The organism is Variovorax robiniae, from assembly GCF_037889955.1.
In the GTDB taxonomy this organism is placed as follows: domain Bacteria; phylum Pseudomonadota; class Gammaproteobacteria; order Burkholderiales; family Burkholderiaceae_C; genus Variovorax; species Variovorax robiniae.
Map to the genome: position 1 here is coordinate 112,636 of NZ_JBBKZS010000005.1, position 55,204 is coordinate 167,839.

The window sequence follows — 55,204 nt, forward strand, 5'->3', positions numbered from 1 at the left end:
TCTGGCGTCGCGCCGTTCACCATCGCAGCTTTGCCATCGGCGCCGTGCTAAGCCTGATGCTGCTGCTGGCCGCGGGCATCTCCTTCGTGTGGACGCCGTGGTCGCCCTACGAGATGGACATCGCCAACAAGCTGCAGGGGCCGTCCGCTTCGCATTGGCTGGGCACCGATGCCTACGGGCGCGACGTTGCCTCGCTGCTGCTGGTGGGCGCGCGGGCGTCCATCCTGGTGGGGGTGATCGCGGTCGGTATCGGCCTGGTGGTGGGTACCGCGCTGGGCCTGCTCGCGGCGGCGAAGCGCGGCTGGCTGGAAGAAGCGATCATGCGGCTGACCGACTTCTCGCTGGCCTTCCCCGCGATCCTGTCGGCCATCATGCTGACGGCGGTGTTCGGCGCGGGCATCGTGAACGCGATCATCGCGATCGGCATCTACAACATCCCGACCTTCGCGCGCATCACGCGGGCCTCGGCCAATGCGATCTGGTCGCGCGAGTACGTGGCGGCGGCGCGCGCCTGCGGCAAGGGCAGCTTCGCGATCACGATGCAGCATGTGTTGCCCAACATCTCGGCGGTGCTGATCGTGCAGATCACCATCCGCTTCGCCATTGCGATCCTGGCCGAAGCCGCCCTCTCCTACCTGGGCCTGGGGACGCAGCCGCCGCAACCCTCGTGGGGCCGCATGCTGACGGAGGCGCAGACTCTCATGTACCAGGCTCCGCTGCTCGCCGTCTGGCCCGGCATGGCGATCGTGCTGGCAGTGCTGGGCCTGAACCTGCTGGGCGACGGCCTGCGCGACCTGCTCGACCCTCGTTTGGCGAGGGCACGCTGACATGCCCTTGCTCGAAGTCGACAACCTCCGCATCGGCCTGCAAACCCAGGGCGGTCCGGCCGAGGCCGTGCGCGGCATCGGCTTCACGCTGGAACGTGGCGAGACGATGGGAATCGTCGGCGAGTCGGGCTGCGGCAAGTCGATCACGGTGCAGTCGCTGATGGGGCTGTTGCCGTCGAACGCCAAGGTCACGGGCAGCATTCGCTTCGAAGGTAAGGAACTTGTGGGACTGGACGAGCGCGAGATGTGCGACATCCGGGGCGATCGCATCGGCATGATCTTCCAGGAGCCGATGACGGCGCTGAATCCTGTGCACACGATCGTGCGCCAGGTCGGGGAGCCGCTGCGCCTGCACCGCGGGCTGTCGTCCGCCGACGCGCGCAAGGAGGTGCTCGCGTTGCTGGAGCGCGTGGGCATTCCGGATGCGGCGTCGCGGCTGGATGCCTATCCGCACCAGTTCTCGGGCGGGCAGCGGCAGCGCATCGGCATCGCGATGGCGCTGGCCTGCGGGCCGGACCTGCTGATCGCCGACGAGCCGACGACCGCCCTCGACGTGACCATCCAGAAGCAGATCCTCGACCTCATCAAGGGTCTGGTGGCGGAGCGCGGGATGGCCTTGATCCTGATTTCGCACGACCTCGGAGTGATTGCGCAGAGCGTGTCGAAGGTGCTGGTGATGTACGGCGGCAGCATCGTGGAAAGCGGCCCGACCGCGACCGTGTTCGCCGAGCGCGCGCATCCGTACACGCAAGGCCTGTTCGCGGCGCGGCCGGCGCTGGGCGCGCCGCGTGGCGCACGGCTGGCGACGATCCGGGGCAGCGTGCCCGAACTGGTAGACCTGCCGGCCGGGTGCCCCTTCGCCGGTCGTTGCAGCTTCACGGTCGATGCCTGCCACACGACCCGTCCGCCGGCGATGCAGATGCGGCATGCGCACGAGGTGCGCTGCATCCGCCTCGACGAGGTCATCGCAGCCACGGCGGTTCAGGCATGACGGTAGAAGCGCCACTGCTGGAAGTCACCGACCTGGTGCGCCACTACGAGCTCCCGCGCGAGAAACTGTTCGGCCCGCCGCCGACCGTGAAGGCACTCAACGGCGTGAGCTTCAGCGTGCAGCCGGGGCGCAGCATGGGCATCGTCGGCGAATCGGGCTCGGGCAAGTCGACCATCGCGCGCCTGGTGATGGCGCTGGACCGACCCACCTCCGGCAAGGTCAAGCTGGAGGGACGCGACCTGCACGCCTTGCCGCGCGATGAACTGCGCGCCGCGCGGCGCGATGTGCAGATGGTGTTCCAGGACCCTTACGGTTCGCTCGACCCGCGCCAGACCGTCGCGCGCATCGTGGCCGAGCCGCTCGAAGCCCTGGCCGAGACCAGCCGCGCGGAGCAACGCCAGCGCGCCAGCGAGTCGCTCGCCGCTGTCGGCCTGCGCACCAGCGACCTCGACAAGTACCCACACGAGTTTTCTGGCGGCCAACGCCAGCGCATCGCGATCGCCCGCGCGCTGATCACACGGCCCAAGCTCATCGTGGCCGACGAACCTGTGAGCGCGCTCGATGTCTCGGTCCAGGCCCAGGTTCTCAACCTCATGCAGGACCTGCAGCAGCAGTTCGGCATCAGCTACCTGCTCATCAGCCATGACCTGGCGGTGGTCAACCACCTGTGCGACGAGGTCTGCGTGCTGCACCGCGGCCTGGTGGTGGAACGCGGTGCGCCGCAGCACCTGTTCGCCCATGCCGAACACCCCTATACGCAGGCCCTGCTCGCCGCGGTGCCGCGCGCCGAGCCGCCGATCGTGAGTTGATGTAACGTATTCTTCCTTGCAATCTTTCTTCTTCTCCTGGAGTTGCCGACCATGCTGAATCGCCGCACCGTTCTCACGTCCACCGCCATGGCCGCGCTGGCCACCGCAGCGCCGCAGTTTGCGCTGGCGCAGGGCCGCAAGGATTCGATGGTCGTCGGCATGACGCTGGAGCCGCCGGGCCTGGACCCGACGGCCAACGCGGCGTCCGCAATTGCCGAGGTCACGCTCTACAACATCTACGAGACGCTGACCAAGATCAACGCCGACGGCAAGGTCACGCCGCTGCTGGCCGAGAGCTGGGAAGTCTCGCCCGACCTGAAGACCTACACCTTCAAGCTCCGCCGCGGCGTCAAGTTCCAGAACGGCGAGCCCTTCAATGCGCAAGCCGTCAAGTTCTCCTTCGACCGCGCCGGCGGCGAAAAGAGCACCAACAAGGACAAGCGCACCTTCGCGAACCTCAGCACGCAGGTGACCGACGAGAACACCGTGGTGCTGATCAACAAGGAGATCGACCCCGATCTGCCCTTCCTGCTGGGCCAGGCGACGGCCATCATCGTCGAGCCCAAGAGCGCCGACACCAACGCCACCAAGCCGGTCGGCACCGGCCCCTACAAGCTCGACAGCTGGGCCAAGGGCTCCTCGCTCGTCGTGAGCAAGTGGGACGGCTACCGCAACCCGAACGAGGCCAAGCTGAAGAAGGTGACCTTCCGCTTCATCTCGGACACTGCGGCACAGGCCGCCTCGCTGATGGCCGGCGACGTCGACGTGTTCAAGCCCATGGGCACGCGTGCCATCGCGCAGTTCAAGAACAACCCGCAGTTCCAGGTCATCAACGGCGGTTCGCGCGCCAAGACCATCCTGGCGATCAACAGCAAGAAGAAGCCGCTGGACGACGTGCGCGTGCGCCGCGCGATCCTGGCGGCGATCGATCGCAAGGCCGTGGTCGAGGGCGCCGCCGACGGCTTTGGCGTGCCCATCGGCAGCCACTACGTGCCAGGCGCGGAAGGGTACGTCGACACCACCGGCATCAATCCCTTCGACATCGAGAAAGCGAAGAAGCTGCTGGCCGAGGCCGGCGTCAAGACGCCGCTGGAACTCACCATGACGCTGCCCCCGCCGCCCTATGCGCGCCAGGGCGGCGAGGTGATCGCGGCGCAGCTGGCCAAGATCGGCATCAACGTGAAGATCCAGAACGTGGAATGGGCGCAGTGGCTCAGCAACACCTACGGCGGCCCGCACGACTACGACCTCACGATCGTGTCGCACGTGGAGCCCTTCGACCTCGGCAACTATGCCAAGCCCGACTACTACTGGGGCTACGACTCCAAGGCCTTCAGCACGCTCTACGACAAGATCAAGCAGACCGGCAATGCCACCGAGCGCGCCAAGCTGCTGGGTGATGCGCAGAAATTGCTGGCCACGGATGCGGCCAACGGCTTCCTGTACCAGCCGCAGTTTCCGAGCGTGGCAAAGAAGGGCGTGAAGGGCTTGTGGAAGGAAAGCCCGATCTTCGTCAATGACCTGTCGGCGATGAGTTGGTAAACCTGCCTCGCTCCCGGGTGCCGCAGCCAAGGCGCTGCGCTCCGCGGGGCAGCACATGCGGCCCGGCAAGCCCGGCGCCGCGTTGATCTGACACAAGGGCACTGCCAGGGCTTGAATGAACAACGGATTGCATGCCGCTTCGGCGGTTGAATTGGTGGCGGCATACCGGGACGGCAAGCTGTCGCCCGTCGAAGTCACGCAGGACGTGCTGGCGCATGTCGCACGCTGGGAGCCGCACCTCCAGGCCACCTACCTGCTTCGCCCGGAAGCCGCGCTGGAGCAGGCCCGGGCCTCCGAGGCACGCTGGCGCAGCGGCGCGCCGCTCGGCCCGCTGGATGGCGTGCCGGTCACCATCAAGGAAAACATCGCGACGCGCGGCGATCCGCTGCCCGCGGGCACCGCCGCGGTGGACCTGAAGCCGGCCGCGCTCGATGCACCGCCGGCCGCGCGCCTGCGCGAGGCCGGCGCCGTGTTCTTCAGCAAGACCACCATGCCCGACTACGGCATGCTGTCCTCGGGCCTGTCGAGCTTCCACACGCTGGCGCGCAATCCCTGGGACCTGGCGCTCACACCAGGCGGCTCCAGCGCAGGCGCGGGCGCTGCGGCTGCCGCCGGGTACGGGCCGCTGCATGTGGGCACCGACATCGGCGGCTCGCTGCGGCTGCCTGCCGGCTGGTGCGGCATCTTCACGCTCAAGCCGAGCCTGGGCCGCATCCCGATCGACCCGCCCTACATGGGCCGCGCGGCCGGACCGATGACGCGCACCGTCGGCGACAGCGCGCTGATGATGCAGGTGCTCTCCCGCCCCGACGCACGCGACAGCATGAACCTGCCGCCGAACGACATCGACTGGGCCAGCCACGAGGTCGGCGCCGACCACCTGAAGGGCCTGCGCATCGGCCTGCTGCTCGACGCGGGCTGCGGCCTGCCAGTCGACCCGGAGATCCAGGCGGCGGTCGAGCACGCCGCGCGCCTCTTCGAAGCGGCCGGCGCCATCGTGGAGCCGATGCGGCCCTTCATGACGCAGTCGATGCTGGACGGCATGGACCACCTGTGGCGCATGCGCTCGCACGTTGACATGCAGGCACTGCGGGCGGATCAGCGCGCGAAGGTGCTGCCCTACATCCGCGAATGGGCCGAGAGCTCGGCCGGCTTCAGCGGCGAGCATGTGTTCCGCGCCTTCAGCCAGTTCCATGCGACGCGCGTGGCCGCTGTCTCGGCCTGTTCAAAGTTCGACTACGTGATCTCGCCCGTCTCGCCCAACATGCCCGCACCGGCCGAGGACGCATCGCCGACCAACGACCCGTTGCGTCCGCTGGAACACATCGGCTTCACCGTGCCCTTCAACATGTCGGAGCAACCCGCCGCGTCGATCAACTGCGGCTACAGCGCGGGCGGCCTGCCGATCGGCCTTCAGATCGCGGGGCAGCGCTTCGACGACCTGGGCGTGCTCCGCGTGGCGCGGGCCTTCGAGCAGATCCGCGAAGTGCAGCGCCCCTGGCCGGAGCCGCCCGGTGCCTGAGCAGGCCTCAGAACTGACCATCCTGGAAGCCACGGAGGAAGAGGTCCGCTCCGGCTTCGTCGGACGCCAGTTGCGCGCGTTCAACTACGGCTTCGTCGGCGAGTATCCGGAACAGCAGTCGATTCGCCTGAACGCAAAGGACGCAGACGGCCACGTGGTGGGTGGCGTGCGCGCCTATGTGTTTCTCTACTGGCTGCAGATCGACGTGCTGTGGGTCGCGGAAGACGCACGCGGCCGAGGCCTGGGCTCGCGGCTCCTCGCGCAGGTCGAGGCGCGGGCGATGGAACTGGGCGCGCGCAACGTCAAGCTGGAAACTTTCGAATGGCAGGCGCGCGGGTTCTACCTGAAGCAGGGCTATGAGGAGTTCGCGCGGATCGATCAGTACGCGAGCGAGTACTACCTGGCCTTCATGAAGAAGACCTTGCGCTGACGCCTTTGGCCGGCCCCCGGCCTACCCCGTCGCCAGCCCGCCCTCGCGCGCCTCGCTGCCATGCGCCAGCAAGCGCCAGAGCTGTTCACCCCCTTTTGCGGCCCCAGACCATGCCGCCGCGCGAGTCGTGCAGTCGACTTGTGCGCAATCCGCAAGCTAGCCTTGCCGTCCCCCGCGCGGCGGCGCAAGATCGACCGGCTAAGATTCGCCCCTCGCCCATGCCTGCCGCCCAATTCCTCCGCTCGCGCCCGCCGCGCCACCTCGCGTGGCTGCTGTGGCTCGTGCTGTTGCTGCCGGTCGCGCAGGTGGCTGCCACCTCGCACTTGCTGTCGCACGCGAGCGACGCGGTCGCGCTGGCGGACGACCACAAGGCCGCGAACCACGCGCTGCATTGCGATCTGTGCGTCACGGCCGGCGCCATTGCCGGCGGTGCCCTGGCCGCCAGCCTGCCCTCCCTGGCGCTGCCCCCGGCAGCCCCCTCCGAAGCGCCGCAGCCGGCCTTCGACAACCTGCGCGAGAACATCCTCGCGCTGGCCTACCAAGGCCGCGCTCCCCCTGCCTCCCTGCGTTGACTTTTTCTCAAAGTAGCGCCCGAGCCGCCTGAATGGCAGCCGGGTGCTTTCGACGTATTTGCCGGGAGCCTTTTTTTCATGCCCAAGTTCTTGCCGGCGAGCCTCGCGCTCGCCTTGTCCCTTCCGATCGGCGCGATGGCCGACACCACCTCCGATGTGCGCGCACTGCAAAAAGAAATGAAGGCGATGCGCGCCGACTACGAAGCCCGATTGAAAGCGCTGGAGCAGCGCGTCAAGTCGGCCGAAGCCGCCGCGTCGGTGCCGAGCACGGCGACCGCGAAGGCGACCGCGCCAGCCACTGCCACGCCGGCCGCCACAACCACCACTGCGGACATCACCGCGACCGGCACGGGCACCTGGTCACCACCGACCACGGTGGCCCAGCCCGCGCCACAGGCCACGCCTGCCAACTCCGCCGCACCTGCGGCGGTTGCATCGAGTGGAGGCGGCGCCAGTTCCTTCAACCCCGCCCTCTCGCTGATCCTCTCCGGCGGCTACACCCGCACCACGCGCGACCCCGCGGACTACCGCATCACCGGCTTCCCCTTGCCGCCCGGCGCGGAGATCGGCCCCGGCACGCGCAACTTCAGCCTCGGCGAAACCGAGCTGGGCTTCTCCGCCAGCGTCGATCCGTGGTTCCGCGGTGCCGCCAACATCTCGGTCGCCGCGGACAACTCGGTGTCGATCGAGGAAGCCTTCGTCGAGACCACTGCGCTGGGCAAGGGCTTCACGCTCAAGGGCGGCCGCTTCTTCTCGGGCATCGGCTACCTCAACCCGCAGCATGCCCACACCTGGGATTTCGTCGATGCGCCGCTGGCCTACCAGGCCATGCTCGGCACGCAGTACGGCGACGACGGCGTGCAACTAAAGTGGATCGCACCCATCGACCAGTACCTCGAACTGGGCGCGGAACTGGGCCGGGGCCGCACCTTCCCCGGCAGCGACAGGGACGCCAACGGCGCCGGCATGTACGCCCTGTACGCCCACACCGGCGGCGACATCGGCGTGAGCAACTCCTGGCGTGCGGGCATCTCGATGCTCAATGCGAAGGCGAGCGACCAGGCCTTGACGAGCTTCGACGGCGCGGGCATGCCCTTCGCCAGCCAGTTCACCGGCAACTCGCGCGTGTATGTGCTGGACGGCGTCTGGAAGTGGGCGCCGAACGGCAACGCGACGCGCACCAACTTCAAGCTGCAAGGCGAATACCTGCGCAGCCAGCGCGATGGCAGCATGGTCCTGGGCGCAGACGGCGCCCTGCCCAGCCCCTACAACGTGACGCAGTCCGGCTGGTACCTGCAAGGGGTCTACCAGTTCATGCCGAACTGGCGCATCGGCCTGCGCACGGAACGCCTGGACCCCGGGACGCCATCCTTCGGCCTCGATACCGGGCTGGTGGGAACCGCCTACCGGGCGAAGAAGAACTCGATCATGCTGGACTGGAACCCGAGCGAGTTCTCGCGCATCCGCCTGCAGTTCGCGCAGGACCGCGCGCGTGAGGGCAAGCCTGACAACCAGATCTCGCTGCAATACCAGATGAGCCTCGGCGCGCATGGCGCCCACAGCTACTGACCTGACCCGGAGAACGACATGAAACTGAATCGCTCAATCCTCCTGGCGACGCTTGCGGCGCCGCTGCTCCTGCTCGCTTCGCCGGCCGGCGCAGCCCTGCGCGTGTTTGCCTGCGAACCCGAATGGGGCGCGCTGGCGCAGGAACTCGGCGGCAGCAACGTCGACGTGACGGTCGCCACCAACGCCTTGCAGGACCCGCACCAGATCCAGGCCAAGCCCAGCCTGATTTCGCGCGCGCGCAACGCCGACCTGGTCGTGTGCACCGGCGCCGAACTCGAAATCGGCTGGCTGCCCATCCTGCTGCAACAGGCCGGCAATCCGAAGATCCAGCCGGGGCAGCCCGGCAACTTCGCGGCGGCCGACTTCGTGCGCAAGCTCGAGGTGCCGTCCACCGTCGACCGCTCGCAGGGCGACGTGCATGCGGCCGGCAACCCGCACATCCAGACCGACCCGCGCAACATCGCAGCTGTCGCAACGGCATTGGGTGCGCGGCTTCAGCAGGTGGACGCGGCGCATGCGGCCGACTATGCCAAGGCCACCGCCGACTTCTCGCAGCGCTGGCAGACGGCGATGGCGGGCTGGTCGACCAAGGCGGCGCCGCTCAAGGGCGCGCCGGTGGTGTCACAGCACAACGCCTTCGTCTATCTCTACGACTGGCTCGGCCTGAAGCAGGTCGCGGTGCTGGAGCCAAAGCCGGGCGTGGAGCCGACCGCCTCTCACTTGCAGGAAGTGCAGGCCGCGCTCAAGGGCACACCGGCGCGCATGGTCATCTACGGCGCCTACCAGGACTCGCGCCCATCCGACTGGCTCAGCAAGAACGCCGGCATACCTGCCGTCAAGCTGCCCTTCACCGTGGGCGGCACCGATGGCGCCAAGGACCTGTTCGGACTCTTCGACGACACAGTGGCGCGCCTGCTCGCCGCTGGAGCCAAGCCTTGAACTGGAACGCGCTCGACTGGAGCATCCTCGGGCCCGCGCTGGTCGCGGGGCTGCTGGTGCTGGCGACGCATGTTCCGCTGGGCATGCAGGTGCTGGACCGGGGCATCGTCTTCATCGACCTGGCCATCGCGCAGATCGCGGGGCTGGGCGTGATCGCGGGGGATGCGCTCGGGCTGCCCGAGGGCGGTGTGGCGGTGCAGGCCGCCGCGGTGACCGCCGCCCTGCTCGGCGCGTGGCTGCTGACCTGGACGGAGCGGCGCGCGCCGAAGCAGCAGGAGGCGCTGATCGGCGTCATGTTCATCCTCGCCGCCTGCGCCGGCATCGTGCTGCTGGCGAGCAATCCGCATGGCGGGGAGCATCTGAAGGACCTGCTGGTGGGGCAGATCCTGTGGGTCAACACGACGCAACTGATGTGGTTGGGGGGGGTGTCGGCGGTGTTGCTGCTCGCGTTGCGCCTGGGCTGGGTTGCGCGCTTGGGGCGCTTCGGCTTCTACGGCGTATTCGCGCTGGCGGTGACGGCCTCGGTGCAACTGGTGGGTGTGTACCTGGTGTTCTCCAGCCTGATCATTCCGGCGCTGGGCACACTGGGCCATTCGGGGCCGAAACGCCTCTGGCTGGCCTATGGGATCGGCGCCGTCGGGTACGGCCTGGGCCTGGCGTTGTCCGCCGTGCTCGACCTGCCCTCCGGCGCCGTCATCGTCTGGACCCTGGCCGCTTGCGGACTGGTGGGCTCGCTGGCGATCAGGCCGGCTGCAACGCCGGCTTGATGATCGCCGGGCGGCTGCGCTTCGCAGTCGACGCAGGCCACTCGATCGGCAGGCCGACATAGTTCTCCGCCAGCGCCGCGGCCGCGGCGCGCGAGCGGGTCACATAGTCGAGCTCGGACACCTGCAGCTTGTGCTGGAAGCTGTCGGCGCCGGGGAAGCTGTGCATCATCGAGGTCATCCACCAGGAGAAGCGCGTCGCCTTCCAGATGCGCTTGAGCGCGATGTCCGAGTACTGGTCGAGCAGGTCGCTGCTGCGCCGCTGGTAGAACTCGGTGAGCGCACGGGCCAGGATCTGCGCATCCGATGCGGCCAGGTTCAGGCCCTTGGCGCCGGTCGGCGGCACCACGTGCGCGGAGTCGCCGGCCAGGAACAGCTTGCCGTGGCGCATCGGCTCGACCACCATGCTGCGCATGCCGATCACCGTCTTGCTGAAGATCTTGCCTTCCTTCGGTTCCCAGCCGTCGCGCGTCCTGAGGCGGGCGCGGAATTCGGCCCAGATGCGGTCGTCGGACCAGTCGGCCACCTTCTCGGTCGGCGAGCACTGGAAGTACATGCGCTGCACATCGGGCGAACGCGTGCTGACCAGCACGAAGCCGCGCTCGTGCATCGAATAGATCAGCTCGTCCGACGAGGGCGGCGCCTCGCAGAGGATGCCGAACCAGCCGAAGGGATAGAGCCGTTGCGACACCTCCAGCCTGTCGGCGGGAATGGACGGCCGGCTGATGCCCTGCGTGCCGTCGCAGCCGGCGATGAAGTCGCAGCTGATCTCGTGTTCGGTGCCATCGGCGTCGCGGTAGCGCATCTTCGGTTGCGCGCCTTCCAGATCGTGCACGCTCACGTCCTTCGCATGGAAGCGGATGTCGCCGCCGGTGGCCAGGCGCACCTGGATCAGGTCCTTGATGACGTCGTGCTGCGCATAGATCTTCACGGCCTTGCCACCGGTGAGTTCCGCGAGGTCGATGCGCTCGTCGCGGCCATCGAAGCGCAGCACGATACCTTCGTGGCGCAGGCCCTCCTTCATCATGCGTTCGCCAGCGCCGATCTCGTTCATCAGGTCCACCGTGCCCTGTTCGAGCACGCCGGCCTTGATGATGGCCTCGACGTCATCGCGGCCCTGGCGTTCGAGCACGATGGACTCGATGCCGTGCAGGTGCAGGATGTGCGAGAGCAGCAGGCCTGCGGGACCGGCACCGACGATGCCGACTTGGGTTCTGGTCTTGATCATGGGAATGTCTCCTTGGTTTGACGGATAGGGTTCAGTGGGCGCCGACGACATCGCCGGCCGCGCGTTCATGCACTTCGCGATAGCGCAGGCACTTGAAGCCGAGGGCCAGACCGGCCAGCAAAGTGGGCACGGCAAGCGCCATGAAGATGCGGCTGATGTCCCAGCCCGCGCCGAGCAGCCAGCCGCCACCCATCGCGCCCAGGATGCCGCCGAAGCGGCCGATGCCCAGCATCCAGCTCACGCCGCTGGCACGGCTCTGCGTGGGATAGAAGACGGCCGCCAGCGTGTTCATCGAGGACAGCGCACCGCTGACAAAGAAGCCCGCGAAGAACACGCACACCTCGAGTTCGAGGAATGAATCGAGGCCTCGGCCGACATGCACCAGCAGCAGCGAACCGAAGACGAATCCCGCCGCAACGATGAGCGTCGGCCGCACCTTGTCCATGAGCCAGCCCATGAGCAGCGTGCCGGTGGAGGCGCCGACCAGCAGCATCGCCGAGACCACCGCCGCCATCGCGATCGGCTGGCCGGTCTGCACGATCAGCGAAGGCAGCCAACTCGTGAGCAGGTAGTAGACGAGCAGGCCCATGAAATAGGCGAGCCACAGCAGCGCGGAGCCCAGCCCGAGGCCGCCCTTGAACAAGCCGGCAATGGACGAATGCTGCACGCCCTGGAGTTCTGGCAGCGTGAAGCGGATGTCATGGCCGGTCTGCAACTGGCCGATGCGCGAAAGGATGCGGGCGACGCGTTCCGCAGGCGCGCCCTTCACGACCAGAAAGCGCGCCGACTCCGGCAGCACCGCCCACACCAGCAGGGCGCACAGCGTCGGCAGCACACCGCCGAGCACCAGCATGCCGTGCCAGCCGATCAGCAGCAGCAGCCAGCCGGCCGCGAAGCCCGCGCTCGCAGCGCCCAGCGAGAAGCCGACGAACATCACCGCAATCAGCCGGGCCCGATGGCGCTCCGGGCTGTACTCGGCCAGGATCGTCGTGGCATTGGGCAGCGCCGCGCCGAGGCCCAGCCCGGTGATGAAGCGCCATGCCGTCATCTCCAGGATCGAGTGCGACCACGCGCAGCCGAAGGTGCCGATGGCGCACAGCGCGAGCGCCAGCAGGATCACGGTCTTGCGGCCCTTGCGGTCGGACAACGGCCCCACCGTCAGCGCGCCGATCGCCACGCCGAAGAGGCCGGCACCGATCACCTGGCCGAAGGCGGCCTTGGGCAGGCCCCAGTCATGCGAGAGGCTGGGGATCAGGTACGAAATGATCGCCACGTCCAACCCGTCCACCGCCGCGATGAGCGTGGTGATGACGAGGATCATCCATTGGTAGGGCGAGATGCGGCGGCTGTTGATGAAGTCCGCGACGTCGATGTTGAGTTTCATGCTTGTCTCCGTTGTGTGTATGCATTGATTCAGGTCTTGATGCGATGAACGCTCGGCAGCGCCACGCTGCGGATCAGCCGCGTTTCCTGCGCGACGATCAGGTGTTCCGATGCGGCCAGGTAGGCCGCGAAGCCGGGGTGCGCATCGCGGGCCTTGCAGCGCGCTTCGTAGTCCGCGAGGCTGTCGTAGCCCCACAAGTGCACGAACTGGTTCTGCGGCCCGACCATGCTGGTGTGGAAGCCGATCGGATGGCCGAGCGTCTCCAGCAGGATCGGCATCGCGAGCCGGTCGAACACCTCGATGAATTCGCCCATCTTGCGCAGCGCGATCGTGTAGACGCGGTGGTCGACCAGGGGTTTGGCGAGGGCGTTCATCACAGGGCCTCGCTGAGTTCTTCGACGCGGCTTGCGGCGCGCTTTGGTGCCATGCGAGCGGGCTCCGCACGCGCCTCCGCCTTGTCCGCGAGGTGCTTGCCCGTCACGAAGCCGAAGGTCATGTTCGGCCCATGCGTGATGCCCGCGCCGGGGTAGTTGCCGCCCATGATGCTCTGGCGGTCGTTGCCGACGGCATAGAGGCCTTCGATGGCCGAGCCGTCGCGCTTGAGCACTTCGCCGACCACGCTGGTGCGGATGCCGTCGAAGGTGCCGAGGTCGCCCATCACGACCTTGACCGCGTAGAACGGTCCGGTCGCGACCGGTGCGACGCAAGGGTTGGGCTTGTGCTCCGCGTCGGCGAGGTAGCGGTTGAACGAGGTCGTGCCGCGGCCGAACTGCGTGTCCCTGCCTTCGACCGCGCCAGCGTTGTACTCGCGCACCGTGCGCTCCAGGCCGGCCGCGTCGATGCCTGCGTTGGCCGCGAGTTCGGCCAGCGTGCGGCCCTTGAGGAGATAGCCGTTGCGCACCAGCGGGCCGGTGGGCATCGGTGCGGGCTTCGCATAGCCCAGGCCGTACTTCGCGAGCGCTGTCTTGTCGCAGACCAGCCACATCGCCGTGTCCTTGCGACCCTTGCAGGCGCGGATCATCGCGGCACCGACGTCGTGGTACGAGTTGGACTCGTTGGTGAAGCGCTGTCCGTCCTGCAGCACGCCGATCACGCCGGGCTTGTAGCGATCCAGCAGGTGCGGGAACACGCCGACCTCGCCATTCGCGTAAGGCACGCGCGAGATCGGCATCCAGGCCGAGCTGTCCTCGAATCGGATGTCGACGACGGCCCCCAGCGCTTCGGCCATGTTCACACCGTCGCCCGTGTTGCCGACCGGCGTAGGCGACACATGCTCGCCGCCACGCGCCACATGTGGATAGGCCTTGGCGATGCGCTGGATGTCGTGCGGAAAACCACCGCAGGCCAGCACCACGCCCTTGCGCGCCGTGATGCGCCGCTCGCCGCCTTCGCTGCTGACGCGCGCACCGACCACCTTGCCGCGCTCCATCAGGATCTCCTTGGCGGGCGTGCTCGTGAGGATCGGAATGCCCAGGTCCAGCGCCGACGTCGCCAGCCGCGCGGCAAGCGCATTGCCGCTCGTCACATTGATGCCGCGCTTGTAGAGCGCCAGCTCCTTGATATGCGTGGCCAGCCGCTTCGCCACATACACGAAGGAGGTCAGCGATTTCGTCGCACGGAAGAAGTGCTTCAGGTCCGCGTTCGACGAGTTGAACATCATCCCGATGAAGGTGATGGTCTTCAGCGGCGGCTTCAGTCGCGCCATGTCCTTGCCGAGGCCGCGGATGTCATAGGGCGCAGCGAGGATCGAACGACCCACGTCGGCGCCGCCATGCGCATCCGGGTGATAGTCCGGGTACATCGTCGGCACGAACTTCACCTCGGTCTCGCGCTCGAAGAACTCGACCATGCGCGGGCCGTTGTCGAGGAAGCACTCGACGGCCTCGGCCTCGAAGTGCCGGCCGGTCTGCTGGACCATGTAGTCGCGCACCGCCTCGCGCGTGTCGGCTGGGTTTTGCTTCCGGCCGTGGTGGTTCATCGGAATCCACAGCACGCCGCCCGACAGCGCCGTCGTGCCGCCGAACACCGCTTCCTTCTCGATCACCACCACGTCGAGCCCGCGCTTGCGTGCCGTGATCGCGGTGGCCAGGCCGGCCGCGCCGGAGCCGATCACCAACACGTCGCATTCGAAATCATTGGACATCGCGTGCTCCTTCAGGCCGTGGCCGTGTGGTTGAAACCGGGGCGCGGCACCATGTCCATCAACATGCAGCCGAGGCCACCGTCGACGACCAGTTCGGCGCCGTTGAGATAGGCCGAGCGCGGGCTCGCCAGGAAGATCGCCGGGTTGGCGATGTCCACCGGTTCGCCGACGCGCCGGCTCGCGGTGACGGCGGCGCGCTTCGCTTCGAAGCCGGGTTCCTCGTAGAACTTCGCGGACAGCGCGGTGCGGATCATTCCGGGGCAGACCGCATTGCTGCGCACGCCCTGCGGACCCCACTCGGCCGCCATCTGTTTCGACAGCAGCAGCACCGCCGCCTTGCTCGGGCTGTAGGCGCCGCTGCGCGTCTGCGGGTGCAGCGCCGACACGGAAGCCACGTTGACGATGCTGCCCTCGCCCGATTCGACCATCGCGCGGCCGAACTCACGGGCGCACAGCAGGTAGCCGGTGAGGTTGATCGCGAGCACCGCGTTCCAGTCGGCGACCGACACGGTGTCGAGGCTGCCGGCGCGCAGCAGGCCGGCGTTGTTGACCAGCGCTGCGCACGGGCCGAGTTCGCGCCGCACCGTCGCTGCCGCGGCAACCACCGCGCTTTCATCGCCAACGTCGCAGCCCACGGCCAGCGCTGTGGCACCGTCGTCGCGCAGCGAAGCCGCCACGCGCTCGGCCGCTTCGACATCGCGGTCGAGCAGCGCGACCTTCGCGCCGACTTCCGCCAGGCCGCGCGCAATGGCCGCGCCGATGCCGCTGCCCGCGCCGGTGACGACGCAGACCTTCCCTTCGAGGGCCAGCCAGTGGCCGGACGATTCGAATCGGATGGGTGGAATGGGGTGGCGATCCGGGTGGATGCCGTTCGTTGAAATCATGTCTTGTCTCCTGTGATCGGGTGAGCGAATGGTCCTCTCGCGGCGGCTTTCCCTCAATCGACAAAGGCGGCCAAGAACAGGACAATTCGTGCATGACTTCCGGCATGACCAGCGTCCCCAACTTCGCGCTGTACGGCACGCAGGCGCAGCCGACCTGGCGCGATCTCGTCCATTTCGAGCGCATTCCCGAGCGCTCCGGCCTGCACAACTGGGAGATCGAGCCGCACTTCCACGACGCGCTGATCCAGGTGCTGTACCCGATCAGCGGCGGTGGCGAGACCTTCATCGACGGGCGCAAGTGGACGCTGCAGACGCCCTGCCTCATCGTTGCGCCGGCACACTCGGTGCACGGCTTTCACTGGACCATCGGCGACGTCGACGGGCCGGTGGTCACGGCGGCGCAGCGCCCGCTCGAATCGCTCGCCGCCACCGCATCGCCAGAGCTGTTGCAGCACATCCGCAAGCCGACCGTGCTGCACGTCGACCCGACCAGTCGCCATGCCGAATCGCTGATGCCGCTCTTCGATGCCATCGAGCGCGAAGCCGCCACGCACACGCAAGGCCAGGTCGCGGCGGGCATGGCGTTGATGGTGGCGCTCTTCGTGCAGATCGCGCGCATCAGCGAGACTTCAGCGCGCGCGGAAGAGGACGATGTGCCGCGAACGCGCAAGGCCTTGCAGGTGGAACGCTTCCGTGCGCTGCTCGACGAGCATTGCCGCGAGCGCGTGCCGGTGGAGCGCTACGCCAGTGAACTCGGCGTGACCGCCGGCCAGCTCACGCGCCTGTGCCGCGAGGTGATGGGCATGTCGACGCTGGACGCGATCAACGCGCGCGTGGTGCACGAGGCGCAGCGCGAGCTCGTCTATTCATCGCTCAGCATCAAGCAGGTCGCGGCCGAACTGGGCTTCGAGGACGAGGCTTACTTCGGCCGGTTCTTCAAGAAGCAGACCGGGTTGCGGCCGACGGAATTCAGGGCCAACGCGCGGCGCGAGCTGGCGGGCGCGTGAGGGTCAGGCCCTCAGCGGCACAATGCATCGATGCACACCGACAGCCTCGGCAACCCCCTCAGCCTGAGCGACGCCGCCAGCGTGCGCGCGGTCGACGATTTCGTCATGGGCTTCATCTCCTGCGAGGCGCGCGCGGTGAACGTGCTGTCGGTGGCGCAGGACACGAGCCCGATCGTGCAGGCGTACTGCGCGGCGCTGCACATGTTCGCGGAGTCACGCGACGCGGTGGCCAACGCGCGGCCCTTCGTCGCGCGTGCACAGTCCGGCGTCGCACGGGCCACGCCGCGTGAAAAGCGCTTCATCGCGGCGGTGGCAGCATGGGTGGCCGGCGACATCGCGCAGGCGATCCGGCTGCACGAGGAACAGGCACACGAGTTTCCGCGCGACCTCGCCTCGCTCAAGCTGGGCCAATACCACTGCTTCAACGTCGGCGACTGCCCGGGCATGCTGCGCATCGCGTTGGCCACGTTGCAGGCATCCGCCGACGTGTCCTACGTGCACGGCATGGCCGCCTTCGGCTACGAGCAATGTCACCTGATGCGAGAGGCCGAGGCCAGCGCACGCCGCGCCATCGCCATGCGTCGCAAGGAACCCTGGGCCCATCACGCGCTGGGCCATGTGATGCTCACCGAAGGCCGCCTCTCGGAAGGCCTTGGCTTCATGCGCGAGGTCAGCGACACCTGGACCGGCCTGAACTCATTCATGGTCACGCACAACTGGTGGCACGTCGCACTCTTTCTCATCGACCTGGGCCACGATACCGAGGCGCTCGCCGTCTACGACACGCAGGTCTGGGGCGTGGTCAAGGCCTATTCTCAGGATCAGATCGGCGCGGCATCGCTGCTGGCGCGCTTCGAACTTGCCGGCATCGACGTCGGCGATCGCTGGCAGGATCTGGCCGACCATCTGGCGCAGCGCACAGACGATCACGTCCTGCCTTTCCTCGACCTGCAATACCTCTATGGCCTCGCCCGCGCCGGTCGGCCCGAGGCAGACACGCTGCTGCACAACATCGACGCCCATGCCCCACATGCGCCGGGCTCGACCCGCGCCGCATGGGAGCGCGTGTGCGTGCCGGCCGCGCACGGGCTGCGCGCCCATGCACGCGGCGACCACGCGGGCGCCATCGAAGGGCTGGGCCTGGCCCTGCCAAGGTTGATCGAGATCGGGGGCAGCCACGCACAGCGCGACGTGTTCGAGCAGGTCTACCTCGATGCGCTGGTGCGCAGCGGCATCGAAGCCGCACTCACCGGCGCGCAAGGGGTGCTGCAACGGCAGCTGAATGGGCAGCCGGAATCGCTGCGTCTGCGACGACAGACGGAAGCGGTCTACCGAGCCCTGGGCCTGTCGGGCGTCGGCGTACACTGACGGCGCTTGAAGCGTTCCGCCGAGGCCCCAGCCTCGGCAACGATTGCAGGCTGGCTGTCCACTATCAGGAGACCGCCATGACCCCCAGCGAAACTTCGCGCACCAAGCCGGGCAACAACGAAGAACCGGAGCTTACGCAGGAAGAATCGATCCCCTCCGACGGCAAGGACGTCGAAGGGGAAGCGATGATGAAGCAGGTGCGCAACAAGAAGCTCCATCAGCCGGAAGACCCGGCGGCCGACGAAGCGGGCTGACCCTCGGCCAGCACCCGCCTCCCGCAACCTCAATGGGCCTCGGCAGCAATCTTCTTCTTCGAGCCCACCGCCGCAACCAACAGCGAGCCGCAGATGAAGTAGACGACCATCACGACATACATGCTGGCGTTGGGACTGCCCGTCGCCTTGACGATGGCCGCATTGATCGAAGGGAAGACAGCCGGTCCCAAGGCGCCCAGGCTGCTGATGAACGCGATGCCGCCGGCCGCTGCGGACTTCGGCAGGTACTCGGTCACCGCCGTCCAGAAGAGCGGCGTCGCGCTGGTCATGCCGGCCGTCGCGATCGAGAGCGCCGCGAGCGAAGCCCAGATGCTGCCCGTGGTGAGGGTCGTGATGCCCAGGCCCATGGCGATCACGATGCAGCACGTCATGTAGTGCATGCGGCGTTCACCGGTCCGGTCCGAGTGGCGACCGACCAGCACCATGGCGATCACGCCGAAGAAGTTCGGGATGGCCGCCAGCAGGCCGACCAGGAACAGATCCTTGACACCCCAGCTCTGGATCAGCGTGGGCAGCCAGAAGACGATCGTGTAGGCACTTCCCAGCAGCATGAAGTACGAGGCTGCAAAGACATAGACGCGCGGGTCACGCAGCACCGCGCCCAGCGAATGACCGGCATTGGCGCTCTTGTCCGTATCGGACTCCAGGTTGTAGCGCAGCAGGTTCTTCTCGGCGTCGGTCAGCCACTTGGCTTGCTCCGGCTTGTCGTCGAGCCACAGGTACAGGGTGATGCCCAGCAAGGCGGCAGGCAAGCCCTGGGTCAGGAACATCCATTGCCAGCCGTGCCAGCCATTGATGCCGTCCATGTACTTGAGCGTCGCGCCGGAGATCGGCCCCGCCACCACGCTGATGAGCGCCGTCGCGGACATGAAGATCGCGATCACCTGCCCACGCCGCACCGATGGGTACCAGAAAGTGAAGTACAGGATCACGCCCGGGAAGAAACCCGCTTCGCAGGCACCGAGGATGAAGCGGATGATGTAGAACTCGATCGGCGTGGTGACGTACATCATGCCCGCCGCCGCCAGGCCCCAGAGCACCATGATGCGAAGCATCGTCTTGCGCGCCCCGATCTTCACCAGGATCAGGTTGCTGGGCACCTCGAAGATCAGGTAGCCGACAAAGAACATGCCCGCGCCCAGCGCGTAGACCTCGTTGCTCCAGGGCAGCGTCTGCTTCATGCCCAATTGCGCGTAACCGACGTTGACCCGGTCGAGGTACGCGATCATGTAGGACACCAGCAGGACCGGCAGCAATCGCCATCCGACCTTCTTGTACACGGCCTCCACTCGTCCAAGCTCGGCCGCCGTGGGCGGGCTCGCCGGTGCCACTGTCGCACTTGAGTTCACTCGATCTCTCCTTGAGTTTGTGCCGCCCCTCGGCGGTCGTTTCATGAGGACGCCGAAGGGCGCCCGGGATTGGTGTGCGGGCGGGCCGCGGGATGGCGGCCGCCGCCCGTGCGCAGGCGCAGGGCAAGCCGGGTCGCTCGTTGCCGAGCGACCGAGGCGACTCCATCAACGGAGTCCGGAAGGCGTGGGGAAGGGAATCGCGCCTATGCCAGCGGGGCACGTCGCCGTTGCGGCGACCAAGCGGATTCCAATGATGGACAACAGGGGAACAGGCTGTGGGCCTGGGGTTTGTTCATGGCCCCGGCGGAGGCCGAACGCTGATCGCGATGCTCGGAATGGATGCGAACTGCGCGGCCTTGTCGCAAGACCCGCGGTCCCCGTGACGCATCGCTCACGAATTGCACGTACATGTCTGTCTCCCAGTCTTGTTGTTGTTTTGACCGAGCCGTCGCGCAATGCGCGCGACGGTTAGCAGGGATCGCAAGGCCCCGGGCTTTCCCCAGGGCCGATGCATCAGCTGAAGATCACCTGGCCGTCGGTGTATTCCTTCATGCCGTCTTCCGTGAACTCGGCGCCGAGACCCGACAGCTTGACGCCGCCGAACGGGGCATTCGGCTGGATCGCGCCATGCTTGTTGATCCACACCGAGCCGGTTTCCATGCGCAGTGCGATGCGCTTGGCATGCTCGACGTCGCTCGACCACACTGAGCCGCCCAGGCCGTTCTGGCTGTCATTGGCGGCACGCACGGCTTCGTTGACGTCGGAGTAGCGGATGACCGGCAGCGCGGGGCCGAACTGCTCGGTGTCGACCAGCGAATCACCGTTCTTGAGGCCCGCGATGATCGTTGCAGGGAAGAACAGCCCGTCGCCCGGCTCGCCGCCAATCAGCACTTCGCCCTTCTTCTTCGCATCGGCCACCAGGCGCGAGACGATGTCGAACTGCGGACGGTTCTGCACCGGGCCCAGCATGCTGGTCTCGTCCATGCCGTCGCCCATCTTCACGTTCTTGGCATAGGCCACCAGGTGCTCGCAGACGTCGTCATGGATGCTGTCGTGCACGTAGAGGCGCTTCATCGCGGCGCAGGTCTGGCCGTTGTTGATGAAGCCGCCCCAGAACAGGCCTTCGGCGATCGCCTTCGGGTCGGCGTCGGGCAGCACGATGCCGGCATCGTTGCCGCCCAGTTCCAGCGTGAGGCGCTTGAGCGTTTCGGCGGCCGAGGCCATGACGCGCTTGCCGGTGTTGGTGGAACCGGTGAAGACGATCTTGCGGATCAGCGGATGGGCCGACATCTGCGCACCGAGGTTGGACGTCTTGTCGTCGCAGCTCACGCAGTTGAGCACGCCGGCCGGCAGCACTTCATTGAGCAACTCGGCCATGCGCAGCGTGGCCAGCGGCGTGAAGGGCGACGGCTTCATGACCACCGTGTTGCCGGTGCGCAGCGCGGGCAGCACGTGCCACACGGCGATCAGCACCGGGTAGTTCCAGGGCGTGATGGAACCGACCACGCCCAGGGGCTTGCGATGCAGTTCGACGCGCCCCTGCTCGTTGTCCTGAAGCACCTTCACCGGCAACGACAGGCCGGCGGTGTAGCCGGCCCACATGCCGGCACCGCCGATTTCGAAGCGCGAACCCATGCCATTGAGCGGCTTGCCTTGCTCCTGCGTGAGCAGCGTGGCGAGTTCTTCGGCATGCGCGTTGAGCTTGTTGGTGACGGCGACACAGGCTTCGGCCAACTCGGCGTCGGACTTCGCCGACCAGGCGGGGAAAGCGGCGTGCGCAGCAGCGACGGCGGCTTCCAGGTCGGCGGCGGAGCCGTTGGGCGCCGTACCGATCACCTGGCCAGTCGAAGGATTGCGGACATCGAAAGTGCCGGAGCCGGTGACAGCGCGGCCGTTGATGGTCATGTGGGCTTGATGCATGAATGTCTCTCTCTTTTCAATATTTGTGAATGAATTGCCTGACACTGGGAGAACCTCCCGTTCAACCCAGCAGCGGACTACGACGCGAGGTGTAGCCGCTCGCTTGATCATACGCATGCCCCACTTGCAGTACGGCAAGGTCGGCCTGCGCACGGCCCATGATTTGCAGGCCCATGGGCAATCCGTTGGGTCCGAAGCCCGCAGGCACGTTGAGCACCGGAAGACCGGCGAGCGTGCCGCCCACCACCACTTCCATCCAGCGGTGATAGGTGTCCATGGGCTTGCCGTTGATGCTCTTGGGCCAGTCGAGCTTGGCGTCGAAAGGGAACACCTGCGCCGACGGCAGCACGAGGTAGTCGTAGGTCTTGAACAGGTTGTTCAGCGCCTGGTACCAGGCGGACCGATCCACGCCCGCCTTGAACACGTCGGCGCCCGAAAGCTTCAGGCCGTTCTCGACTTCCCAGATGGCCTCGGGCTTCATCATGGCGCGCAGCTTGGGGTCGGCATAGAGGCCGCCGGCCACGCCCGCGATGACGAAGCCGCGCATCGCGAGCCAGGTGTTCCAGAGCTTCTCCATCGGGAACTCGGGCTGCACGGCCTCGACCTTGCAGCCGATGCTCTCGAAGTTCTTCAGTGCCTTCGTACAGGTGTCCATCACGCCGGCTTCCATCGGCAGGTAGCCGTTGAAGTCGCCGAACCAGCCGATGCGCGCGCCCTTGAAGTCCTTCTGCAAGGGCCTGGTGAACATCGCCGGATCCTGGTCGATGGACAGCGGCGTGCGCGAATCGAAGCCCGCCTGCACCGACAGGAACATGGCCAGGTCGGCCACGTTGCGCGCCATCGGACCTTCGTAGCCCAGCTGCTGCAGGAAGACCTCGTTGGTCGGCCCGAATGGCACGCGGCCAAACGAAGGCCGGAAGCCGTAGACGTTGTTCCACGCGGCCGGGTTGCGCAACGAGCCCATCATGTCGCTGCCATCGGCCACGGGCAGCATGTTCAGCGCCAGCGCGACCGCCGCACCACCGCTGCTGCCACCGGCGCTCTTGGTCGGGTCGTAGGCGTTCAGCGTGGTGCCGAACACCGTGTTGTAGGTGTGCGAGCCGAGGCCGAACTCCGGCGTGTTGGTCTTGCCGATCAGCACCGCTCCGGCCTTGCGGGCGCGTTCCACGATGATGGAGTCGGCCTTGGGCACGTTGTTCTTCAGGATCGGCGAACCCTGCGTCGTGAGGATGCCGGCCGTGTTGGTCAGGTCCTTCGGCGCCTGCGGGAAGCCGTGCATCCAGCCGACCTTCTGGCCGCCCTTGGTGGCGCTGGCCAGTTGCGCATCACGCTCGGTGGCCTGCGCCAGCAAGCCGTCGCGGGCCTGGAGCGAGACGATCGCGTTGACCTTGGGATTGAGGCGATCGATCTGCGACAGGTAGGCCGTCATGACCTCCACGCAAGACACGCTGCGCGACTGGATGGCCTGCGAAAGCTGGATCGCCGTCCATCCGGTGATCTCGCCGGCGCCCTTGGCCGCGGCATGCGCGGACTGCGCCATCATGGTCAAGGGTGCGGCAAGTGCCGCCGCGCCCAGCTTGAGAAAGTCGCGGCGCTGGGTGCCGCCGGTGGTTGAGCTGCCGTGGCACTTTGCGTGCTCTGTATCGTCTCGCATCCTGGGTCCTCGTAGGTTTACTTGGCCTTGGCCGCAGGCGCGTTAAGCCCCAGCGTCGGCGTCTCATCGAAGAAGTTCCACGGCTTGAGCAGCACGTTGACCCACTCCGTCGGCATGATCGGCCACTCCTCGGCACGCGCCACATGGGTGGTGCCGGTGGTGAGCCAGACCACGTTGTCTGTGTTCTCGATGGGCTGGTCGTCGGCGATGAACTGACCGAGGCCGGTGTCCTTGTTGGAACGGTTGGGGTACTTGCCTTCAGGGAACAACTCATCGGGGTTGTAGCGGGTCACCCAGAGCTGGCGGTCCATGAAGCTCAGGCGGTGGTTGATCCACTCGTCCTTGGCAAAGTTGGCGCCCTTGGCGATCGGGTGCGTACCGCCGGCATAGGGGATCAACTGGTAGGACACGGGGTTGCCGACCTTGTTGTTGCGCGCGGGGTTGCTCAGCAGGCGGATGGTCGCCGGGTCGAACTTCTGCGCGGCCTTCTGCTCGGTCGCGACGTTGCGCGTGACCGTTTCCATCGCGCTGGTGCGGGGTCCGCCGCGCACGTTCGGCACGACCACCGGGTCGACTTCGGTGAACGAGTTCTTCTCGCCATCCACGTCCAGGTCGAGCCGGAAGTTGTAGATGTGCTGGTGCGTGGTGCCCACGATGTTGTGGTCGATCAGGGTGCCGTAGCGCGTGTCTTCCTTTGCGGTTGGGTCTTGCATGGTGCGTGCATTCACGCCCTTCACCGCCTCGATGCCGGTGGCGCCAGCATTGATGCCGATGGTTCCGTTCTCGGCGAAGACCCAGTCGAAGATGTAGTCGTAGTTGCCGACCGTGCTGATCCACCGCACCACCAGCTCGCGCCGCTCGGTGCTGATGTTGTACTTGCCCATCTCGTTGTGCTTGTACTCGGGGCCGGCATAGCGCTCGAACACCGCCATCGCATTCGGCACCTTGTAGGGCTTGCCGGTGAAGTCGGCCAGCGTGGCGTCGAGCAGCACGGCGTTCATCGGCGCATCCTTGCCCGGCACGATGGACGAGGTCAGCGTGCCCATGCCGTATTCGCCCGAGTCGAGGTAGGCCTTGAAGTACCAGCCGGTATCAGGATCGCCGTAGGGCACGATCATGCCGCCCAGCGAGCCCTCGTACATGATCTTGCGCTTGGTGCCCTTGTCGTTGTAGGTGACGGTCTGCAGCGTCAGGCCCACGCGCGAGTCGAGCCGCATGTGGAAGTCCCAGTTGCGCCAGTGCAGCATGTTGCCGGTGATCGTGTAGTTCTTGCCTTCGGGCTCGGTGATCTCCAGCGGCTTGGGCGGCGCCGTCAGCTTGCGGTCGCGGCCGTCGTAGGGCGTGGGCTTCATCGGCACGGGCACCACGCCCGAGTCCTCGATCTTGATGACCTTCTTCAGCTCCAGGTCGACCACGGCCACCAGGTTCTCGATGGGGTGTGCCCAAGTGTTGCCATCGCCCACGTCGGCGTAGCTGACCACCTTCAGGAGCCGGTCTTCCTGCTTCAGGCCATCCTTGCCGTCGAAGTAGCCCACGGTCAGCGGCGTGGCATAGACCTTCTTGACATCGTTGATGCCACGCTTGGCCAGCGCCTGCGCGTATTCGGGGCTGGACTCGATGATCTTCTGCACCGACTCGAAGTCGTCCAGCAACACCATGCCATGGGCGCCTTCGATGGGCTTCCAGTTCGTCAGGCTGCGCGCGGCGAGATCCACCGTGCCTTCGATGACCTTCTTGCCGTCGAGGATGACGAAGTTCGCCTGGCGTGGCGCCTGCACAGCCTGGCCGCCGAGCGCATAGGCCCAGATCTGGTCCTTGGGCGGCGTCTTCACGGTGATCTCTGTGAAGCGGTAACCCGGCTGGTATTTGCCCGAGGCCTTCAGCACGTCGACGGTGGCGTTGATCTCGGCCTCCGTCAGTGGATTGAGCGGGCTGGCCTTGCGCTCGATGACGAAGGTCTTGTCCAGGTTCGACTGGAACACCTGGTTGATGAAGTCGCGCGACACGTACGGCGCGCCCTTGCGCATCACCACCGGCACATCGAGTTGCAGGGGCTGGCCGTTGATCAACGCTTCCCTGGAGCCGGGCTTGACGCGCACCAGCGTGCCATTGCGATTGATCGTATAGACGTTGGAAAAGCGGTCGAAGCGCACGCTGGCGCCGAAGTCTTCCATCGTCTTGGTCATCGGCACCATGTGGGCCGCGCCGCCATGAGCCATCGCGGGCGCGGACCACAGCGTGGCGGCGCCGATGGCGCAGGCGCCGAAGGCCACGGCGAGCGCCCGGCCGATCGGCCGCAGGCCGGTCGTGCGCAGTGCAGGAGAAGCGGATACGTCTTGCATGGGGTGGATTCCTGGTCGTCGTCGGTCGAAGTGACAGCGCGACGAAGGTTAGGGCCGTGGGGGACCACGGCGTTATCCACTTTTGGCAAGCCGGCCGGGAGGGATTACCCGGACTTGACTTTCAGTGCCGGCGCATCGCCTCCAGCGGCATGTGCAACGCGAACCGCGTGCGGGTGGCCGACGGCAGTTCGCCGAACAGTTCGCGGTATTCGGCTGCGAAGCGTGACGGATGCCAGAAGCCCCAGCGGGCCGCCACGTCGCCCACCGTGTCGCCGTGCCGCGACTGGAGTTCACTGCGCACCCGGTTGAGCCGCATCACGCGCAGGTAGGTCACCGGGCTCAGTTGCACCACGTTCTCGAACGCGTATTGCAGCGCGCGGCGCGACGCGCCGGTGGCCACGCACAGGTCCGGCACCGAGATCGGCTCGTCCGCATGGCTGCGCATGTACTCGCGCGCGGTCGCCACGATCTGCCGGCGCGCGGCGGCGCCGGGAAGCAGGCCCGACTCGAGGCGCTCCGGCGCGATGCTATCGAGCACCGCGTCGGTGAGCGACTCCGCCAGGCGATTGCGCACGGCCGCATCGGCCAGGGTCTTGGGCCGGTCGCGCACCAGCGACATGGCGCTGTCGACCAGCACAGCCAAGGCATGCCGATGGGCCGTCGAGCGGCCGACCATCGACGTGCCGGGCAGGGTCAGCTCCAGGTCCCGCCCGTGCAGGATGGCCGCGCGCTTGACGAGTTCCGCCGTGTCGACGCAGACCCCCACGAGCGCCATGCCGGCGCCCGCGACGAGTTCGAACTCGCGATCCGAGCTGATCGCAAATATGCCGCCTTCGTCGATTTGATGGCCGCAATACCAGCCCGGCGCTCGGTTGGCCTCGGCCAGTGCCACGGAGATGGTGTTCGCGCGCGGGCGTCCACCCTGCATCACGGACTGGTTGGATTGCTCGCGAAAGATCTGCACCGGCCCGATATGGAACTCTTCCAGGCAGCCTTCATAGCGCCCTGCGGAAAGCTGTTCGTAGTTCTGGTCCCAGGCGCTCAGGCTGGCGGCATGCTCGCCGGCGTCGCGCGTCAGGGTCCGGGCATAGCGGATCGCGGCGGCCTGGGCCGTCGCATCGGCATGCAATTGCTGCGCGGGCATTGTTATCGTCTCCAGTTCACTCCAGGGCGAATGCTAGGCCACCCAAAGTACTCACACAACCCGCTCGTGTGCATCACTTTCGACGGGAGGGCATTCCGCACGGATGGAATCCGGATAGACCCTGACTTCCCTGCACCGCACGAATTTCCTTGACTGAAATCAAGGTTCTTGAAGTTGGCGGCGCCAAGGCCCGCAAACAAAAACATTCATCCTTACGATCGCTCCCGGTCCACCGCAAAGTCTGGTTGATCGCTAACTAAACCAATATCAAGGAGTTCAAGATGACTGTGATGTTCAGCCGTATCGGCACCCCCCACGCAGGCCACCAACAGGCAGCCATGGTCTACGCCAAGCAGCGCTGCGAAGCCGTCAACAAGGTTTTCGCCCTGCACGCCCATGTGTACGCCCGCTTCGGCGGCCCCGCTGGCCAGGTCGTGATGCTCGAAACCTTCGAGAACATGGCCGCCCTGGAAAAGCTGAAGCTGGCGTCGATGGACCCCGCCAACCACGCCAAGCTGCCGGTCGCTCCGGAAGGCGTGTTCCAGTCGGTGGAAGAGCACATCTGGATCGAGCTGTAATCTGATCCGCCTTACCAAGAAGAACGAACCCTCCTGAAGAGGGTCTTCCAATCGGCAGTTCGAGTGATTCGACTGCCGATTATTTTTTGTCCGTCGCATGCTGGCTCAGCCTGCGCACATCCAGGATGGTCACGCTGTTGCCATCCAGTTCGATCAGCCCCAGCTTGCAGAACTCCCTGAAGTAACGCGACAGGGTCTCCGGAGTCAGGTTCAGTTGCGCGGCCATCAGGTGCTTGTGCAGCGAGAGCTGGACGCGGCTCACTTCAGACGCATTGGGCGGCACCAGCCGCAACAGATAACTGGCCAGCCTCGCACCCGGCGGGTGCATGAAGAACTCCTCGATGTCGACCGCCGCCTGGTGCAAGCGGCCCGCCAAGCTGCACAGAAGGCGCAAGGTCAACTGCGGGTCGGCCTGCAGCAACGCCAGCACGGTGGCCTTGGGCACGAAGACCAGCGCTGTGTCTTCGAGCGCAATGGCCGTGGTGTTGTGCGCCAGGTCCTTCAATAGCGTGGCGTCGCCGAAGCCACCACCGGCTTCGATCACCCGCAGCGGCTTCTCGATGCCCTGGCTCGAGAACAGCGACTGCCGCACGCGCCCATAGGCAATGACATAGCTGCCGCTGCTGGGCTCGCCCTTGCGGAAGATGACTTCCCGCTTCTGCACGCGGATCACGCGCGCCTCGTGAGCAAGCCTGGTGAGCAGGTCTTCGTCCAGCCCCTGGAAGAAAGGCAGGTTCCGGATCAGGCGCGCGATTTGCGCAATCTGCATTGTTGGAATCGAAGTGAGGGGTGCGCGAACCGCCTAGGCATCAGGTCCTCTTGCGTGCAACAGGAAGCGTTGCACAGCCCATGCCGCAGCGGGGGATGTGGCAGGAGGTCTGCGCGATCAGGCCCTGGAGGCGGCGCGAGCACGCACGCCACAACACGGGATGCGGCGCCTGTCGTGGCCTCCGCTTCGAACGGCATGCGGACAGCCGTGCGGCCCGGTCCACGGCGATTGATTCCAGGTTCATTCTTGTGCCTCCTCGTTTTGTTCGCCGCCCTCTGTCGGAGACGGTCGCTCTGCGGTCCCATGGTATGCGCGCCGACGGCCTCAAGACCGCCGACGCCTCTAACAGCATGGACCGGCCGCGCAATTTACCAACCTTTGGGCGCACGATTCCTGCAAGTTGCGGTGCGCCCGTGTGCCGCCTTCGCAGGACACGGGCGCGAGGGTGCGCACTGTTGCAGCAATCAGGCGGCGCGCGGGCGCTTGTCGATCACGCGAACAGCCTTGCCGGTCGAGGTGCGTTCGATCGAATCGGGCGCCTGCACCGACACGCGGGTGCTGATGCCGACCATGGTCTTGATGCGCTGCTGCAGCCAGCGGGCGGTGTCGGCCACCTCGCTGGACGGCATGTCGGCCGCACCTGGCTGCAACTCGGCCAGCACCTCGACCTCGTCGAGCAAGCCCTGGCGCGTGACGATCATCTGGTAGAGCGAGGACAGCTTGCCATGCTTGAGCACCAGTTCCTCGATCTGCGTCGGGAACACGTTCACGCCGCGGATGATGAGCATGTCGTCCGAGCGGCCGACGATCTTGCCGATGCGGCGGAAGGCGCGCGAGGTCGGCGGCATCAGGCGCGTGAGGTCGCGCGTGCGGTAGCGGATCACCGGGAAGGCTTCCTTGGTCAACGAGGTGAAGACCAGTTCGCCCTCCTCGCCGTCGGCCACCACTTCGCCGGTCTCGGGGTTGATCACTTCCGGGTAGAAATGGTCTTCCCAGATGACCGGGCCGTCCTTCGACTCGACGCATTCGCTGGCCACGCCCGGCCCCATCACTTCGGAGAGGCCGTAGATGTCCACCGCGTCGATGCCGGCCTGCGCCTCGATGTCGCGACGCATGCTTTCGGTCCACGGCTCGCCACCGAAGATGCCGATCTTCAGCGAGCTCTCGCGCGGGTCGATGCCCTGGCGTGCGAACTCCTCGAGGATCACCTGCATGTAAGACGGCGTGACCATGATGATGCGCGGCTTGAAGTCCTGGATCAGCTGCACCTGCTTCTCGGTCTGGCCGCCGCCCATCGGGATGACTGTGCAACCCAGCTTCTCGGCACCGTAGTGCGCGCCCAACCCGCCGGTGAACAGGCCGTAGCCATAGGAGATGTGCATCGCATCGCCGGCACGCCCGCCTGCCGCGCGGATGGACCGCGCCACCAGGGTCGCCCAGTTGTCGATGTCGTTCTTGGTGTAGCCCACCACCGTCGGCTTGCCGGTTGTGCCCGACGATGCATGGATGCGCGAGACCTGGCTCTGCGGCACCGCGAACAGCCCGAAGGGGTAGTTGTCGCGCAGGTCCTTCTTGGTCGTGAACGGGAATTTGCCCAGGTCGGCCAGCGTCTTCAGGTCATCGGGGTGCACGCCCTTGGCATCGAAGGCCTTGCGGTAGTGCGGCACGTTCTCGTAGACGTTCTGCAACGTGGCCTTGAGGCGCTTGAGTTGCAGCGCGGCGATCTCGTCGCGGCTGGCGCGCTCGATGGGGTCGAGCAGTTCGGTGGGGGTGGTGTGGACGGTCATTTTCTTGTCTCCTTGTTGAATGGATGTGTGGCAGCGTTGTTGTTCACCAGGCTTATCGCGTGACCCTCAACGCATGAAACCAGGGCAGGCAATGCCTGTTCGTGGGCACCCGCGGAACCGGCTTTGCCGGCCGCTGGGTGCACCCCCTCGAGGGGCTGAGGGCCGCGGCTCCAAGCCTGCCTGCGCAGGCTTGGACGGCCCGCAAGAGCAGCCGCCTCTGGCGGCCGCCCCGGCGTGGGCTCCGGGGGTGGGCTCAGTTATGCGCGTGTTCCTGGTCGAAGTCGATGACCAGCTTGTCGGTGACCGGATAGCTCTGGCAGCACAGGACGAAACCGCGCGCCACCTCGTAGTCTTCCAGCGCGAAGTTGATGTCCATGTCGACCTCACCGTGCAGCACCTTGGCGCGGCAGGTGGAGCACACGCCGCCCTTGCAGGAGTACGGCATTTCCAGGCCGGCCTTGATGCCGGCGTCGACCAGGTTGTCGGTGTTCTTGCGCATGAAGAAGCTGCGCCGCGTACCGTCGACGACGACTTCCACTTCGCACTGGTCGCTGCCTTCGGCCGGCGCGCGTGTCACGCGCAGCTTGCCGTCCTTGGGCGCGGTGCCGAACAGCTCGACCTTGATGCGTGACTTGTCGACGCCATGGTCCTGCAAGGCTTGCGAGGTGGCCAGCATCATGTCTTCCGGGCCGCAGATGAAGGCCGCGTCGATGCCGGCCGGGTCGATCCAGTGCGTGAGCAACTGGCTGCACTTCTCATGGTCGATGCGGCCGTTGAACAGCGGGATGTCCTGCGACTCGCGGCTCATGATCCAGACCAGGTTGAAGCGACCGAGGTACGTGTCCTTGAGGTCCTCGAGTTCTTCCTTGAACATCACGCCGCTCGACGAACGGTTGCCGTAGACGAGCGTGACGCTGGTGTTGGGCTCGGCCAGCAAGGTGGTCTTGATGATGGACAGCACCGGCGTGATGCCGCTGCCGGAGGCAAAGGCCACGACATGGCGCTGCGCATCGGGTTGCAGTGCCATGTGGAACTGCCCCTGCGGCGGCATCACTTCGATGGCCGTGCCCGGGCGCAGGTTCTCCGCAGCCCAGTTCGAGAATGCGCCGCCCGAGACGCGCTTGATCGCCACGCGCAGCCGCCGGTCCTGCACGGCCGAGCAGATCGAATACGAACGGCGCAACTCTTCGCCGTCGAGCAGCGTGCGCAGCGTGAGGTACTGGCCCTGCACGTACGAGAAGGTGTCGTCCAGGTGCTCCGGCACGGCGAAGGTCACCGCCACCGCGTCGCGCGTGGCCTGCTCGACATGGCTGACCTGGAGGGAATGGAATTGAGGTGCGGCCATTTTTAGTGCGCCTTGAAATAGTCGAAGGGTTCCAGGCAGTCGTTGCACTGGTAGAGCGCCTTGCAGGCGGTCGAGCCGAACTGCGACAGCAGGCGCGTCTTGCGCGAGTTGCATTGCGGGCAGGGCACGACGACGCGCTGGGCCAGCAAGGCACTGATGTCGATGGCCTGCGTGCCATCCGCGGCAGCGGCGCGATGCACCGGCGGCGCGATGCCATAGGCACGCAATGCGTCGCGGCCCTTGGTGCTCATCCAGTCGGTTGTCCATGCGGGTGCGAGTTGCGTGCGGACCGTCACCTCACCGATGCCGCGCGCCTGCACGGCATCGCGGATCGATTGCGCGATCACTTCGGTGGCCGGGCAGCCCGAGTAGGTCGGCGTCACGGTGACGACCAGCGATTCGTCCTGCCATTCGACATCGCGGATCAGGCCAAGGTCGACCACAGAGACCACGGGCACTTCCGGGTCCATCACTTCGCCGAGCCAGGCCAGCACGGTGTCGCGCGAGACCTGTGCAGATGCAACGGCGTTCACCACTGCGCTCCCGGATAGGTGCGCTGCACGAACTGCAAGTCGGTCAGCAGATGGCCCAGGTGCTCCGTGTGCACGCCGCGCTTGCCGCCGCGCTGATGGCCGATGTAGCCCGGCATCTTCAGCGTGGCGCGGTCCAGCACGGCCTCGACCCTGGCGCGCCACGGCGCCGCGAGCGAAGGTGCGGCAGGCGCCACGCCCGATGAGGCACAGGCTTCATCCACCGCATCCGACTCGAACCATTCGTTGGCATAGGGCCAGAGCAGTTCCACCGCGGCCTGCATGCGGGCATGGCTCTCCGGCGTGCCGCGGCCCAGCGCGATCATCAGACCGGCGCTGCGTTCGAAGTGATAACGCACCTCCTTGACCGACTTCTGCGCGATCTCCGCGATGCGCGCATCGCTCGACGTGCTCAACCCGGCCAGCACATGCATGTGCCAGGCATCGAACAGGAACTGCCGCGCCACCGTGTTGCCGTAGTGGCCGTTGGGTTGCTCGACGATCAGCAGGTTGCGGAACTCGCTGCCGTCGCGGAAGTAGGCGAGCGCATCTTCGTCGCGGCCCTTGCCTTCTTCCTCGCCCGCCAGCGTCAACCACATGCGCGCCTGCCCCAGCAGGTCCAGCGCCACGTTGGTCAGCGCGAGGTCTTCCTCCAGCGCCGGTCCATGGCCGCACCAGGCCGCCAGTTGCTGCGACAGCACCAGGCAGTTGTCGCCCATGCGCAGCAGGTATTCGAGTTTGGTGGTGTTCATGTGCCAGCCGTCAGATGTGCTCGACGCCTTCGGGCATCGGGAAGAAAGTCGGATGGCGATACACCTTGCTCTGCGCTGCATCGAACAGCGCTTCCTTGTCGCCAGGGCTGCTGGCCAGCACGTCGGCCGCACGCACCACCCAGATGCTCACGCCTTCATTGCGCCGCGTGTAGACGTCGCGGGCATGCTGCACGGCGCTGGCGCCATCCACTGCATGCAGGCTGCCCACATGCTTGTGTGCGAGGCCGTGCTGGCTGCGAATGAAGATTTCCCACAGGGGCCATTCGCGTCGGGTTTTCTGTTCGTTGTTCATGTCTCACGCCACCTTCAGTTCTTCGGTTTGTTCCTGCTGGTCCGCATAGGCCTGCATCGCCTCGCGGAACCATGCGCCTTCGTTCCATGCCTTGTTGCGCGCCGCCAGGCGCTCCTGGTTGCACGGGCCCTTGCCGCGCACCACGTTGAAGAAGTCTTCCCAGTCGATCTGGCCGTAGTCGTAGTGGCCGCGTTCCTCGTTCCACTTCAGGTCCGGGTCGGGGATGGTCAGGCCGAGGAACTCGGCCTGCGGCACGGTCTGGTCGATGAACTTCTGGCGCAGCGCATCGTTGGTCTGCGACTTGATCTTCCAGGCCATCGATTGCGCGCTGTTCACCGACTGGTCGTCCGCCGGGCCGTGCATCGCGATGGAAGGCCACCACCAGCGATTCAGCGCGTCCTGCGCCATCGCCTTCTGCGCCGCGGTGCCGCGAGACAGCGTGTGCATGATCTCGAAGCCCTGGCGCTGGTGGAAGGACTCCTCCTTGCACACACGCACCATCGCACGGGCATAGGGGCCGTAGGAGCAACGGCAGATCGGCACCTGGTTGACGATGGCCGAGCCATCCACCAGCCAGCCGATCGCGCCGATGTCGGCCCAGGTCAGCGTGGGGTAGTTGAAGATGCTCGAGTACTTGGCCTTGCCCGACAGCAGATCGAGGTAGGTCTGGTCGCGCGTCACGCCCAGCGTCTCGACCGCGCTGTAGAGGTAGAGGCCGTGGCCGGCCTCGTCCTGCACCTTGGCCATGAGGATGGCCTTGCGTTGCAGCGTCGGTGCGCGGGTGATCCAGTTGGCTTCGGGGAGCATGCCGACGTATTCGGAATGCGCGTGTTGCGAGATCTGCCGGATCAGCGTCTTGCGGTAGCCCTCGGGCATCCAGTCCTTGGGTTCGACCTTGATGCTCGCGTTGATGCGCTCTTGAAACGCGCGCTCTTGCGGTGACATTTCATCCAATGTCTTGACCGCTTGTGCACCCGTCTCGACGAGTTGTGCGTACATGCCTTTGCCTCCATTCATCGTGTTGCCGAGAGTGGCTCCCTCGAACTGAATTGAATGGTAGTGATACAAACGGACTCATACAATCGAATGCTGTGTATCACTTCAGGAGCCGGCCATGCCCAGCGCAAAGCTCGAAGCGCAGATTTCCCCTCGTGTTGCCAAGCTGCGGCGTGGACTGGTCATGCGTTCCAACTCCGTGCTGATCACCATCTACGGCGATGCGATTGCGCCGCGCAAGCAGTCGGTCTGGCTGGGCAACCTGATCGGCCTGGCGGAGCCTTTCGGCATTTCGTCGCGGCTGGTGCGGACCAGTGCGTTCCGGCTGACTGCGGACGACTGGTTCACCGCCTCGCGCATCGGGCGGCGCAGCTACTACGGCCTGTCGGACATCGGCTTGCAGCGCGTGCGCCATGCGGACCGGCGCATCTACGAATTCAACCTGCCGACGTGGGACGGCCGCTGGACGCTGGTGCTGCTGGAGAGCGGCATGCGCGCCAGCATGCGCCAGCACCTGAAGCGCGAACTGCTGTGGGAGAGCTTCGGCCAACTCTCGCCAGGCATCTTCGCGCACCCGCATGTGGACCATCAATCGCTGCAGGAGATCCTGCGCGCGGCCAAGGCGGAAGACCGCGTGGCCGTGCTGAGCGCACAGAGCCTCGACGACTACGGCCGCAAGCCGCTCCAGGCCCTGATGCACGACACCTTCAAGCTCGCCAAGGTCGAACAGGCATGGCAGCAGTTCATCACCCGCTTCGCGCCGGCCGTTTCACTGTTGGAAACATTGACGCAGGCCGAGGCCTTCTTCCTGCGCACCCTGCTGATCCACGAATACCGCCGCGTGCTGCTGCGCGACCCGAACCTGCCGGCCGCACTGCTGCCCGCCGACTGGCCCGGCCTGCGCGCACGCGAACTTTGCGAGTTGCTCTACCGCGGACTGCTGGCCGGCAGCGAGCAGTTCCTCTGCGACCAGCTGGAAACCACAGATGGCCCGCTCATCAAGACACCGAAGGAAATCAGCCGGCGTTTGTCGAGGACTTGACTTGCGGTGCGGGCGCGAGGTGGCGCCGCTGGTCGTAGGTCGGCTGCGGGGGCAGGTCCTTCAGGTGTGCGGCATCGGCCCACTCGAGGATCTCGATGTGTGTCGGTTGCGCGGCATCGGCGAGGCGAACGCGATTGACCCCGGCGTTCGGAATCTCGCTCTGGCGCGGCCCGCTCAGGCTCATGCCCTTGGCGGTGCGCCACACCATGTCGAGCACGCCACCGTGCGTCACGACCAGCACGTTCTGCCCGGTGTACGTCGTCGCGATGCGGCCCAGCGCCTCGATGATCCGCGCATGGAACGCGACCGCCGATTCGCCCTCGGGCATCGCGTTCTCCTCGCGGAATTCGAGCCATTGCTCCCAGGCCCGCGGATGCAGCGCGCGGATCTCATCCGAGCGCAGCCCCTCCGCCACGCCGAAGCTCTGCTCACGCAAGCCCACCGTGGTCACGATCGGCAGCTTGAGCTGCTGCGCCGCCGGCGTCGCGGTCTGCTGCGCACGCATCAGGTCGCTGCTGATCACATGGTGGGTCGGCTCGCCGGCCAGACGCAGCCCGAGCCTTCGGGCCTGCTCGTGGCCCATGTCGTTGAGGGGCACGTCGACATGGCCCTGGAAGCGCAGTTCGCGATTCCAGTCGGTTTCGCCGTGACGGATGAGGATCAGGTGGGTAGCAATTGGCATAGGACGTGCTCGCATTGTCCCATCCACCCCGCGTCATTCTTGTGTCGATGCCAGAATCGTTGACAGTCCCGCGTTGCGATTGCCCCACCACTGCTGCCATGCCTCAACTCGTCCTGATCCCCGGCCTCGCCTGCGACGACCGTCTCTGGCAGGACCAGTGGGCCGCGCTCCCCAGCCACATGGCGCCGGCCGTGAGCGATGCCCACATGCGCTTCGCGACGATCGAGGACATGGCGCGCGATGTGCTGGCGGCGCACGAAGGTCCACTGGTCCTTTGTGGTGCATCCATGGGCGGCATGATCGCCATGGAGGCCGCACGGCAGGCGCCTGAACGCATCCAGGGCCTGGCCCTGCTCGGCACCAACCCGCGCCCGGAGACGCCCGACATGCGCGAACTGCGCGAGGCCGCCATCGAACTGTTCCAGCGCGGCGACGTGCGCGGCGTGATCGAACCCAATGTGATGTTCGCCTTCCACCCGACGCAGGCCGCCGACACGGCCATGGTGGCCCGCTACCTGCGCATGATGCTGGACGCCGGTGCGCAGCAACTGATCAACCAGAACCGGGCCTTGATGCAGCGCCCCGACGCTCGCGGGCAACTGCCCGCCCTGCGCTGTCCCGTACTGGTGATGTGCGGCGACACCGACCGCCTGACGCCACCGGAGTGCTCGCAGGAGATCGCGGACCTGGCGCCGGGTGCCGAGCTGGTGTGGGTGCCGGACTGCGGCCACATGCTGACCATGGAAAAGCCCGCAGTGGTCAATGCCTCGCTGGGTGCCTGGCTCGACCGACTCGGCTGAAGAGATGTGAATCTTTCTACTGCAGCCACCGATTTCGGGGCTGGGCTGCTCGCCGCACGGGGGGGCTGCGCTGCTCAACCCGACCTTGGCGCCCTCGCTACGAAATCTTCACAACTTCTGACACGGCGCCCAGACGCAAAAAAGGCTCCCGAGGGAGCCTTTTTGTTCAAAGCAGCGAGTGCTTAGTAGCCGCCGCGGCTGTTGCCGCCGCCGTAGCCACCGCCACCACCGCCGTAACCACCGCCGCCGCCACCACCGTAGCCGCCGCCACCGCTGCGGCCGCCGCCACCGCCGTAACCGCCGCCGCCACCACCGCTACGGCCGCCGCCGCCGCCGAAACCGCCCGAAGGACGGGGTTCCATCGGACGGGCTTCGTTCACCGTCAGGCTGCGGCCTTCGAGTGCGTGGCCGTTCATGCCTTCGATGGCTGCGAGCGCTTCCGCGTCGGTGCCCATTTCGACAAAGCCGAAACCCTTGGAACGACCGGTGTCGCGCTCCATCATGACCTTGGCGCTGGCAACAGAGCCGTACTGGCCGAAGGCCTGTTCCAGGTCGTTGTCACGGATCGAGTAGGCAAGGTTGCCCACGTACAGTTTTTTGCCCATTTTTTGGACTCCTCAAATTACAAGAAACAAAAGCGACGGAGTCCCAGAATCACAACAAACAAAAACCCGCTGTGGCGCGAAACCGACCTATCACCGTTTGCCAACCCGCAGCAATTTGCGGGAAAGCTGCGGCATTATCGGCCAAAGCGCGCCCTCGTGCGGGAAAAACAAAAATAGTTCACTTTGTTTCAACATAAGGCCTGAATTGCAATCCCTTCGGCCCCCAGCTTTTCTCGGATGCTTTTTGCGAATTGCACGGCGTGGGCCCCGTCGCCATGCAGGCAAACGGTCTGGGCATTCACGGCCACCAGGCTGCCATCGATGGCCCGCACCCTGTGGTCTCGTACCAACGAAATGGCCTGAGCAATCGCCTGGGCATCGTCCTCGATCAGGGCGCCGGGCAACTTGCGGCTGACCAGGCTGCCGTCGGCGTTGTAGCCGCGGTCCGCGAAAACCTCTTCCACCGGTTGCAGGCCGGCGCGGCGGGCCGCGTCGATCATGCCGCTGCCGGCCAGGCCGAAGAACCGCAGCGACGGATCGAAGCGCCGGACCGCCTCGCACAGCGCGTCCGCCAACGCCGGGTCCTTCACCGCCTGGTTGTAGAGCGCGCCATGCGGCTTGACGTGGGAAAGCGCCCCGCCCTCCGCCTTGGCGATCGCGGCCAGCGCGCCGATCTGATAGAGCGTGCCGGCGATGATTTCGTCGGGCGGCAGGTTCATTTCGCTGCGGCCGAAGTTCTCGCGGTCCGGAAAGCTCGGATGCGCGCCGATGGCCACGCCGTTTTTTAGCGCCCAGCGCACGCACTGCCGCATGATCGTCGCGTCGCCCGCGTGCCAGCCGCAAGCGATGTTGGCCGAGCTCACCAGCGCCATCAGCGCCTCGTCGTTGTCGCAGCCTTCGCCGAGGTCGGCGTTCAGATCGATGGACATTCGTTCGCCCCGAGGTCGTTGCATGTCGGTTGCCGCCCTCCCTTCCCGCGCTGCCGCTGGCCGGAGGGACTGCCGCTCGCGAGCCAGTCTAAGTCTGCGCCGGCCATTCGGCTGCCAGCAGGCCTTGTGCGACCTGGCGCAGGTAGAGTTGCTGAGCCTCCCACGCCGCCCGCGCGCCCGCCGCATCGACCTCGACCAGCCGCAGGCGCCCGTTGAGTGGCGCCTGCGCCAGCTTCCACAGGTCGGCGCGGATGACCACGCCGATGCGCGGATAGCCGCCGGTGGTCTGCGCATCGCCCATCAGGATGATCGGCTGGCCGGAGGGCGGCACCTGGATCGTGCCGGGGATGACGGCCGAGGACAGCATGTCGGCCTGGCGCCGACGCTTCAGTTCCGTGCCGGCGAGCCGGCTGCCCATGCGGTTGCTCTGGGTCGTGATGCGCCATTCGCCGCTCCACAATGCGGCCCGGGCCGCCACCAGGAACTGTTCGTACTCCGGGCCCTGCATCACGCGCAGCGAGATGGGTTCGGTGCGGCCCTCGCCTTCCGCCCATCCAGGCGGGCGCAGGCCGAAGGGGCGACGCATTCGCCGCGCCTCGTCGAGCGCGGAAGCACCCACGGCAAGTTCGTCGTTCTTTTGCAGCGCCCGCCCTTCGAAACCGCCGAAGCCGGCCTTCAGGTCGGTGCTGCGCGATCCGAGCACCGGCGGCACGTCGATGCCGCCCGCCACCGCCAGCCAGGTGCGCAGGCCCGGCTTGCCGCCCGATGCATTCGCGCCGCCCAGCCGGAGCACCTGCCCGGCCTCGACGGCCACGCTCCAGCAAGGCCACAGCGGCCGGCCGTCGAGGCGGGCGGAGAAATCATCGCCTGCCAATGCGATGCGCGTGGCGGCATCGAAGCGCAGTTCACAGTTGCCCAGCGTGATCTCGAGTCCGGCCGCGCCGTCCGGATTGCCGACCAGCCGATTCGCCAGGGTCAGCGCCAGCGTGTCCAGCGCGCCGCCGGGGCAAATGCCGAGCTGGCGGTGGCCGTGCCGGCCCAGGTCCTGCACCGAGGCCAGGATGCCCGGGCGCAGTATGGTGATCACGTCTTCACACTTTCCGCGACGAAGCGCACACGGTCTCCATGGCGCAGCAGCGTCGGCTGCTTGGCATGGGGATCGAACATTTCCAGCGGCGTGCGCCCAATGAGGTTCCAGCCGCCCGGCGAGGACCGCGGGTAGATGCCGGTCTGCTCGCCGCCGATGCCGACCGACCGGGCCGGCACCGCCGTGCGCGGTTCGGCGCGGCGAGGTGTCGCGAGTTCTGGCGGCAGGCCGCCCATGAACGCAAAGCCCGGGAGAAATCCGATCAGGTAGACGACGTACTCGCCGGCGCAGTGGCGCCGCACCACCTCTTCCGGCGTCAAGCCGGTGTGAGCCGCGACAACTTCCAGGTCAGGCCCTTCGTCGCCACCGTAGACGACAGGGATCTGCACCTCACGACCAGCGACCGCGCCGGCCTTGAGCTTGGGCCAGGCGGCCAGCACGCGCTCACCAAGCGCGTCCGCTTCGACCACTGCCGGGTCGAACATCAAGGTCAGGTTGTTCATGCCCGGCAGCGCCTCACCGACGCCGGGCCATTGCACCGCTTCCGCCGCCAGCGCCCAGATCCTTTGCTGCACCGCCAGTTGCGCGGGTGCCGGCAGTTCGCACAGCAAGGCGGCGTCGCCAAGCGCGTGGAGCCGGGGCGGTGCGAGTTCGCTCATGCCACGGGTGTCGGGCGCATCATTCGCGCGCCATGCTGCGAACCTTGGCCAACAGCTTCTTTCGCACAGCTGGCGACACGAACTTGTCGATCTCGCCGCCCAGCGTCGCGATCTCGCGCACAAAGGTGCTGGAGATGAACTGGTACTTGTCGCTGGGCGTCAGGAACACGGTCTCGACGTTCGGCATGAGCGTGCGGTTCATGCCGGCCAGCTGGAATTCATAGTCGAAGTCGGTGACCGCGCGCAGGCCGCGCACCATGGCCTTGCCGTTGCGCGCGACCACGAAGTCGCGCAGCAGGCCCGAAAAGCTCTCGACCGTCACCAGTTCCTTGAAGGGTTCGACCACCTCGCGCACCATGCCCATGCGCTCCTCGAGCGAGAACAGCGCCTTCTTGTGGTGGCCCGCCGCCACCGCGACGATGACGTGCGAAAACAGTTGCGTGGCACGCCGCACCACGTCTTCATGGCCGAGGGTCATGGGATCGAAAGTCCCAGGGTAGACAGCAATCACGCTGGACATTTCTTTGTTCTCCTCCGCCGTCGGACTGTTCGATTTGGGGTCGGGCGGATTATGCAGCCGCATCGGCCGATCGGCGCAGCAGATGCGCGTGCACGGCGCCGGCCTTCAGGTAGCGGAAGCCGACCAAACCGAGCGGGGCGAGTTCTTCATCGGTCCAGCGCCGCGGTGCCTCCAGGTACACCGCGCCATCGGCATGCAGTGCGCGGGCAGCGGCACGCAATGCTGGCTCGTACAGCGCGGCCTGCTCGAAGGGGGGGTCGAGGAACACGGCATGCAGGCTGCCCGCGGGCGCGCGTTCGACGGCGGTCACGCCATTGCCGCGCTCGATGCGCAAGGCCGGTGCATCGAGCTTGCCCTTGATGTTCAACAGTTGTGCGACCAGGTCGGCGTCCTGCTCGCAGAGGATCACGCTGGCGGCGCCGCGCGAGGCCGCTTCGAGCCCCAGGGCGCCGGTGCCTGCGAAGGCATCGATGCAATGCCAGCCCGGCAACTCGCCGCCGCCCGCGCCGGCCAGGCTGGCGAGCCAGTTGAACAGCGTCTCGCGCACGCGATCAGGGGTGGGGCGCAGGCCGGGCTTGTCGGCCACGGCAAGGCGGGTGCGCTTCCATTGGCCGCCGATGATGCGGATCTGGCGCGGCAATGGAGACTTGTGGCGCGGGGTCTTCTTCGCTGCAGGCTTGCCTGCCGGCTTGGCGCTGGCCTTGGGTGCGGGTTCTTTCCTCATCGGGCCGAGCTTAACCGCGGCCATGCGCGCCGGCGCGCGGTCATTCCTTGCCGCCGAGGATGACCGTCACCATTCGGTCCGGTTGCAGCTTGCGCTGGATGGCGGCCTTGACGTCGGCGACGGTGATGGCATTCATGCGCGCGGTCCAGGTGTCGAGGTAGTCCAGCGGCAGGCCATACCAGGCGATGTTGGCGACGTTGCCGAGCAGCTTGCGATTGCTGTCCAGAAGCAGCGGGAAGCCGCCGATCAGGTTGTCCTTGGCGGCCTTGAGTTCGGCCTCGGTCGGCCCGTCGGCCACGAACTTCGCCAGTACTTCGCGCGAGACCTTCACCGCCTCGGCGGCCTGGTCGGGCCGAGTCTGGAAGCCGATGCGGAACGCGCCCGCATGCAGGCCCGGCGCGAAGCCGCTGTAGATGCTGTAGGCCAGGCCGCGCTTCTCGCGCACCTGCTCTGTGAGGCGCGACACGAAGCCGCCGCCACCCAGGATGTAATTGCCGAGGTTCAGCGCGAAGTGGTCCGGATCGCTGCGCGGATAGCCCGGCTCGCCGATGTAGACATGCGCCTGCGCGGAGGCGAACGGAATGCGCTCCTCCTTCGCCGCCGTGAGCGGCAGGACCTCCGGCACCACCGGCAGCGCGGCGCAGCCGGCCGGTTGCGCGGGCAGGCGCGACAGCAGCGTCATCGCGATCGATTCCGCCTGCGGCCGGGTCACGGCGCCGACGATGCTCAGCTTGGCGCGGCACGGCACGATCAGTTGCTCGTAGCGCGTGCGCATGGCGGCCGTGTCGATGCGCGCCAGCGACTCCTCCGTCACCTCCGCGCCGAAGGGATGGCTGCCGTAGACCGCCTGCGAGAAGGCGCGCGAGGCGATCGTGTCGGGCTTGGTGTTGGCTTCCTTGATGGCGGCGCCGATGCGCTCGCGCTCGCGCTTCCAGATGTCGTCCGGGAACGACGGCTCGCCGATCTCGCGCGCGGCCAGGGCCACGGCCTTGTCGAGCAGCGGCGGATCGGACAGCGTGCGCAGGCTGAAACTGGTGCGCTCGGGGCCGGCGCCCGCGTCGAAGCTGGCGCCCAGGTCCGCCCATGCCTCGCCGAGCGCGTTCTGGTCCATGGCCTGCGGGTACGGGCCGGAGCCCGGCGCCGCGCGTACCCCCTTCTCGACCATGCCGGCCGAAACGCTGGCCAGCCCCGACTGCGCCGCCGGGTCGCGCCGGCTGCCGGCGTCGAAATCGAGCTGCAGGTCGACGATGGGCAGCGAGTCGACACTCGCGAGCCAGACCTGCGCGCCATTGGGCAGGGTCCAGTGCTGGATCGGCACGGCCGCCTGTGCATGCGTGGCGAAGAGTGCCGCGACGCCGGCCAACAAGGCGCCCGCAGTGAATCTTTGAAGAGCGAACATGGTGCGTGGCATCTTTCAGCGCAGCTCGCCTGCGGGCGCGGGGCGCGGGCGGCGAGTCTTGTCGAGGGGCAGCGGCCGAAGGGTGGCCACCGTGAGCTGGTCGTCGCCGAAGTACCTGGCGGCCACCGCCTGCACCTGCTCTGCCGTGACTGCCTGCAGCTTGGCGATCATCTTGCTGCTCGCATCCAGCGGCAGGCCCTGGATCCAGTTGCTGCCCAGTTCGCGCGCCTGCGCCATCACCGAATCCAGCTTGTAGGTTTCGCTGGCCACCCACTGCGTCTTGACGCGCGCAAGTTCGGCCGCGCCGACGCCGTCCTTGGCGACGCGGGCCACTTCCGCGCGCAAGGCGGCCTCGACCTGCTCAGGTGTCTTGCCGGGTGCCGGCACGCCATCGAGCCCGAACAGCTGCGGACCCCGGCCGATGAAGCCGGCGTACGAGCCGGCGGCGTCGGCCACGCGGTCCGGGCCTTGCGTCAACGCGCGGTCCAGGCGCGCGCCGGCATAACCATCGAGCAGGGCCGACAGCACGACCAGCGCCCAGGCATCGCTCTCGCCATCCAGGCTTTCAAGCTTGGGCGTGCGGAAGGCCAGCGAGACGTAGGACTGCTCGGCCGGCGCCTTGAATTCGATGCGCCGGATACCTCGCTGCTCCGGTTCGATGCGGGGCTTGCGCGCCGGCACCGCGCGGGCCGGGATGCTGCCGTAATACTTCTCGGCCAGCTTGCGCACCTGCTCCACATCCACATCGCCGGCCACCACCAGGGCCGCGTTGGCCGGCACATACCAGCGCTGGTGGAAGTCGCGCACGTCCTGCGGCGTCATCGCATCGAGGTCGCTCATCCAGCCGACCACCGGCCGGTGATAGGGCGACGCGATGAACACGGCGGCGTTCTGCTGCTCGCCCAGCAAGGATCGCGGCTGGTCTTCGGTGCGCATGCGGCGCTCTTCCTTGACCACCTCGATCTCGCGCTTGAACTCGTCGTCCGGCCACTGGTTGCGGGCGAAGCGGTCGGACTCCAGCTTCATCACGTCCTCCAGCTTGCCCATGGGGATCTGCTGGTAGTAGCCGGTGTAGTCGCGCGTGGTGAACGCGTTCTCGCGCCCGCCGAGGGCAGCGACGCGGCGCGAGAACTCGCCGGGCTTGAGGTCCTTCGTGCCCTTGAACATCATGTGTTCCAGCGCATGGGCCACGCCCGAGGTGCCGTCGACCTCGTCCATGGCGCCGACCCGCACCCAGACCATCTGCACGGCGGTGGGCGCGCGGCGGTCGGGCTTGACGATCAGCGTCATGCCGTTGGCCAGCGTGAACTGCTGCGCCTGCGTGGACTGCGCGGCCTTGGTGGAAGGGGGGGGATTTTGCGCAGCGGAGGGTGCGGCCCAGAGCGCAACGAGCGCCGAGGCCAGCACCGCACCGAACGCAGCGCGGCGTGGCGAGGAGCGTTTCATAGAATGGGTCGATTGTAAAAACGCTGCGATGTTCAGTTTCTTCAAGAAAAAAAAATCCGAGGATGAGTCGCCCCCGGCGCCCGCTCCTTCTTCACCCCCTGCGCCGGTAGCGGCGCCGGTGGAGCAGGAGGTGCCGGCGTTCCTGCGCGACTTGCCTTCTCCGGCCGATGGGGCTTTGCCATCTCGGCTGGATCGCCCGCGGGAGGCGGGCCCAGTATCGTCGCCCGCGACGACTCAGCCCGATGCGGCCATCGCGCCAGCACCGGCCGCGCCCGTGCCGGCCGCCGCGCCTTTCCTGCCCCCGCGCTGGACCAAGCCGCCGCCGGCCGCACCGCTCGCATTCAAGCCGCCTCCTCCGGTGCCGCCTTCGGTCGCCGTGCCACCGGCCTCGCCCACCGAAGTCCCTGCCTTCCTGCGCGACCTGCCGCCTGCACCGACGCCAACCGCAGCGCCCGCCGAACAACGCAAGCCCTCACCCTATCGCGCCGCACCGCCGCCCGAGGCGCCGACCGAACCCGAGCGCGCAGGCTGGCTGGCCAAGCTCAAGACAGGCCTCAAGAAGACCGGCACCGGCATCCAGGCCGTCTTCGTCAACGCGCAGATCGACGAAGACCTCTACGAGGAACTGGAGACCGCGCTGCTGGTGGCCGACACCGGCGTGAAGGCGACCGAGCAGATGCTCGAAGAACTGCGCCGCCGCGTCAAAAGCACCATCGCCACCGATGCCGCCCAGGTGCGCGTGTTGCTGGCCGACGTGCTGACCGACCTGCTCAAGCCACTGGAAAAGCAACTCGTCATCGGCGAACACACGCCCACCGTGATCATGGTCGCAGGCGTCAACGGCGCCGGCAAGACCACCTCCATCGGCAAGCTCACCAAACACCTCGCGGACGAAGGCTGCGCCGTGCTGCTGGCCGCGGCCGACACCTTCCGCGCCGCGGCCCGCGAGCAGTTGCTGGTCTGGGCCGATCGCAACACGGTCGAGATCGTGAGCAACGAGGGCGGCGACCCGTCATCGGTCAGCTTCGACGCGGTGAAGGCCGGCAAGGCGCGCGGCAAGGACGTGGTCCTGGTCGACACCGCCGGCCGCCTGCCGACCCAGATCCACCTGATGGACGAACTGAAGAAGATCAAGCGCGTGGTCACCAAGGCCGACGCATCCGCGCCGCACGAGGTGCTGCTGGTCATCGACGGCAACACCGGCCAGAACGCGGTGGCGCAGGTCAAGGCCTTCGACGACGCACTGGGACTGACCGGCCTGATCGTCACCAAGCTCGACGGCACGGCCCGCGGCGGCGTGCTGGCCGCGATCGCGCGCGAGCGACCGATCCCGGTGTACTTCGTCGGCGTCGGCGAGAAGCTGGAAGACCTGGAGACCTTCAGCGCGCGCGAGTTTGCGCAGGCGCTGCTCGGCTGAGCTCCGCCGCGCGACGCAGCCGGCTCGGGTACCAGCCGGTGAACCACGCCGCACCCACCAGTGCGGCGACGGTGATGGCGATGCCCACCGCCAGCGGCACTTGCGGCAGGCGCGCCATGATCAGGTCCGCCCCTGTCATCACGGCAAAGGCCATCGCCCATACCGCCGTGAGGACCTGGTTGACCGCCAGGAACTTCGGTGAATCGTGGAATTCCTTCGGCGCCTGCTCCCGAGCATATTGGAGCGTGAAGGGCTGGCGGATCAGCATCGTGAACAGCACGATCAGCAGCAGGCCGCCGTCCACCGCCAGCCGCACTTCCGGAATGCTCCAGGCGCCGCCGGTCAGCCATACGTACAGGCCGAGTCCGCCAAACAGCAGCACTGTCCCGATTTCCAGCAGCTTCATCGCGCGATGGCGGATGAAATGGTCCCGCAGCAGCAGGACCAAGGCCACGGCGGCGGCCGAGAACAGCGACACCGTGAGCGGCGCGGAACGCGACATCAGCGCGTAAAGAACGAACGGCGCGAAGCTCAGAAGAATGCCCATGGCGGTCTCCAGTGAAAGTTGCGGAGTGCTCAGCGCACAAATTGCCCGGCCACCCAGTTGCCGTGGAAGCCGGAAGGAACCCGGTGCGGCAACTGCACCGTCGCGACCGGCCCGTCACTGATCGCACCAGCGGCGAAGACGGCCAGTTCGCTGCGGTTCTGCGCGGCGCGCCACGCGACCGCCAGCAGCCACCCATCCCCTTCTGCCGCATCGTCGGCGCGCGGCACGAACACCGGCTCTGAGACGCGATCACCGGCGGGCAGCCAATGGAGGTTGCGCTTGCCGCTGGCCAGGTCGTAATGCACCAGACCTTCATAGCCCGCACCTCGCACAGCCTCGCGCTGGCAGGCGGCCCAGCCGTGGCGGTACGCGAGGCCCGAGTAGCGCTCGTCGAAGCGCGGGAATTCCGCGGCCAGGTCGTCCATCGGCGTCTGGGTGAATCGATTGCTGTTCCCGGCCAGGTCGAAAGTCCAGCGGCACATGCGCGCCACGCTGCGTGACGGGTCGGTCGGGCGGCCGTCGGGGTGGGGAAACAGCGGCGGCTCGTCATAGCGCATCACGTCGGCCACGATGCGCTCACCCTCCTCCCAGGCATTCATCACGTGGAAGACATAGCCGCTGTCGCCCTCGAACCACCGCATCTGCTCGACGGGCGCACCGCGCTTCAGCACACCGACCCGGGCGCCCAGTTCCGGCTCCCAGGCATAGGGCGGCCGGCCTTGCTGCATGCGCGCCATGCTGCCCGTGAGCGGAAGGATCGGGAACAGCAAGTGGCGTTCGGTGACGGCGAAGTCATGGACCATGCTGGCGTAGGGGGCGTCGAAGCGCTCGAAGCGGGTCACGTGGCCCGCCGTGTCGATGCTGCCGTGGCTCATGCCGGCGGACAACGGGCCGGTGGCGTTGTAGCCGAAGAACAGGAGTTCGCCGGTGGCCGGGTCCACCTTGGGATGCGCAGTGAACGGGCCGGTCAGGCCGCCGCCGAGGTTCGTCTGGCCTCGAGACATCAACGTGACGGGGTCGATCTCCACCGGCAGGTGCGCCTCTTCCAGTGCCAGCAGGCGGCCGGCGTACCAGACCACGTTCGTGTTGGCGGCGCCTTCGTCGGCGATGGTTTCGTTGCGGCTGCCATCCAGGTTCCGGCCATAGGCATCGAAGAGCCGATGGCCGGCCGCACGCTCGGCCTGCCAATGCGCGGTGCGCACCCAGCGATTCCGGTAGCTCGCCCGTCCGTCCTCCAGCGTGAAGGCGTGGAGCATGCCGTCGCCGCCGAACAGGTGGGCACTGGCATCGGGGAATTGCGGATTCGGGCCGTTGCGATAGAGCGTGCCGTCCAAGCCCCGTGGCAGTTCTCCCTGGACGGGCAGGAACGCGGCATCGCATTCGATGGCGAGGGCGCTGCCGTAGAGGGACGGCGCGGTGGCGGTTGGAGGCGTGTTCATGGGACTTCCTTGCGCGTTTCGTGCAGAGCACACTCGCTTCGATGTGGATGTTTACGGTGTCAATATCTGGATTGAAGCAGTCCTCGGCCAACAGGTCAAGTAAAATTTACACTGTCAATATCAATCAGCATTCAATGCCCTCGCCCACTGCCACGCCCTACCATCACGGCGACCTCCGCGCCGCCATGCTCGAAGCGGCGCAACGAATCCTCGAGACCGAGGGCATCGAGGGCCTGACGCTGCGGGCCGCCGCCCGCGCCGCCGGCGTCTCGCATGCGGCGCCCAAGAACCATTTCGGCGACCTCAGCGGATTGCTGAGCGAATTGGCCGCCGTCGGCTTCCGCCAATTCACAAGCGACCTGAAGGCCGCCATGGAAGCCGTGGCATCCGGTTCCGCGGAAGAGCGGCTCGATGCGATGGGCGGCGCCTATGTCGGCTTCGCGAAGGCCCATCCCGGAATGTTCGTGCTGATGTTCCGGAGCGAGCGCCTCGACCTCCATCGCCCCGCCCTGCGCCAGGCCATCGACGAGGCACAGGCCGCGCTGGCCGGCTCGATGGCCGCCCGGCTCGGCATCGCCGACGCCTCAGCCGGCCGCGCTCCCATCACGCCGGAGCAGACTGCCGCGATGGTGCGCGCCTGGTCGCTGGTGCACGGCTTTTCCATGCTGCTGATCGACCATCGCCTCGACCGGGTGCTGGCGCACATGCCACCAGGCAGTGATTGGCGGACCCTTCTTGCGCAGACTTTTTCCGTGGGTTCCCACCCTCGCTGAGCGCGGGCCACGGTGGCATCATCGCCGCCGTGGCGCACTGCGCGACCATTGGAGACAATCATGAACACGGCCCACGCGCCCTTGGCGGGCACTGAGCGCAAGCTCGACCGACTGCTCGCCCACTATGGCGAGAGCCATCGCAACCCGACCAACGAGCTGATTCACTTCATCGCGATCCCGGCCATCCTGCTGAGCATCGTCGGGCTGCTCTATGCGCTGCACCCCTGGGTCGCCTATGCGTTCATCGGGGCCAGCCTGGTCTACTACGCGATGCTGCGTTCGACGGTCCTGTGGGTCACGATGGCCCTGGGCACGGTGGCCGTTGTGGCGGTGCTGCGTGCGCTCGGAGAGCAACTCGTGCCGGTTTGCGTCGCGCTGTTCGTGGTCGCCTGGATCTTCCAGTTCATCGGCCACAAGATCGAAGGCCGGAAGCCATCGTTCTTCGAGGACATCCAGTACCTCTGGGTCGGTCCGCTGTTCGTGGTGACGCGGATCTACGAACGGCTGGGCGTGCGCTGGTAGTCTTTTTCGCAGCCCCGGCCGGTCATTCGGCGAGGGTCAATTCCCTCTCAGGGGCGTAGGCGCCCGGGCGATTGAGGTAGCGCAGTTCGATATCCCCGATGCGCATCACGTCGCCATGGCGCAGGACGCGGTGCTGGACCTTGTGGCCGTTGACGAAAGTGCCGTTGCTGCTGGCGAGGTCAATCACCCAGGTGGTGGCGCCTTCGGTGCGCAACTCGGCATGATGGCGGCTCACGCGCGGACGATCGATCTGGAGGTCGTTGGTGGCGTCGCGCCCGATCAGGACGCGTTCATCGGTCAGTTCGATTTGCTTGGGCGAACTGGTTTTCGTCATCAGCAGCAGGCGGGCCATGGCAGGTTCTCGTTCGGCTCGGGCGGTCAGGAAAATGTGCCGCTAGCGTTCAATTAACTATAAGTAACATTTTAGCATTTAGTCCTTTTTGATACATGTACGCAACGTAAATGTGTGTTTATGTAATCTGGTAAGAACGCACGGCCATCAATAAAACTATCGGTTCGATAGGGATCAGGGGGAACCCTGTGCTTAGCACTCCCTCTAACCGAGTGCTAATATGTCCCGAATGAAAGGAGCTTCCTCAATGACAGCACTGTCTGGAGTCTCTGCCAAGTCACTCGCGGTCGCGAACCCGTGGTCCGTCGTTCCGCCGCTTGGCAATCTCGACGCCTATATCTCGGTCGCCAACCGGCTGCCGCTGCTCACGCTCGATGAAGAGCAGGGCTACGCACGCAAGCTGCGCGACAACAATGACCTGGAGGCCGCGGGCGCGTTGGTGCTGTCGCACCTGCGCCTGGTCGTCTCCATCTCCCGCCAATACCTCGGCTATGGCCTGCCCCACGGCGACCTGATCCAGGAGGGCAACGTGGGCCTGATGAAGGCCGTGAAGCGCTTCGACCCCGACCAGGGCGTGCGACTGGTGAGCTACGCCATGCACTGGATCAAGGCCGAGATCCACGAATACATCCTGAAGAACTGGCGCATGGTCAAGGTCGCGACGACCAAGGCCCAGCGCAAGCTGTTCTTCAACCTGCGGTCCATGAAGCAGGGTTTCAAGGCAGATTCGGCTGCGATCGACGCCGACACGCACCGCGAAACGCTGAGCGCCGACGAGGTGGGCCAAGTCGCGGCCAGGCTGAACGTCAAGCGCGAGGAAGTGCTGGAGATGGAAACCCGCCTCTCGGGCGGCGACATCCTGCTCGACCCGAGCCCGTCCGACGACGGCGACGACGCCTTCGGCCCGATCGCCTACCTGGCCGACGCCACGCAGGAGCCGACCGCGCAACTCGAGATGCGCGCACGTGACCGCCTATCGAGCGACGGCATCACGTCCGCCCTCGAAGCCCTGGACGACCGCAGCCGCCGCATCGTGGAAGAGCGCTGGCTCAAGGTCAACGACGACGGCTCGGGCGGCATGACGCTGCACGAACTGGCCGCCGACTACGGCGTGAGCGCCGAGCGCATTCGCCAGATCGAAGTGGCGGCGATGAAGAAGATGAAGAAGTCGCTGGCGAGCTTTGCCTGAAAAGCCACGTCTTCTTGACCAAGCCCGGCCGCGTGCCGGGCTTTTTCTTGGGCGGTGCGCGGCTCGTACGGCTTTGCAATCAATCGCAGAGCAAGGCGGAGCGCCGCAGACAGTGCTGTAGCACGGCAAGGCGATCCAACGCAGCTATGCGGTTGACTGCGAAGTCGTATCAGGACTTCAGCAAGGCCTGGATGTCCGCGACCATCGGCGCCACACCCGCGCCGTAGCGGGCATACAGGCGCAAGCGACCCTGCGTGTCGTAGACATAACTGGCCGCCGAGTGATCCATGGAGTAGCTCGTCGGCGTCTTGCCTTCTACCTTCTTGTAGTAGACCTTGAAGTCCTTCGTGACCGCCGCGAGTTGCTCGGGCGTCGGGATCAGCGCGACGAAGCCGGGATCGAAGGCGCCCATGTAGGCCTTCATCACGGCCGGCGTGTCGCGCGCCGGGTCGACCGTGATGAACACCACCTGCAGCTTGTCGCCATCCTTGCCGAGCTGCTGCTTGACCTGCGACATCTCGGTCATGGTCGTAGGACACACATCGGGGCACTGCGCGTAGCCGAAGAACAGGACGACCACCTTGCCCTTGAAGTCGGCCAGGGTCCGCTCCTTGCCGTCGGCGTCGGTCAGCTTGAAGTCCTTGGCATAGTCGGCACCCGTGAGGTCGACCGCATTGAAGCTGGGCTTGTTCTCGCTACAGGCCGCGAGACCCAGGCCCGAGGCGCCTGCCATCGCCGTCCAGCCGGCGCCTGCGGCAATCCACTTGATGGCATTTCGCTTGTTCATGTGCTCGGGCTCAAATCAAATAGTGATCGACCAGCAGTGCCGCAAACAGCACGCTCAGGTGAATCAGGGAAAAGCGGAAGGTCTTGCGCGCCAGCTGGTCCGAATAGTTGCGCCAAAGCGCGAACGCATAGCCGGTGAAGCCGATGCTCACGCCCACCGCCACCGCCAAGTACAACCAGCCGCTCATCCCGTAGATGAAGGGCATCAGGCAGGCGGCGAACAGGATAAAGGTGTAGAGCAGCACTTGCAGTCGAGTGAACTCGTTGCCGTGCGTGACCGGCAGCATCGGAAGGCCGGCCTTGCGATAGTCCTCGACGCGGTAGAGCGCCAGCGCCCAGAAATGCGGCGGGGTCCACAGGAAGATGATGAGGAACAGGATCAGTGCCTCCGGCCCGACGTCACCGCGAATCGCAGCCCAGCCAAGCACCGGCGGCATCGCACCAGAAGCGCCGCCGATGACGATGTTCTGCGGCGTCAGCGGCTTCAGGATCACGGTGTAGATCACCGCATAACCCACGAAGGTGGCGAAAGTCAGCCACATGGTCAGCGGGTTCACTGTGAACCACAGCAGCGCCGAGCCCGCGGCGCACAGCAAGGCCGAGAAGACGAGGGCCTGGCGGTCGCTCAACTGGCCGCGCGCGGTCGGTCGCCAGGCGGTGCGCTTCATCTTGGCGTCGATGCCCTTTTCGACGAGGCAGTTGAACGCCGCGGCCGCACCGGCCACGAGCCAGATGCCGGCACAGGCGAGCAGGGCGCGCTGCACCTCGGCCCATCCCGGCACGCCGGGCACCGCCAAGACCATGCCGATGAAAGCGCAGAAGACGATGAGTTGCACCACGCGCGGCTTGGTCAGCGCGTAGAACTGGCGCAGCACGCTGGCGGTGCTGGCGGTTTGATGGACGGGGACGGGGGTGCTCATGGGGTCAGTTCTGCATTGCGCGCCGCGGTGGGCGCTTGCCGGTGGCGCCCCGCACCGATGTTGCCGGGATCGTGCACCGGACCCGCGACGCCCTGCGACACCGCCGCGGGTGCACGCCGGCTTTCACACAAGGTCCAGACCAGCACCACGGCCAGCGCCGCCGCACCGCCGGTATGAAGCAGGGCTGCCAGAAGCGGCCAACCGAGCAACACATTGCCGAGACCGGTGGCCAGTTGCAGCAGCGCCAGGCCGGCCAGCCAGTTCGACTGCGCACGCAGCGCGGGCACGGCACGCAAGCGCCACGCAAGCGCGCCGATCGCGACGAAGACGACATATGCCATCAACCGGTGCACATAGTGAATCGCGGTCAGCGCCGAAAAATCAACCGGGTTGCCCTCGCCGGTCACGCCCAGCGCGCGCCAGATCTCGAAGCCTTGCGCGAAGTTCATCGGCGGCCACAAACTGTCCTGGCACGTCGGGAACTGCGTGCAGGCGAGCACTGCGTAATTGGTGCTGACCCAGCCGCCCAGCGCGATCTGGAGACCGAGCAACAGGCTGGTCGCGACCAGCAGGCTGCGCAAGGCGCCGGGCAAGGCGGTCGGCAACCGGTCGCTGGCCGCCTGCTGGTAGCGCACGGCCTGCATGCAAAGCAGCGACAGCAGCACGATCGCTCCGAGCAGATGCAACGTGACGATCGCCGGATAGAGCTTCATGGTCACCGTGAGCGCGCCGAAGGCCCCTTGCAGGCAGACCCACACCAGCGTCACGAAGGGCCACGCTGGCCGCAAGGTCGCATGTTGCGGACCGGCGAGGGGCTGCCTGCGTTGCTGGCGCCATGCGATGAACGTGAGCACGGCCAGCACGACGATCAACACGCCGACGCCGGTGGCCAGGTAGCGGTGCACCATCTCGATCCAGGCCTTGCCGTGCGTCACGGGGCCGGTCGGCTGGATGGATTGCGCCATCGCGATTTCATGCCGTGCGCCCATCGGGCTGGCATTGCCGTAGCAGCCGGGCCAGTCGGGGCAGCCGAGGCCGGAATCCGTGAGCCGGGTGAAAGCGCCGAACAGCGTCAGGTCGAAGGTCAGGAACAGCGTGAGGATGGTGAGCGCATGGAGCCGCCGCGCCACGCCATGGCCCGCGCTGCGACGCCAGACCCACAGCAGCGGGCCGAGCGCGATCAGCACGCCGGCACCCATGAGCCAGGCGATCGGCGTCAGGTCGTAGGGCGCGGTCGTCGGCATCATCGGCCCGGCTCGTCCCAGGAAGCGGAAGCGCGCAGCAGGCGCTCGAGGTCGCGCTTGGCACGTGAAGCACCTGCGGCATCCATGCGAGCCGGGAAACGCATCATCCAATTGCCCATCGGGTCGACCACGTAGAGGTGTTCGGCCAGATCGTGGCCCGATGCGGGTTGCAGCCATTGCGACAACTGCGCGGGCGGCACGCGCAGCACCGTGGCGCCGCGCAAGCCGTTGTCCAGGCGCGCGGGTGGTGCACCGGCATCGCTGATCAACCAGACGCGGTCGACGCGGTCCTTCTCGCGCCCGAGGCTTTCGCGCAACTGGCGCTGCAGATAGAGCTGCTGTTCGCACAAGGCATCGCAGGCGGCATCGGCCACGGCCACGATCAGCCACTGCCCCTTGAGCGTTGACAAGGGCACCGACACGCCGTTGCGCGTGAGCGCCTTGACCTCCGGCACCGTGCGTTGCGGTTCGATCAGTTCGCCGTAGACGCTGCGCCCCTCCGGACGGATCACGTAGTAGGTGAAGTAGGACGCGATGACAGGCGCCGCGCACATCAGCATCACCGCGATCATCTTCCAGCGGCCCGAGACAGTACGCCGGCCAGCCTCGGCGCCCAGCGCCTGCGGCGACGGCATCGAGTGCACGGTCAGGCCGAGCGGCTCGTCAGCCGCGGCGGGCACGGCGGAACGGGGCAACAATTTGGAACCAGACATAGAGGATGGTGACGAGGGCCGCGAGGCCGAACCACTGGAAGGCGTAGCCGTAATGTTTTTCGATGCCGAACGCCGGCGCCGGCCAATTGCGCTGAAGTCCTTCGGAAGCCGCACCGGTCTGTTGCAGCGAGACATCGGTGCGCAGGGGCAGCTTGCTTTCTGCCTTGAACGCTTCGAGATCGAGATTTTGCCGGATGGGCGATGAACCCGGCGATTCCACGGTCGTTGCGGCCGGCTCGGGCGTCTTGCCCAACTCCAGCAGGTGCGAGGGCGGGGGTTCGATGCGGGCGTCGAGTTCGACCAGGCCGGGGGGCGTCTGCACGGGCTGCAATTTCGTGCGGTCCTCGAAATTGCGCTGGATCCAGCCGCGCTGCACCATCACCGTCTGCTGGCTGCCTTCGATGGCGAAGGGCGTGACGACGTAGAAGCCGGGCACGCCGCCCATCTGGCGGTTGTCCAGGTAGACCGTTTGCGGCGCCAGCCACAAGCCGCGCAGGTGCACCGGGCGATGCATGACCTCGGCCGGCTTGGCCATGGCCAGGAAGTCCTGCTGGCCGAGGGGCGGCTGTGTCTTCTGCGCCTCGATCGCGGCCTGGAGCGCTTCCTTTTGCGCGGCGCGCGAGAGTTGCCATTCCCCCAGCGACAGGGTCGCTGCAAATGTGAGCACGGTGACGACCGTGACCAGCCAGAAGCGACCGCGCCGCAGCGGAGGCACGGCTTGGAGGGAGCTTGTGTTCAAGGGACTGGACGGCGCAGTCGGCCGATAATGAGAGTCATGAAATATGTCGTCGCCCTCGCCTTTGCCGGCATCCTGGCGAGCCTCGGATTCGCGCTGTACTTCATGCTGAAGGACGGTCGCGACGGGCGCGCCAAGTCCGGTGGAATGGCGCGCGCGCTCACCGTTCGGATCGCCTTGTCGGTGATTTTGTTCCTCTGCATCCTGCTGGCCTGGAAGCTGGGCTACATCCAGCCAGGGGGCCTTCCGGTCACCCGATAGGTCCGGACGGTCCGAGTGGCCGCCCAGCCATGAAAAAAGCGCCTTGCGGCGCTTCTTGATGGTGCCGTCCAGTGCCATCAAAGCCAGTACACCAGCATGTAGAGGCCCAGCCAGACCACGTCCACGAAGTGCCAGTACCAGGCCGCGCCTTCGAAGCCGAAGTGACGGTCGGGCGTGAAGTTGCCGTTCATCAAACGAATGGTGATGAACAACAGCATCAGCATGCCGATGAACACGTGGAAGCCGTGGAAGCCGGTCAGCATGAAGAAGGTCGAGCCATAGGCGCCCGAATTCAGCTTGAGGTTCAAGTCGGTGTACAGGTGATGGTATTCATAGCCCTGCACGCCCAGGAACAGCAGGCCCAGGATCACGGTCACGATCATGAAGCGGATGCACTGGGCGCGATGGTTGGCGCGCAGCGCATGGTGGGCGATCGTGAGCGTCACGCCGGAGCTCAGCAGGAGCGCCGTGTTGATGGTCGGCAGCCAGAACGGGCCGACGGTTTGGAAGGGCTCCACGATATCGGCGGGCGAGCCGGTGAAGCCTGCCGCCACGCTGGGCCAGACCGCCTTGAAGCCGGGCCAGAGCAGGGCGTTGTCCAAGCTGCCGAGCGCGGGCAGCGAGTGCGTGCGGGTCCACCATAGCGCCGTGAAGAAGGCACCGAAGAACATCACCTCCG

56 protein-coding genes (2 of these 56 running past the window's edge) are annotated in these 55,204 nt (G+C 66.6%); 21 read left to right on the plus strand and 35 right to left on the minus strand.

Annotated elements, in window-relative coordinates; genetic code table 11:
* The 10 genes from WKW79_RS13860 to WKW79_RS13905 form a co-directional block, all read left to right on the plus strand.
* Positions 1-827, plus strand: the 3' portion of a protein-coding gene (locus WKW79_RS13860; protein WP_340335746.1) for an ABC transporter permease. Its footprint begins 49 nt before the window's first position; the window shows 827 of its 876 coding nt (coding positions 50-876); its start codon lies beyond the left edge, outside the window; its stop codon occupies positions 825-827.
* A gap of 1 nt (position 828) precedes the next feature.
* Complete coding sequence (locus WKW79_RS13865; protein ID WP_340335747.1) at positions 829-1,818, plus strand: ABC transporter ATP-binding protein; 990 nt, start codon at positions 829-831, stop codon at positions 1,816-1,818.
* Positions 1,815-2,627, plus strand: coding sequence for an ATP-binding cassette domain-containing protein (locus tag WKW79_RS13870; protein WP_340335748.1), 813 nt, complete (start codon positions 1,815-1,817; stop codon positions 2,625-2,627). The genes WKW79_RS13865 and WKW79_RS13870 overlap by 4 nt, the downstream gene beginning before the upstream one ends.
* Positions 2,628-2,678: 51 nt before the next feature.
* A complete protein-coding gene (locus WKW79_RS13875; protein ID WP_340335749.1) occupies positions 2,679-4,169 on the plus strand; it encodes an ABC transporter substrate-binding protein in 1,491 nt (496 codons plus the stop codon).
* Between the two features lie 115 nt (positions 4,170-4,284).
* Positions 4,285-5,691 carry an amidase gene (locus tag WKW79_RS13880; RefSeq protein ID WP_340335750.1) on the plus strand — a complete coding sequence of 469 codons (1,407 nt, stop codon included), beginning with the start codon at positions 4,285-4,287 and terminating at the stop codon, positions 5,689-5,691.
* The gene (locus tag WKW79_RS13885; protein WP_340335751.1) at positions 5,684-6,121 is read left to right on the plus strand and encodes a GNAT family N-acetyltransferase; all 438 of its coding nucleotides are present in this window, start codon (positions 5,684-5,686) and stop codon (positions 6,119-6,121) included. Before WKW79_RS13880 ends, WKW79_RS13885 begins: the two co-directional genes overlap by 8 nt.
* Before the next feature lie 218 nt (positions 6,122-6,339).
* Complete coding sequence (locus WKW79_RS13890) at positions 6,340-6,693, plus strand: hypothetical protein (RefSeq protein ID WP_340335752.1); 354 nt, start codon at positions 6,340-6,342, stop codon at positions 6,691-6,693.
* Between the two features lie 78 nt (positions 6,694-6,771).
* Positions 6,772-8,262, plus strand: coding sequence for a porin family protein (locus WKW79_RS13895; protein ID WP_340335753.1), 1,491 nt, complete (start codon positions 6,772-6,774; stop codon positions 8,260-8,262).
* A gap of 18 nt (positions 8,263-8,280) precedes the next feature.
* Positions 8,281-9,201, plus strand: coding sequence for a metal ABC transporter substrate-binding protein (locus tag WKW79_RS13900; protein WP_340335754.1), 921 nt, complete (start codon positions 8,281-8,283; stop codon positions 9,199-9,201).
* Positions 9,198-9,968, plus strand: coding sequence for a metal ABC transporter permease (locus WKW79_RS13905; RefSeq protein WP_340335755.1), 771 nt, complete (start codon positions 9,198-9,200; stop codon positions 9,966-9,968). The genes WKW79_RS13900 and WKW79_RS13905 overlap by 4 nt, the downstream gene beginning before the upstream one ends.
* Here the strand turns inward: WKW79_RS13905 and WKW79_RS13910 are convergent.
* Genes WKW79_RS13910 through WKW79_RS13930 form a run of 5 tightly spaced genes read right to left on the minus strand, consistent with a single transcriptional unit; the run spans position 9,943 to position 15,604 of the window.
* Positions 9,943-11,193, minus strand: a complete 1,251-nt coding sequence (locus WKW79_RS13910; protein WP_340335756.1) for a 4-hydroxybenzoate 3-monooxygenase — start codon at positions 11,191-11,193, stop codon at positions 9,943-9,945. The two genes, WKW79_RS13905 and WKW79_RS13910, sit on opposite strands and share 26 nt — an antisense overlap.
* A gap of 31 nt (positions 11,194-11,224) precedes the next feature.
* Positions 11,225-12,577, minus strand: a complete 1,353-nt coding sequence (locus tag WKW79_RS13915) for an MFS transporter (RefSeq protein ID WP_340335757.1) — start codon at positions 12,575-12,577, stop codon at positions 11,225-11,227.
* Between the two features lie 29 nt (positions 12,578-12,606).
* The gene (locus WKW79_RS13920) at positions 12,607-12,951 is read right to left on the minus strand and encodes an NIPSNAP family protein (protein ID WP_340335758.1); all 345 of its coding nucleotides are present in this window, start codon (positions 12,949-12,951) and stop codon (positions 12,607-12,609) included.
* Positions 12,951-14,720, minus strand: a complete 1,770-nt coding sequence (locus WKW79_RS13925) for an FAD-dependent oxidoreductase (protein WP_340335759.1) — start codon at positions 14,718-14,720, stop codon at positions 12,951-12,953. Before WKW79_RS13925 ends, WKW79_RS13920 begins: the two co-directional genes overlap by 1 nt.
* A gap of 11 nt (positions 14,721-14,731) precedes the next feature.
* A complete protein-coding gene (locus tag WKW79_RS13930) occupies positions 14,732-15,604 on the minus strand; it encodes an SDR family NAD(P)-dependent oxidoreductase (protein WP_340335760.1) in 873 nt (290 codons plus the stop codon).
* A gap of 92 nt (positions 15,605-15,696) precedes the next feature.
* Here WKW79_RS13930 and WKW79_RS13935 point away from each other — a divergent pair, with 92 nt between their 5' ends.
* The 3 genes from WKW79_RS13935 to WKW79_RS13945 all read left to right on the plus strand — a co-directional run bounded on the left by WKW79_RS13935 (position 15,697) and on the right by WKW79_RS13945 (position 18,233).
* A complete protein-coding gene (locus tag WKW79_RS13935; RefSeq protein WP_340335761.1) occupies positions 15,697-16,611 on the plus strand; it encodes a helix-turn-helix domain-containing protein in 915 nt (304 codons plus the stop codon).
* Between the two features lie 30 nt (positions 16,612-16,641).
* Positions 16,642-17,979, plus strand: a complete 1,338-nt coding sequence (locus WKW79_RS13940) for a tetratricopeptide repeat protein (RefSeq protein WP_340335762.1) — start codon at positions 16,642-16,644, stop codon at positions 17,977-17,979.
* A gap of 77 nt (positions 17,980-18,056) precedes the next feature.
* A complete protein-coding gene (locus WKW79_RS13945; RefSeq protein WP_340335763.1) occupies positions 18,057-18,233 on the plus strand; it encodes a hypothetical protein in 177 nt (58 codons plus the stop codon).
* Between the two features lie 29 nt (positions 18,234-18,262).
* Here WKW79_RS13945 and WKW79_RS13950 read toward each other — a convergent pair whose 3' ends face one another.
* The 5 genes from WKW79_RS13950 to WKW79_RS13970 form a co-directional block, all read right to left on the minus strand.
* Complete coding sequence (locus tag WKW79_RS13950; protein ID WP_340335764.1) at positions 18,263-19,603, minus strand: MFS transporter; 1,341 nt, start codon at positions 19,601-19,603, stop codon at positions 18,263-18,265.
* 513 nt (positions 19,604-20,116) lie between these two features.
* Positions 20,117-21,523 carry an aldehyde dehydrogenase family protein gene (locus WKW79_RS13955; RefSeq protein WP_340335765.1) on the minus strand — a complete coding sequence of 469 codons (1,407 nt, stop codon included), beginning with the start codon at positions 21,521-21,523 and terminating at the stop codon, positions 20,117-20,119.
* 61 nt (positions 21,524-21,584) lie between these two features.
* On the minus strand, positions 21,585-23,063 hold the full coding sequence (locus WKW79_RS13960; protein WP_340336049.1) for an amidase: 1,479 nt from the start codon (positions 23,061-23,063) through the stop codon (positions 21,585-21,587).
* A 131-nt stretch (positions 23,064-23,194) separates the two neighbouring features.
* Complete coding sequence (tynA, locus tag WKW79_RS13965; protein ID WP_340335766.1) at positions 23,195-25,519, minus strand: primary-amine oxidase; 2,325 nt, start codon at positions 25,517-25,519, stop codon at positions 23,195-23,197.
* Positions 25,520-25,640: 121 nt separating this feature from the next.
* Positions 25,641-26,663 (minus strand): helix-turn-helix domain-containing protein, encoded by a 1,023-nt coding sequence (locus WKW79_RS13970; protein WP_340335767.1) that lies wholly within the window; start codon positions 26,661-26,663, stop codon positions 25,641-25,643.
* Between the two features lie 281 nt (positions 26,664-26,944).
* Between WKW79_RS13970 and WKW79_RS13975 the strand changes: the two genes are divergently transcribed.
* On the plus strand, positions 26,945-27,241 hold the full coding sequence (locus tag WKW79_RS13975; RefSeq protein ID WP_340335768.1) for a hypothetical protein: 297 nt from the start codon (positions 26,945-26,947) through the stop codon (positions 27,239-27,241).
* A gap of 79 nt (positions 27,242-27,320) precedes the next feature.
* Here WKW79_RS13975 and WKW79_RS13980 read toward each other — a convergent pair whose 3' ends face one another.
* The 7 genes from WKW79_RS13980 to paaA form a co-directional block, all read right to left on the minus strand.
* Complete coding sequence (locus tag WKW79_RS13980) at positions 27,321-28,010, minus strand: Crp/Fnr family transcriptional regulator (protein WP_340335769.1); 690 nt, start codon at positions 28,008-28,010, stop codon at positions 27,321-27,323.
* Positions 28,011-28,474: 464 nt separating this feature from the next.
* The gene (gene paaK / locus WKW79_RS13985; protein WP_340335770.1) at positions 28,475-29,797 is read right to left on the minus strand and encodes a phenylacetate--CoA ligase PaaK; all 1,323 of its coding nucleotides are present in this window, start codon (positions 29,795-29,797) and stop codon (positions 28,475-28,477) included.
* Between the two features lie 253 nt (positions 29,798-30,050).
* Complete coding sequence (gene paaE / locus WKW79_RS13990) at positions 30,051-31,142, minus strand: 1,2-phenylacetyl-CoA epoxidase subunit PaaE (RefSeq protein WP_340335771.1); 1,092 nt, start codon at positions 31,140-31,142, stop codon at positions 30,051-30,053.
* A gap of 2 nt (positions 31,143-31,144) precedes the next feature.
* Entirely contained in the window at positions 31,145-31,675 is a 531-nt protein-coding gene (gene paaD, locus WKW79_RS13995; RefSeq protein ID WP_340335772.1) for a 1,2-phenylacetyl-CoA epoxidase subunit PaaD, read from the minus strand.
* Positions 31,672-32,424 carry a 1,2-phenylacetyl-CoA epoxidase subunit PaaC gene (gene paaC, locus WKW79_RS14000; RefSeq protein ID WP_340335773.1) on the minus strand — a complete coding sequence of 251 codons (753 nt, stop codon included), beginning with the start codon at positions 32,422-32,424 and terminating at the stop codon, positions 31,672-31,674. The genes paaD and paaC overlap by 4 nt, the downstream gene beginning before the upstream one ends.
* Positions 32,425-32,434: 10 nt before the next feature.
* Positions 32,435-32,737 carry a 1,2-phenylacetyl-CoA epoxidase subunit PaaB gene (paaB, locus tag WKW79_RS14005; RefSeq protein WP_340335774.1) on the minus strand — a complete coding sequence of 101 codons (303 nt, stop codon included), beginning with the start codon at positions 32,735-32,737 and terminating at the stop codon, positions 32,435-32,437.
* 3 nt (positions 32,738-32,740) lie between these two features.
* Complete coding sequence (gene paaA / locus WKW79_RS14010) at positions 32,741-33,736, minus strand: 1,2-phenylacetyl-CoA epoxidase subunit PaaA (RefSeq protein WP_340335775.1); 996 nt, start codon at positions 33,734-33,736, stop codon at positions 32,741-32,743.
* Between the two features lie 115 nt (positions 33,737-33,851).
* Here paaA and paaX point away from each other — a divergent pair, with 115 nt between their 5' ends.
* Positions 33,852-34,775: a phenylacetic acid degradation operon negative regulatory protein PaaX gene (gene paaX, locus WKW79_RS14015; protein WP_340335776.1), complete on the plus strand. Its 924-nt coding sequence runs from the start codon at positions 33,852-33,854 to the stop codon at positions 34,773-34,775.
* Here paaX and WKW79_RS14020 read toward each other — a convergent pair.
* Positions 34,750-35,457 (minus strand): histidine phosphatase family protein, encoded by a 708-nt coding sequence (locus WKW79_RS14020; RefSeq protein WP_340335777.1) that lies wholly within the window; start codon positions 35,455-35,457, stop codon positions 34,750-34,752. The two genes, paaX and WKW79_RS14020, sit on opposite strands and share 26 nt — an antisense overlap.
* Positions 35,458-35,555: 98 nt before the next feature.
* Between WKW79_RS14020 and WKW79_RS14025 the strand changes: the two genes are divergently transcribed.
* Positions 35,556-36,257 carry an alpha/beta fold hydrolase gene (locus tag WKW79_RS14025; protein WP_340335778.1) on the plus strand — a complete coding sequence of 234 codons (702 nt, stop codon included), beginning with the start codon at positions 35,556-35,558 and terminating at the stop codon, positions 36,255-36,257.
* Between the two features lie 182 nt (positions 36,258-36,439).
* Here the strand turns inward: WKW79_RS14025 and WKW79_RS14030 are convergent, their stop codons facing one another.
* The 8 genes from WKW79_RS14030 to WKW79_RS14065 form a co-directional block, all read right to left on the minus strand.
* Positions 36,440-36,862 carry an RNA recognition motif domain-containing protein gene (locus WKW79_RS14030; protein ID WP_340335779.1) on the minus strand — a complete coding sequence of 141 codons (423 nt, stop codon included), beginning with the start codon at positions 36,860-36,862 and terminating at the stop codon, positions 36,440-36,442.
* 188 nt (positions 36,863-37,050) lie between these two features.
* Entirely contained in the window at positions 37,051-37,791 is a 741-nt protein-coding gene (gene pxpA / locus WKW79_RS14035) for a 5-oxoprolinase subunit PxpA (protein WP_340335780.1), read from the minus strand.
* An 88-nt stretch (positions 37,792-37,879) separates the two neighbouring features.
* Entirely contained in the window at positions 37,880-38,878 is a 999-nt protein-coding gene (locus WKW79_RS14040) for a 5-oxoprolinase subunit C family protein (RefSeq protein ID WP_340335781.1), read from the minus strand.
* A complete protein-coding gene (pxpB, locus tag WKW79_RS14045) occupies positions 38,875-39,537 on the minus strand; it encodes a 5-oxoprolinase subunit PxpB (RefSeq protein ID WP_340335782.1) in 663 nt (220 codons plus the stop codon). Before pxpB ends, WKW79_RS14040 begins: the two co-directional genes overlap by 4 nt.
* A 19-nt stretch (positions 39,538-39,556) precedes the next feature.
* Positions 39,557-40,057 (minus strand): pantetheine-phosphate adenylyltransferase, encoded by a 501-nt coding sequence (coaD, locus tag WKW79_RS14050; RefSeq protein ID WP_340335783.1) that lies wholly within the window; start codon positions 40,055-40,057, stop codon positions 39,557-39,559.
* 49 nt (positions 40,058-40,106) lie between these two features.
* Complete coding sequence (locus WKW79_RS14055; RefSeq protein ID WP_340335784.1) at positions 40,107-40,781, minus strand: RsmD family RNA methyltransferase; 675 nt, start codon at positions 40,779-40,781, stop codon at positions 40,107-40,109.
* A gap of 40 nt (positions 40,782-40,821) precedes the next feature.
* Positions 40,822-42,180: a M16 family metallopeptidase gene (locus tag WKW79_RS14060; protein WP_340335785.1), complete on the minus strand. Its 1,359-nt coding sequence runs from the start codon at positions 42,178-42,180 to the stop codon at positions 40,822-40,824.
* Positions 42,181-42,195: 15 nt separating this feature from the next.
* Complete coding sequence (locus tag WKW79_RS14065; RefSeq protein WP_340335786.1) at positions 42,196-43,626, minus strand: M16 family metallopeptidase; 1,431 nt, start codon at positions 43,624-43,626, stop codon at positions 42,196-42,198.
* A 28-nt stretch (positions 43,627-43,654) separates the two neighbouring features.
* Here WKW79_RS14065 and ftsY point away from each other — a divergent pair, with 28 nt between their 5' ends.
* On the plus strand, positions 43,655-45,043 hold the full coding sequence (gene ftsY, locus WKW79_RS14070) for a signal recognition particle-docking protein FtsY (protein WP_340335787.1): 1,389 nt from the start codon (positions 43,655-43,657) through the stop codon (positions 45,041-45,043).
* Here the strand turns inward: ftsY and WKW79_RS14075 are convergent.
* Both WKW79_RS14075 and WKW79_RS14080 read right to left on the minus strand, forming a co-directional pair.
* Positions 45,006-45,590 (minus strand): hypothetical protein, encoded by a 585-nt coding sequence (locus WKW79_RS14075; RefSeq protein ID WP_340335788.1) that lies wholly within the window; start codon positions 45,588-45,590, stop codon positions 45,006-45,008. The two genes, ftsY and WKW79_RS14075, sit on opposite strands and share 38 nt — an antisense overlap.
* 29 nt (positions 45,591-45,619) lie before the next feature.
* On the minus strand, positions 45,620-47,029 hold the full coding sequence (locus WKW79_RS14080) for a carotenoid oxygenase family protein (RefSeq protein ID WP_340335789.1): 1,410 nt from the start codon (positions 47,027-47,029) through the stop codon (positions 45,620-45,622).
* 20 nt (positions 47,030-47,049) lie between these two features.
* Here WKW79_RS14080 and WKW79_RS14085 point away from each other — a divergent pair, with 20 nt between their 5' ends.
* Positions 47,050-47,802 carry a TetR/AcrR family transcriptional regulator gene (locus tag WKW79_RS14085; protein WP_340335790.1) on the plus strand — a complete coding sequence of 251 codons (753 nt, stop codon included), beginning with the start codon at positions 47,050-47,052 and terminating at the stop codon, positions 47,800-47,802.
* Between the two features lie 57 nt (positions 47,803-47,859).
* The gene (locus WKW79_RS14090; protein WP_340336050.1) at positions 47,860-48,324 is read left to right on the plus strand and encodes an Mpo1 family 2-hydroxy fatty acid dioxygenase; all 465 of its coding nucleotides are present in this window, start codon (positions 47,860-47,862) and stop codon (positions 48,322-48,324) included.
* A 22-nt stretch (positions 48,325-48,346) separates the two neighbouring features.
* Here WKW79_RS14090 and WKW79_RS14095 read toward each other — a convergent pair whose 3' ends face one another.
* Positions 48,347-48,676: an FHA domain-containing protein gene (locus tag WKW79_RS14095; protein ID WP_340335791.1), complete on the minus strand. Its 330-nt coding sequence runs from the start codon at positions 48,674-48,676 to the stop codon at positions 48,347-48,349.
* Between the two features lie 247 nt (positions 48,677-48,923).
* Between WKW79_RS14095 and rpoH the strand changes: the two genes are divergently transcribed.
* A complete protein-coding gene (gene rpoH / locus WKW79_RS14100; protein ID WP_340335792.1) occupies positions 48,924-49,865 on the plus strand; it encodes an RNA polymerase sigma factor RpoH in 942 nt (313 codons plus the stop codon).
* 169 nt (positions 49,866-50,034) lie between these two features.
* On the opposite strand, the gene WKW79_RS14105 is transcribed toward rpoH, so the two are convergent.
* The 5 genes from WKW79_RS14105 to WKW79_RS14125 are packed head-to-tail and all read right to left on the minus strand — an operon-like array spanning position 50,035 to position 54,234.
* Positions 50,035-50,652, minus strand: coding sequence for an SCO family protein (locus WKW79_RS14105; protein ID WP_340335793.1), 618 nt, complete (start codon positions 50,650-50,652; stop codon positions 50,035-50,037).
* A 10-nt stretch (positions 50,653-50,662) separates the two neighbouring features.
* Complete coding sequence (cyoE, locus tag WKW79_RS14110) at positions 50,663-51,571, minus strand: heme o synthase (protein ID WP_340335794.1); 909 nt, start codon at positions 51,569-51,571, stop codon at positions 50,663-50,665.
* Positions 51,568-52,818: a COX15/CtaA family protein gene (locus WKW79_RS14115; protein WP_340335795.1), complete on the minus strand. Its 1,251-nt coding sequence runs from the start codon at positions 52,816-52,818 to the stop codon at positions 51,568-51,570. Before WKW79_RS14115 ends, cyoE begins: the two co-directional genes overlap by 4 nt.
* The gene (locus WKW79_RS14120; protein WP_340335796.1) at positions 52,815-53,528 is read right to left on the minus strand and encodes a hypothetical protein; all 714 of its coding nucleotides are present in this window, start codon (positions 53,526-53,528) and stop codon (positions 52,815-52,817) included. The genes WKW79_RS14115 and WKW79_RS14120 overlap by 4 nt, the downstream gene beginning before the upstream one ends.
* Positions 53,479-54,234 carry an SURF1 family protein gene (locus tag WKW79_RS14125; protein ID WP_422823892.1) on the minus strand — a complete coding sequence of 252 codons (756 nt, stop codon included), beginning with the start codon at positions 54,232-54,234 and terminating at the stop codon, positions 53,479-53,481. The genes WKW79_RS14120 and WKW79_RS14125 overlap by 50 nt, the downstream gene beginning before the upstream one ends.
* Positions 54,235-54,294: 60 nt before the next feature.
* Between WKW79_RS14125 and WKW79_RS14130 the strand changes: the two genes are divergently transcribed.
* Positions 54,295-54,525, plus strand: a complete 231-nt coding sequence (locus WKW79_RS14130; RefSeq protein ID WP_340335797.1) for a twin transmembrane helix small protein — start codon at positions 54,295-54,297, stop codon at positions 54,523-54,525.
* A 77-nt stretch (positions 54,526-54,602) separates the two neighbouring features.
* Here the strand turns inward: WKW79_RS14130 and WKW79_RS14135 are convergent, their stop codons facing one another.
* Positions 54,603-55,204, minus strand: the 3' portion of a protein-coding gene (locus WKW79_RS14135; protein WP_340335798.1) for a cytochrome c oxidase subunit 3. 280 nt of this gene lie beyond the right edge of the window; 602 of the gene's 882 nt are visible here — the last part of the coding sequence; the start codon falls outside the window, past its right edge — the gene reads right to left on this strand; it ends in the stop codon at positions 54,603-54,605.

Bases quoted from the DNA above. Each gene is read 5' to 3' on its own strand.
- paaA (WP_340335775.1), bottom strand. From the start codon at position 33,736: ATGTACGCACAACTCGTCGAGACGGGTGCACAAGCGGTCAAGACATTG.
- WKW79_RS13915 (WP_340335757.1), bottom strand. From the start codon at position 12,577: ATGAAACTCAACATCGACGTCGCGGACTTCATCAACAGCCGCCGCATC.
- WKW79_RS13920 (WP_340335758.1), bottom strand. From the start codon at position 12,951: ATGAACGCCCTCGCCAAACCCCTGGTCGACCACCGCGTCTACACGATC.
- WKW79_RS14095 (WP_340335791.1), bottom strand. From the start codon at position 48,676: ATGGCCCGCCTGCTGCTGATGACGAAAACCAGTTCGCCCAAGCAAATC.
- WKW79_RS14115 (WP_340335795.1), bottom strand. From the start codon at position 52,818: ATGATGCCGACGACCGCGCCCTACGACCTGACGCCGATCGCCTGGCTC.
- WKW79_RS13980 (WP_340335769.1), bottom strand. From the start codon at position 28,010: ATGCAGATTGCGCAAATCGCGCGCCTGATCCGGAACCTGCCTTTCTTC.
- paaE (WP_340335771.1), bottom strand. From the start codon at position 31,142: ATGGCCGCACCTCAATTCCATTCCCTCCAGGTCAGCCATGTCGAGCAG.
- WKW79_RS14075 (WP_340335788.1), bottom strand. From the start codon at position 45,590: ATGGGCATTCTTCTGAGCTTCGCGCCGTTCGTTCTTTACGCGCTGATG.
- WKW79_RS13935 (WP_340335761.1), top strand. From the start codon at position 15,697: ATGACTTCCGGCATGACCAGCGTCCCCAACTTCGCGCTGTACGGCACG.
- cyoE (WP_340335794.1), bottom strand. From the start codon at position 51,571: ATGAGCACCCCCGTCCCCGTCCATCAAACCGCCAGCACCGCCAGCGTG.
- WKW79_RS13960 (WP_340336049.1), bottom strand. From the start codon at position 23,063: ATGGCGCAGTCCGCGCATGCCGCGGCCAAGGGCGCCGGCGAGATCACC.
- WKW79_RS13910 (WP_340335756.1), bottom strand. From the start codon at position 11,193: ATGATCAAGACCAGAACCCAAGTCGGCATCGTCGGTGCCGGTCCCGCA.
- paaX (WP_340335776.1), top strand. From the start codon at position 33,852: ATGCCCAGCGCAAAGCTCGAAGCGCAGATTTCCCCTCGTGTTGCCAAG.
- WKW79_RS13870 (WP_340335748.1), top strand. From the start codon at position 1,815: ATGACGGTAGAAGCGCCACTGCTGGAAGTCACCGACCTGGTGCGCCAC.
- paaK (WP_340335770.1), bottom strand. From the start codon at position 29,797: ATGACCGTCCACACCACCCCCACCGAACTGCTCGACCCCATCGAGCGC.
- WKW79_RS13955 (WP_340335765.1), bottom strand. From the start codon at position 21,523: ATGCATCAAGCCCACATGACCATCAACGGCCGCGCTGTCACCGGCTCC.
- WKW79_RS14080 (WP_340335789.1), bottom strand. From the start codon at position 47,029: ATGAACACGCCTCCAACCGCCACCGCGCCGTCCCTCTACGGCAGCGCC.
- WKW79_RS13940 (WP_340335762.1), top strand. From the start codon at position 16,642: ATGCACACCGACAGCCTCGGCAACCCCCTCAGCCTGAGCGACGCCGCC.
- WKW79_RS14120 (WP_340335796.1), bottom strand. From the start codon at position 53,528: ATGTCTGGTTCCAAATTGTTGCCCCGTTCCGCCGTGCCCGCCGCGGCT.
- WKW79_RS14055 (WP_340335784.1), bottom strand. From the start codon at position 40,781: ATGAGGAAAGAACCCGCACCCAAGGCCAGCGCCAAGCCGGCAGGCAAG.
- tynA (WP_340335766.1), bottom strand. From the start codon at position 25,519: ATGCAAGACGTATCCGCTTCTCCTGCACTGCGCACGACCGGCCTGCGG.
- WKW79_RS14130 (WP_340335797.1), top strand. From the start codon at position 54,295: ATGAGAGTCATGAAATATGTCGTCGCCCTCGCCTTTGCCGGCATCCTG.
- paaC (WP_340335773.1), bottom strand. From the start codon at position 32,424: ATGAACACCACCAAACTCGAATACCTGCTGCGCATGGGCGACAACTGC.
- WKW79_RS14060 (WP_340335785.1), bottom strand. From the start codon at position 42,180: ATGTTCGCTCTTCAAAGATTCACTGCGGGCGCCTTGTTGGCCGGCGTC.
- coaD (WP_340335783.1), bottom strand. From the start codon at position 40,057: ATGTCCAGCGTGATTGCTGTCTACCCTGGGACTTTCGATCCCATGACC.
- WKW79_RS14025 (WP_340335778.1), top strand. From the start codon at position 35,556: ATGCCTCAACTCGTCCTGATCCCCGGCCTCGCCTGCGACGACCGTCTC.
- WKW79_RS13970 (WP_340335767.1), bottom strand. From the start codon at position 26,663: ATGCCCGCGCAGCAATTGCATGCCGATGCGACGGCCCAGGCCGCCGCG.
- WKW79_RS13900 (WP_340335754.1), top strand. From the start codon at position 8,281: ATGAAACTGAATCGCTCAATCCTCCTGGCGACGCTTGCGGCGCCGCTG.
- pxpB (WP_340335782.1), bottom strand. From the start codon at position 39,537: ATGAGCGAACTCGCACCGCCCCGGCTCCACGCGCTTGGCGACGCCGCC.
- rpoH (WP_340335792.1), top strand. From the start codon at position 48,924: ATGACAGCACTGTCTGGAGTCTCTGCCAAGTCACTCGCGGTCGCGAAC.
- WKW79_RS13975 (WP_340335768.1), top strand. From the start codon at position 26,945: ATGACTGTGATGTTCAGCCGTATCGGCACCCCCCACGCAGGCCACCAA.
- WKW79_RS13895 (WP_340335753.1), top strand. From the start codon at position 6,772: ATGCCCAAGTTCTTGCCGGCGAGCCTCGCGCTCGCCTTGTCCCTTCCG.
- WKW79_RS14020 (WP_340335777.1), bottom strand. From the start codon at position 35,457: ATGCCAATTGCTACCCACCTGATCCTCATCCGTCACGGCGAAACCGAC.
- WKW79_RS13925 (WP_340335759.1), bottom strand. From the start codon at position 14,720: ATGTCCAATGATTTCGAATGCGACGTGTTGGTGATCGGCTCCGGCGCG.
- WKW79_RS13890 (WP_340335752.1), top strand. From the start codon at position 6,340: ATGCCTGCCGCCCAATTCCTCCGCTCGCGCCCGCCGCGCCACCTCGCG.
- WKW79_RS13865 (WP_340335747.1), top strand. From the start codon at position 829: ATGCCCTTGCTCGAAGTCGACAACCTCCGCATCGGCCTGCAAACCCAG.
- WKW79_RS14065 (WP_340335786.1), bottom strand. From the start codon at position 43,626: ATGAAACGCTCCTCGCCACGCCGCGCTGCGTTCGGTGCGGTGCTGGCC.
- WKW79_RS13930 (WP_340335760.1), bottom strand. From the start codon at position 15,604: ATGATTTCAACGAACGGCATCCACCCGGATCGCCACCCCATTCCACCC.
- paaB (WP_340335774.1), bottom strand. From the start codon at position 32,737: ATGAACAACGAACAGAAAACCCGACGCGAATGGCCCCTGTGGGAAATC.
- WKW79_RS14105 (WP_340335793.1), bottom strand. From the start codon at position 50,652: ATGAACAAGCGAAATGCCATCAAGTGGATTGCCGCAGGCGCCGGCTGG.
- WKW79_RS13875 (WP_340335749.1), top strand. From the start codon at position 2,679: ATGCTGAATCGCCGCACCGTTCTCACGTCCACCGCCATGGCCGCGCTG.
- pxpA (WP_340335780.1), bottom strand. From the start codon at position 37,791: ATGTCCATCGATCTGAACGCCGACCTCGGCGAAGGCTGCGACAACGAC.
- WKW79_RS13880 (WP_340335750.1), top strand. From the start codon at position 4,285: ATGAACAACGGATTGCATGCCGCTTCGGCGGTTGAATTGGTGGCGGCA.
- WKW79_RS13945 (WP_340335763.1), top strand. From the start codon at position 18,057: ATGACCCCCAGCGAAACTTCGCGCACCAAGCCGGGCAACAACGAAGAA.
- WKW79_RS14030 (WP_340335779.1), bottom strand. From the start codon at position 36,862: ATGGGCAAAAAACTGTACGTGGGCAACCTTGCCTACTCGATCCGTGAC.
- ftsY (WP_340335787.1), top strand. From the start codon at position 43,655: ATGTTCAGTTTCTTCAAGAAAAAAAAATCCGAGGATGAGTCGCCCCCG.